45 protein-coding genes, 2 pseudogenes and 1 riboswitch (2 of these 48 only partly in view) are annotated in these 57,018 nt (G+C 71.0%); of the genes and pseudogenes, 19 read left to right on the top strand and 28 right to left on the bottom strand.

From position 1 onward, the window contains the following. Together atpD and WCE37_RS12165 are read left to right on the top strand one after the other, a co-directional pair. Nucleotides 1–96, top strand: the end of a protein-coding gene (atpD, locus tag WCE37_RS12170) for a F0F1 ATP synthase subunit beta (RefSeq protein WP_343279597.1). Its footprint begins 1,314 nt before the window's first position; only the last 96 of its 1,410 coding nucleotides appear in the window; the start codon falls outside the window, past its left edge; it ends in the stop codon at nt 94–96. A gap of 15 nt (nt 97–111) precedes the next feature. Further along, nucleotides 112–534 (top strand): F0F1 ATP synthase subunit epsilon, encoded by a 423-nt coding sequence (locus tag WCE37_RS12165; RefSeq protein WP_343279596.1) that lies wholly within the window; start codon nt 112–114, stop codon nt 532–534. Between the two features lie 93 nt (nt 535–627). On the opposite strand, the gene WCE37_RS12160 is transcribed toward WCE37_RS12165, so the two are convergent. Both WCE37_RS12160 and WCE37_RS12155 read right to left on the bottom strand, forming a co-directional pair. Further along, nucleotides 628–1,011 (bottom strand): GtrA family protein, encoded by a 384-nt coding sequence (locus tag WCE37_RS12160; protein WP_343279595.1) that lies wholly within the window; start codon nt 1,009–1,011, stop codon nt 628–630. Then, entirely contained in the window at nt 1,008–3,101 is a 2,094-nt protein-coding gene (locus WCE37_RS12155) for a hypothetical protein (protein ID WP_343279594.1), read from the bottom strand. The genes WCE37_RS12160 and WCE37_RS12155 overlap by 4 nt, the downstream gene beginning before the upstream one ends. A 62-nt stretch (nt 3,102–3,163) precedes the next feature. Here WCE37_RS12155 and glmU point away from each other — a divergent pair, with 62 nt between their 5' ends. After that, complete coding sequence (gene glmU / locus WCE37_RS12150) at nt 3,164–4,561, top strand: bifunctional UDP-N-acetylglucosamine diphosphorylase/glucosamine-1-phosphate N-acetyltransferase GlmU (protein ID WP_343279593.1); 1,398 nt, start codon at nt 3,164–3,166, stop codon at nt 4,559–4,561. A gap of 60 nt (nt 4,562–4,621) precedes the next feature. Here glmU and WCE37_RS12145 read toward each other — a convergent pair whose 3' ends face one another. From WCE37_RS12145 to WCE37_RS12115, 7 genes are read right to left on the bottom strand one after another with little or no spacing between them, the layout of a single operon-like run. Continuing rightward, complete coding sequence (locus tag WCE37_RS12145) at nt 4,622–5,932, bottom strand: PAS domain-containing sensor histidine kinase (protein WP_343279592.1); 1,311 nt, start codon at nt 5,930–5,932, stop codon at nt 4,622–4,624. Next, nucleotides 5,932–7,284, bottom strand: coding sequence for a sigma-54 dependent transcriptional regulator (locus WCE37_RS12140; protein WP_343279591.1), 1,353 nt, complete (start codon nt 7,282–7,284; stop codon nt 5,932–5,934). Before WCE37_RS12140 ends, WCE37_RS12145 begins: the two co-directional genes overlap by 1 nt. A 10-nt stretch (nt 7,285–7,294) precedes the next feature. Further along, nucleotides 7,295–8,527: an FtsX-like permease family protein gene (locus WCE37_RS12135; RefSeq protein WP_343279590.1), complete on the bottom strand. Its 1,233-nt coding sequence runs from the start codon at nt 8,525–8,527 to the stop codon at nt 7,295–7,297. Between the two features lie 16 nt (nt 8,528–8,543). After that, a complete protein-coding gene (locus WCE37_RS12130; protein WP_343279589.1) occupies nt 8,544–9,845 on the bottom strand; it encodes an ABC transporter permease in 1,302 nt (433 codons plus the stop codon). Nucleotides 9,846–9,855: 10 nt separating this feature from the next. Further along, nucleotides 9,856–10,608 (bottom strand): ABC transporter ATP-binding protein, encoded by a 753-nt coding sequence (locus WCE37_RS12125; RefSeq protein ID WP_343255650.1) that lies wholly within the window; start codon nt 10,606–10,608, stop codon nt 9,856–9,858. A 38-nt stretch (nt 10,609–10,646) separates the two neighbouring features. Beyond that, nucleotides 10,647–10,862 (bottom strand): hypothetical protein, encoded by a 216-nt coding sequence (locus tag WCE37_RS12120; protein ID WP_343279588.1) that lies wholly within the window; start codon nt 10,860–10,862, stop codon nt 10,647–10,649. 2 nt (nt 10,863–10,864) lie between these two features. Continuing rightward, nucleotides 10,865–12,160 carry an efflux RND transporter periplasmic adaptor subunit gene (locus tag WCE37_RS12115; RefSeq protein WP_343279587.1) on the bottom strand — a complete coding sequence of 432 codons (1,296 nt, stop codon included), beginning with the start codon at nt 12,158–12,160 and terminating at the stop codon, nt 10,865–10,867. Nucleotides 12,161–12,469: 309 nt separating this feature from the next. Between WCE37_RS12115 and WCE37_RS12110 the strand changes: the two genes are divergently transcribed. Both WCE37_RS12110 and WCE37_RS12105 read left to right on the top strand, forming a co-directional pair. Next, complete coding sequence (locus WCE37_RS12110) at nt 12,470–15,328, top strand: TonB-dependent receptor (protein ID WP_343279586.1); 2,859 nt, start codon at nt 12,470–12,472, stop codon at nt 15,326–15,328. A 119-nt stretch (nt 15,329–15,447) separates the two neighbouring features. Continuing rightward, a complete protein-coding gene (locus WCE37_RS12105) occupies nt 15,448–17,034 on the top strand; it encodes a sulfotransferase (protein WP_343279585.1) in 1,587 nt (528 codons plus the stop codon). A gap of 9 nt (nt 17,035–17,043) precedes the next feature. Here the strand turns inward: WCE37_RS12105 and WCE37_RS12100 are convergent, their stop codons facing one another. Continuing rightward, nucleotides 17,044–18,894, bottom strand: coding sequence for a putative 2OG-Fe(II) oxygenase (locus WCE37_RS12100; protein ID WP_343279584.1), 1,851 nt, complete (start codon nt 18,892–18,894; stop codon nt 17,044–17,046). 2 nt (nt 18,895–18,896) lie between these two features. Next, complete coding sequence (locus tag WCE37_RS12095; RefSeq protein ID WP_343275372.1) at nt 18,897–19,376, bottom strand: hypothetical protein; 480 nt, start codon at nt 19,374–19,376, stop codon at nt 18,897–18,899. 68 nt (nt 19,377–19,444) lie between these two features. Between WCE37_RS12095 and WCE37_RS12090 the strand changes: the two genes are divergently transcribed. Beyond that, entirely contained in the window at nt 19,445–21,001 is a 1,557-nt protein-coding gene (locus WCE37_RS12090) for a sulfotransferase (RefSeq protein ID WP_343279583.1), read from the top strand. On the opposite strand, the gene WCE37_RS12085 is transcribed toward WCE37_RS12090, so the two are convergent. After that, complete coding sequence (locus WCE37_RS12085) at nt 20,977–22,248, bottom strand: aspartyl/asparaginyl beta-hydroxylase domain-containing protein (protein ID WP_343279582.1); 1,272 nt, start codon at nt 22,246–22,248, stop codon at nt 20,977–20,979. The two genes, WCE37_RS12090 and WCE37_RS12085, sit on opposite strands and share 25 nt — an antisense overlap. A 127-nt stretch (nt 22,249–22,375) precedes the next feature. On the opposite strand from WCE37_RS12085, the gene glmS reads away from it, so the two are divergent. From glmS to WCE37_RS12060, 5 genes are all read left to right on the top strand, one after another. Beyond that, complete coding sequence (glmS, locus tag WCE37_RS12080) at nt 22,376–24,205, top strand: glutamine--fructose-6-phosphate transaminase (isomerizing) (protein ID WP_343279581.1); 1,830 nt, start codon at nt 22,376–22,378, stop codon at nt 24,203–24,205. A gap of 84 nt (nt 24,206–24,289) precedes the next feature. Continuing rightward, entirely contained in the window at nt 24,290–25,072 is a 783-nt protein-coding gene (locus WCE37_RS12075) for a DUF3348 family protein (RefSeq protein WP_343279580.1), read from the top strand. Then, entirely contained in the window at nt 25,069–27,141 is a 2,073-nt protein-coding gene (locus tag WCE37_RS12070; RefSeq protein ID WP_343279579.1) for a DUF802 domain-containing protein, read from the top strand. The genes WCE37_RS12075 and WCE37_RS12070 overlap by 4 nt, the downstream gene beginning before the upstream one ends. Beyond that, complete coding sequence (locus WCE37_RS12065; protein ID WP_343279578.1) at nt 27,138–27,800, top strand: OmpA family protein; 663 nt, start codon at nt 27,138–27,140, stop codon at nt 27,798–27,800. The genes WCE37_RS12070 and WCE37_RS12065 overlap by 4 nt, the downstream gene beginning before the upstream one ends. Continuing rightward, a complete protein-coding gene (locus tag WCE37_RS12060; RefSeq protein ID WP_343279577.1) occupies nt 27,700–28,344 on the top strand; it encodes a DUF2894 domain-containing protein in 645 nt (214 codons plus the stop codon). Before WCE37_RS12065 ends, WCE37_RS12060 begins: the two co-directional genes overlap by 101 nt. Here the strand turns inward: WCE37_RS12060 and WCE37_RS12055 are convergent. From WCE37_RS12055 to iadA, 6 genes are all read right to left on the bottom strand, one after another. Further along, nucleotides 28,341–29,759, bottom strand: a complete 1,419-nt coding sequence (locus WCE37_RS12055) for a sorbosone dehydrogenase family protein (protein ID WP_343279576.1) — start codon at nt 29,757–29,759, stop codon at nt 28,341–28,343. The two genes, WCE37_RS12060 and WCE37_RS12055, sit on opposite strands and share 4 nt — an antisense overlap. Continuing rightward, a complete protein-coding gene (locus WCE37_RS12050) occupies nt 29,756–30,181 on the bottom strand; it encodes a DUF2231 domain-containing protein (RefSeq protein ID WP_343279575.1) in 426 nt (141 codons plus the stop codon). The genes WCE37_RS12055 and WCE37_RS12050 overlap by 4 nt, the downstream gene beginning before the upstream one ends. A gap of 156 nt (nt 30,182–30,337) precedes the next feature. Beyond that, nucleotides 30,338–32,140: a Mur ligase family protein gene (locus WCE37_RS12045; RefSeq protein ID WP_343279574.1), complete on the bottom strand. Its 1,803-nt coding sequence runs from the start codon at nt 32,138–32,140 to the stop codon at nt 30,338–30,340. Between the two features lie 11 nt (nt 32,141–32,151). Then, entirely contained in the window at nt 32,152–34,938 is a 2,787-nt protein-coding gene (cphA, locus tag WCE37_RS12040; protein ID WP_343279573.1) for a cyanophycin synthetase, read from the bottom strand. 16 nt (nt 34,939–34,954) lie between these two features. Next, nucleotides 34,955–35,794, bottom strand: coding sequence for a cyanophycinase (locus WCE37_RS12035; protein ID WP_343279572.1), 840 nt, complete (start codon nt 35,792–35,794; stop codon nt 34,955–34,957). Further along, nucleotides 35,794–36,993, bottom strand: coding sequence for a beta-aspartyl-peptidase (gene iadA, locus WCE37_RS12030; RefSeq protein WP_343279571.1), 1,200 nt, complete (start codon nt 36,991–36,993; stop codon nt 35,794–35,796). Before iadA ends, WCE37_RS12035 begins: the two co-directional genes overlap by 1 nt. 133 nt (nt 36,994–37,126) lie before the next feature. Here iadA and WCE37_RS12025 point away from each other — a divergent pair, with 133 nt between their 5' ends. Beyond that, a complete protein-coding gene (locus WCE37_RS12025; RefSeq protein WP_343279570.1) occupies nt 37,127–38,578 on the top strand; it encodes a bifunctional 2-methylcitrate dehydratase/aconitate hydratase in 1,452 nt (483 codons plus the stop codon). Nucleotides 38,579–38,581: 3 nt separating this feature from the next. Here the strand turns inward: WCE37_RS12025 and WCE37_RS12020 are convergent, their stop codons facing one another. Both WCE37_RS12020 and WCE37_RS12015 read right to left on the bottom strand, forming a co-directional pair. Next, a complete protein-coding gene (locus WCE37_RS12020) occupies nt 38,582–39,988 on the bottom strand; it encodes a sorbosone dehydrogenase family protein (protein WP_343279569.1) in 1,407 nt (468 codons plus the stop codon). Next, on the bottom strand, nt 39,985–40,410 hold the full coding sequence (locus WCE37_RS12015; protein WP_343275356.1) for a DUF2231 domain-containing protein: 426 nt from the start codon (nt 40,408–40,410) through the stop codon (nt 39,985–39,987). Before WCE37_RS12015 ends, WCE37_RS12020 begins: the two co-directional genes overlap by 4 nt. A 185-nt stretch (nt 40,411–40,595) precedes the next feature. Between WCE37_RS12015 and WCE37_RS12010 the strand changes: the two genes are divergently transcribed. Both WCE37_RS12010 and dinB read left to right on the top strand, forming a co-directional pair. After that, entirely contained in the window at nt 40,596–43,301 is a 2,706-nt protein-coding gene (locus tag WCE37_RS12010) for a bifunctional acetate--CoA ligase family protein/GNAT family N-acetyltransferase (protein ID WP_343279568.1), read from the top strand. Nucleotides 43,302–43,434: 133 nt separating this feature from the next. Then, nucleotides 43,435–44,502 carry a DNA polymerase IV gene (gene dinB, locus WCE37_RS12005; protein WP_343275354.1) on the top strand — a complete coding sequence of 356 codons (1,068 nt, stop codon included), beginning with the start codon at nt 43,435–43,437 and terminating at the stop codon, nt 44,500–44,502. Nucleotides 44,503–44,522: 20 nt separating this feature from the next. On the opposite strand, the pseudogene WCE37_RS12000 reads toward dinB, so the two are convergent. Next, nucleotides 44,523–44,744 (bottom strand): annotated as a pseudogene (locus WCE37_RS12000) (lipid-A-disaccharide synthase N-terminal domain-containing protein); the annotation flags it as partial. Nucleotides 44,745–44,746: 2 nt separating this feature from the next. Here WCE37_RS12000 and WCE37_RS11995 point away from each other — a divergent pair. Further along, a pseudogene (locus tag WCE37_RS11995) lies at nt 44,747–45,511 on the top strand (HAMP domain-containing sensor histidine kinase); the annotation flags it as partial. Nucleotides 45,512–45,586: 75 nt separating this feature from the next. Next, nucleotides 45,587–46,246, top strand: coding sequence for a phosphoglycolate phosphatase (gene gph / locus WCE37_RS11990; protein ID WP_343279567.1), 660 nt, complete (start codon nt 45,587–45,589; stop codon nt 46,244–46,246). A gap of 28 nt (nt 46,247–46,274) precedes the next feature. On the opposite strand, the gene btuB is transcribed toward gph, so the two are convergent. The 3 genes from btuB to WCE37_RS11975 all read right to left on the bottom strand — a co-directional run bounded on the left by btuB (nt 46,275) and on the right by WCE37_RS11975 (nt 49,419). Beyond that, nucleotides 46,275–48,149: a TonB-dependent vitamin B12 receptor gene (gene btuB, locus WCE37_RS11985; protein WP_343279663.1), complete on the bottom strand. Its 1,875-nt coding sequence runs from the start codon at nt 48,147–48,149 to the stop codon at nt 46,275–46,277. 121 nt (nt 48,150–48,270) lie between these two features. Next, nucleotides 48,271–48,510: riboswitch (cobalamin riboswitch) on the bottom strand. A 55-nt stretch (nt 48,511–48,565) separates the two neighbouring features. After that, the gene (locus tag WCE37_RS11980; RefSeq protein WP_343279662.1) at nt 48,566–48,916 is read right to left on the bottom strand and encodes a TfoX/Sxy family protein; all 351 of its coding nucleotides are present in this window, start codon (nt 48,914–48,916) and stop codon (nt 48,566–48,568) included. 17 nt (nt 48,917–48,933) lie between these two features. Beyond that, nucleotides 48,934–49,419 (bottom strand): GAF domain-containing protein, encoded by a 486-nt coding sequence (locus tag WCE37_RS11975; RefSeq protein WP_343279566.1) that lies wholly within the window; start codon nt 49,417–49,419, stop codon nt 48,934–48,936. Between WCE37_RS11975 and bioD the strand changes: the two genes are divergently transcribed. The 3 genes from bioD (at nt 49,418) to WCE37_RS11960 (ending at nt 54,671) form a co-directional block, all read left to right on the top strand. Continuing rightward, nucleotides 49,418–50,146, top strand: a complete 729-nt coding sequence (gene bioD / locus WCE37_RS11970) for a dethiobiotin synthase (protein ID WP_343279565.1) — start codon at nt 49,418–49,420, stop codon at nt 50,144–50,146. The two genes, WCE37_RS11975 and bioD, sit on opposite strands and share 2 nt — an antisense overlap. Before the next feature lie 158 nt (nt 50,147–50,304). Next, the gene (locus WCE37_RS11965) at nt 50,305–51,483 is read left to right on the top strand and encodes an efflux RND transporter periplasmic adaptor subunit (RefSeq protein ID WP_343279564.1); all 1,179 of its coding nucleotides are present in this window, start codon (nt 50,305–50,307) and stop codon (nt 51,481–51,483) included. 5 nt (nt 51,484–51,488) lie between these two features. Further along, on the top strand, nt 51,489–54,671 hold the full coding sequence (locus WCE37_RS11960; RefSeq protein WP_343279563.1) for a multidrug efflux RND transporter permease subunit: 3,183 nt from the start codon (nt 51,489–51,491) through the stop codon (nt 54,669–54,671). Between the two features lie 137 nt (nt 54,672–54,808). Here the strand turns inward: WCE37_RS11960 and WCE37_RS11955 are convergent, their stop codons facing one another. The 4 genes from WCE37_RS11955 to acnD all read right to left on the bottom strand — a co-directional run. Continuing rightward, a complete protein-coding gene (locus WCE37_RS11955) occupies nt 54,809–55,210 on the bottom strand; it encodes a phasin family protein (protein WP_343279562.1) in 402 nt (133 codons plus the stop codon). A gap of 156 nt (nt 55,211–55,366) precedes the next feature. Next, entirely contained in the window at nt 55,367–55,720 is a 354-nt protein-coding gene (gene queD / locus WCE37_RS11950) for a 6-carboxytetrahydropterin synthase QueD (RefSeq protein WP_343279661.1), read from the bottom strand. A gap of 2 nt (nt 55,721–55,722) precedes the next feature. Beyond that, nucleotides 55,723–56,919: a 2-methylaconitate cis-trans isomerase PrpF gene (prpF, locus tag WCE37_RS11945; protein ID WP_343279561.1), complete on the bottom strand. Its 1,197-nt coding sequence runs from the start codon at nt 56,917–56,919 to the stop codon at nt 55,723–55,725. 7 nt (nt 56,920–56,926) lie between these two features. Then, a protein-coding gene (gene acnD / locus WCE37_RS11940) for a Fe/S-dependent 2-methylisocitrate dehydratase AcnD (RefSeq protein ID WP_343279560.1) crosses the window boundary here: on the bottom strand, nt 56,927–57,018 show its final stretch. 2,524 nt of this gene lie beyond the right edge of the window; the window shows 92 of its 2,616 coding nt (coding positions 2,525–2,616); the start codon falls outside the window, past its right edge; its stop codon occupies nt 56,927–56,929.

The raw sequence follows: 57,018 nt of genomic DNA, 5'->3' as shown, positions 1-57,018 counted from the left end.
GGCGAGTACGACCACCTGCCGGAGCAGGCGTTCTACATGGTCGGCAGCATCGACGAAGCGGTCGAGAAGGCCGCGAAGATGGCCGAAAAGGCCTGAGGCAGGTAAGCACCCATGACCACCATCCGTTGCGACATCGTCAGTGCCGAGGCCGAGATCTTCCGCGGCGAGGCCACCATGGTGGTGGTCACCGGTGAGCTGGGCGAGCTCGGCATCGCGCCGCGCCACGCGCCGCTCATCACCCGCCTGAAGCCGGGCAAGGTCGTGGTCACCCAAGCCAACGGCGAGAAGCTGGACTTCGCCATCAGCGGCGGCATCCTCGAGGTGCAGCCGCAGGTGGTGACGATCCTGGCCGACACCGCGATCCGCGCCGACGAGATCGACGAGGCCGCGGTGCGCAAGGTCAAGGACGAAGCCGAGCGCGTGCTCGCCGGCCGCGGCGAGGCGATGGACATCGCCGAGGCGCAGCAGAAGATGGCCGAGGTCGCGGCGCAGCTGCAGGCGCTGGAGCGCCTGCGCAAGAACCTGAAGCACTGACGGCAGGCAAGACGCCGCGCCCGGGGCCATGGCCCCGGTGAAAGAGCCCCGCAGCCATGCGGGGCTTTTCTTTTTGGCCGCGCGTCCCGGGCGCTAGCGGCGGTAGACCCAGTGCCTGGAGCCGAGGAAGCCGATCACGCCCAGGCAGGCCTCCACCAGCGGCTTCGCAAGCCACGCCCATTTGCGCCCCAGCAGGTCGTCGATCGCTTCGATCGCGACCGTGCTCAGCAGGGTCATCGCCAGCCACATCACGATGAAGCGCACCAGCTGCCGGCGCCCGAGCACGTGCTCCTCGCCGGTGAAGGTGACCTTGCCGTTGAGCCAGAAGCCAAGCATCGCGCCGGTGATGCGGCCGGCCACGTTGGCCAGCCCGATGCGCAGGCCGAAGTGGCTGAGCAGCACCATGACGCCCCAATCGAGCAGCCACTGGATGCCGCCGATCACCAGGTAACGGGGGCCTTGCCTGCGCAGGGTCATCGCGCCGGCTCCTCCGGCGCCACCACGGCGTCGGCCGGTGGCAGGCGCCACCATTCGACTTCGCCCACGGCGGATTCGCGGCGTGCGCCGGACAGGGCCAGGCCGGCGTGCTGTGCAGGCGTCAGGCGGTCCACGCGCAGCACGAGGTCGGTGATGCCTTCGCGGCGCCACAGCGCCACCCAGGCCGCGCCGCCGGCGTCGGCGTTTGCGCGCTGCGCCTCCGCCTCCAGCGACGGGTCGTACCAGGACACGCTGCGCGCGTCGGACCCGAATTCCGCCAGCATCGGCACGTCCAGCGCGAGTGCAAGCACCGGGCCCGCGGAACCGTGCGCTGACGCCCGCTGCCCACGGATGGTCGCGGCCACCAGGCGTGACGGCGCGTATTCGCTGAAGGCCGGTGCATCGCGGCCGGCGGCCATCACGGTGTCCTTCACCATGCCGGTGCGGAGCATCCAGTGACCGTTGGCCTGGAACAGCAGGTTGGCGATGCAGGTGGCCGCCAACAGCACATGGGCGCTGCGCGGCGCCGCCGCACGCGCCGCCACCACCAGGGCCGGCAGGGCGAGCAGCAGCGCCGGGTACACGTAGCGCAGGTACTGGGTGGCCAGCAGGGGCGCCGCCATCATCGCCAGGGCAAGCGCAGCGAGCGCACGCGTGCGGCGTTGCCAGAGCGCCGCCAGCCAGGCACCCGCAAGCGCGACCAGCACGAATCCGCCGCCACCCGGGAAGGCCTCGAGGTAGCGGCCGGTATCGAACGTCATCCGCCACGGCAGCAGCGGGCCGGCACCGGCATGCCAGCGCGGGTCCCTGAAGGCGCCGCCGAAGTAGGGCGAGGCGAAGACATCGTTCATCAATGGCAGGACCGGATTGCCGGCGATGAACCAGGCAAAGGCGTAGCTGCTGCCGCCCAGCGCGACCAGCAGGGCGAGTCCACCGAGCGCGGTGCGCAGGTCCAGCACGCTGCGCTGCCGCCATGCCAGCCAGGGCAACAGCAAGGCGGCGAACCCGGCCGCGGCAAGCTTGGTGGCCAGCAACAGGCCCAGCAGCGCACACGCCGCAATCACCATCCTCCGCGAGGGCGTGCTGAAGGCCAGACACGCCGTCCACGCCAGCGCCGCGGCACTGGGGAGTTCGGTCTGCATGCCAAGCGCAAGCGCTGCGGTCAGCGGAATGCTCGCGTACAGCGCGACCGTCCAGGCGCGCGCGCGCAGGTCGCCGCCCAGCAGGCCCGCCAGGCGCCACAGCGCGGCCGCGATGAGCACCAGCCACAGCGCATTCACGGCTCCACGGGCTTCGGCGCCGGCCAGCAGCTGCGGTACCGCCTGCAGCACGTCGGCCGCCCATGGCGCCAGCGCCCATGCATGGACATCGGGATCCATCGCCAGCCGGCCGTCGAGCTGCAGCGACCACGGCAGCAGCAGGTGGTAGCCGACGTCGTCGTGCTGGGTGGTCGGCGGCCAGCATGCCGTGGAGGCGAGGCCCAGCACGAGCACCACCAGGACCATTGCCCGCGGGTCGGCGGCCACCGTGCGTCGCCAGTCTTCCGCGGTGGCGCGCAGCGTGGTGCGGAGCGCGCGCTGCTGCCACGCGACCAGCGCCAGCGGCACCGCCAGGTAGGTCCAGCGCGTGTGCAGCGGCAGCGGCAACATCCAGCCGAGCACGCCCGCGCCGAACGCCAGGCCGGTGATGCACTGCGCGGCTGCCGGAGCGTGCGGCAGCAGCAGGCCGCCCAGGGCTATGGCGGCGGTGGCCATGAGCAGCGTCGCGAGCAGCGGCAGGGGGTCGCCGAACCAGGCCAGTGCAAGCAGCCAGGCAAGCGCGAGTCCGTGCGCCATGGCCATTCCGGTGGCGCGTCGCAGGCCCCAGGCGAGTCCCAGCGCCAGCAAGGCGATCACCATCAGCGCGGTGGTGCGTGCCGGCACCCAGTCCGCGAACATGCCGTGGAACAGCACGCCGCCGGCGCAGGCAATGCCTCCGGCCCACAGCACCGTTGCGCTGACGTGCCGGACTGCCGTCTGCGGCGGAGCAGCCGCTTCGGCCGTGGCCGTGGCTGTTCCGGTGCTCGACTCGGGGGGCGCTGCTCGCGACATCGCGCGCATGCTAGCAGCAGGCACCTTAGAATGGCCTCCGGAACAACCAGGCCAGGACGAGCATGCCCGCACCGGACCGCACCGCAAACGAACTCCACGTCGTGATCCTTGCCGCCGGCGAAGGCAAGCGCATGAAGTCCGCAATGCCCAAGGTGCTGCAGAAGATCGCCGGCAGGCCGATGCTCGCGCACGTCATCGACGCCGCACGCGCGCTCGAGCCCGCTGCGATCCACGTCGTCCACGGCCACGGCGGCGACCAGGTGCGCGAGGCCTTCGCCGGCCAGTCGGACCTGGAATGGGTCGAGCAGGCGCGCCAGCTCGGTACCGGGCATGCCGTGCGCGAGGCCATGCCCGGCGTGCCCGACGGCGCCCAGGTGCTGGTGCTGTACGGCGACGTGCCGCTGATCACCGCGGACACGCTGCATCGCCTGCTCGCGGCCGGCGATCGGCTTGCGGTGCTGGTGGCCGAACTCGACAACCCGCGCGGCTACGGCCGCATCGTGCGCGATTCCGAGGGCAACGTCGGTGCCATCGTCGAGGAGAAGGACGCCGACGCCGAGCAGCGCCGCATCACCACGGTCAACACCGGCGTGCTCGCCGCCGAGGCCACCGCGCTCAAGAACTGGCTGGGCCGGCTGTCGAGCGACAACGCCCAGGGCGAGTACTACCTGACCGACGTGTTCGCCATGGCCGCCGGCGAGTACAGCGCCGCGGAGATGGTGTTCGTCGACGAGGCGATCGAGACCGAAGGCGCGAACGACCCCTGGCAGCTGGCGCAGCTCGAGCGCGCGATGCAGGCGCGCCTGGTGCGCGCGCTGTGCGTCGAGGGCGTGCGCTTCGCCGATCCGGCACGGGTCGACATCCGCGGCGAGGTCATCGTAGGCCGTGACGTCGAGATCGATGCCAGCGTCGTGTTCGAAGGCCGCGTGGTGCTCGGCGACGGCGTGCGCATCGGCCCCTTCTGCCGCATCCGCGATGCCGAGCTCGGTCCCGGCACCGAAGTCCGCGCCCACTGCGACATCCACGGCGCCCGCACCGAAGGCGCGGTGCAGATCGGTCCGTTCGCGCGCCTGCGCCCGGGCACGGTGCTGGCCGACGGCGTGCACATCGGCAACTTCGTCGAAACCAAGAACGCGGTGCTTGGCGTCGGCAGCAAGGCCAATCACCTGAGCTACCTCGGCGACGCCGCGATCGGTGCCGGGGTGAACGTCGGCGCCGGCACCATCACCTGCAACTACGACGGCGCCAACAAATCGACCACCACCATCGAGGACGGCGCGTTCATCGGCTCGAACTCCTCGCTGGTGGCGCCGGTGACCATCGGCCGCGATGCGACGATCGGCGCCGGCTCGGTGATCACCGGCAATGCGCCCGAAGGCAAGCTGACCATCGCCCGCGGCCGCCAGCAGACCATCGACACCTGGCAGCGCCCGAAGAAGCAGCCAGAACAGCCGGCCTGAATGTAGGGTCGGAGAATGCTGTGGGAGCAGCTGTAGCCGCTCCCACAAGAAAGGACTCGATCAGCCCGGAAGCACCAGGCTCACGCACAGGCCACCGCCTTCGCGGTTGAGCAGGGCGATGCGCCCGCCGTGGGCTTCGGCGATCTCGCGCGCCAGCGCCAGGCCCAGGCCGGTGCCGTGGCGCTTGGTGGAATAGAAGGGCAGCAGCGCGTTGGACAGCACCGCCTCGTTCATGCCGCTGCCGCGGTCGAGCACGTCGATGCGCCAGCCATCGGGAAGGCGCCGCAGCGCCAGGCGCACGCCGCCCGGCGCCGAGCCGGACTCGTGCGCGTTCTTCAGCAGGTTGAGCAGGGCCTGTTCCAACTGGGGGACATCGGCGCGTGCGCTGCCTTCCACGTGGCCTTCAATGCCGAACTCGACCTGGTTGCGCAGGCGGCCGAGGAACTGCTGCCAGTCGATCGCCTCCAGCCGCGGCGCGGGCAGCTTGGCGAAGCGCGCGTAGTCGCGGAGGAATCCCTCCAGATGCCGCGCGCGCTCTTCGATCGTCGCCAGCGCGCCCGGCAGGCGCTCGAGCTGCCCGCGCCGCAGCAGCTCCGCGCCGGAGTGCGCGAGCGAGGCGATCGGCGCCAGCGAGTTGTTGAGCTCGTGGCTGATCACCCGGATCACCTTCTTCCAGGTCTGCACTTCCTGGCGCCGCAGCTCGGCGGTGAGCTGGCGCAGCAGCACCAGCTCGTGGCGGCGGCCGTTGAGGCGGAACAGCCGGCGTGACAGGTGGTAGATGTCTTCCTCGTCGTCGCGGCCGACGGTGAACATGCCGTCGCCGCCGCGGGCGACGGCGTCGCGCAGCGCTTCGGGTGCGTGGGCAAGCAGTTCGTCGAAGGCCACGCCCTCGAGCTTGCGGCCATCGCCGAGCAGCTTGCGCGCGGCCAGGTTGCCGAGCACCACGTGGCCGCCGGGATCCACCAGCAGCATCGCCACCGGCGTGTTCTGGACCATGGTGTCGAGCAGCAGCTCGCGCTGCACCAGGCGCAGGCGCTGGTCGCGCAGCGTGTCGCCAAGCTCGCGGTGGCTGGCCACCAGGGCGCCCAGTTCGCCGCCGCCGTCCCAGCTCACGCCGAAGCTGTAGTCGCCATCGCGGTAGCTGGCCACGCTGCCGGCCAGCGCGCGGAACAGCGAATGCGCCGGCCGCAGAAGGCGGTGCATGTGGTAGAGCAGCAGCGGCAGCGGCAGCGCAACCGCCACCAGCGCCGCCAGCCAGCGCGCCTGGATCCAGTGCTCCAGCAGAAGCGTCAGTCCTGCGGCCAGCGCCATGTAGGCCAGCGCGATGCCGGTGAACGCGATGCCCAGCGGCAGGCGCCGGCGCCACGCCATCAGTCGCGCCGGATGCCGAGGCGATCGAGGCGGCGATACAGGGCCTGTCGCGACAGGCCCAGCTCGATCGCGGCCTGCGAGAGTACGCCGCCGCTGCGCGCCAGCGCGGCTTCGATCGCCGCCCGGTTGGGCTCTTCGCCACCGCCCGCTGCCGACGCCGGTCCGACAGCGGCGGTGGCGGCGGGCAGCCCCAGTGCCGTCGCCGCCACGACACCGCCGGGTGACAGCAGCGCCGCGCGCTGCACCACGTTGCGCAGCTCGCGGACATTGCCCGGCCACGCATGGCGGAGCAGGACGCGCTCGGCCTCTGCGGCCAGGCGCTTGCCGGCGGGCAGGAAGTGCAGCGCCAGCGGCAGGATGTCGTCGGGGCGCTCGGCCAGCGGCGGCAGTACCAGTTCAATGGCGTTGAGGCGGTAATACAGGTCTTCGCGGAAGCGACCGTCGCGGATCATTGCCGGCAGGTCGGCGTTGGTGGCGCTGACCACGCGCACCTTGACCTGGCGCTCGCGATTGCCGCCCAGGCGCGCGAAGCGGCCGGTCTCGAGCACGCGCAGCAGCTTCACCTGGCCGGCGGCCGGCAGGTTGCCGATCTCGTCGAGGAACAGGGTGCCGCCGTCGGCGGCCTCGAACTTGCCCTCGCGCGCCTTGCCCGCACCGGTGTATGCGCCGGCCTCGGCGCCGAACAGCTCGGCTTCGATCAGCTCGCCCGGCAGCGCCCCGCAGTTGAGCGCGATGAAGGGCCCGTCCTTGGCCAGCGAGTTGGCGTGCACGATCTCGGCGATCTTTTCCTTGCCGGCGCCGTTGGGCCCGGTGACCAGCACCGGCAGCTCCGAGCGCGCCACCTGGCAGGCCAGCGACAGCAGCCGCTCGCTCGCGGGATCGGCATAGACCATGCCGCGCAGGTCGTTGTCCCGCGACAGCGCGCTGCGGCGACGGCGCTCGCCGCTGCGGTGGCGGTCCAGTTCGCGCCGTGCCTCCGACAGCTCCAGCAGGTTGTTGACCGTGGCCAGCAGCTTGCGGTCGTCCCATGGCTTGGCCAGGTAGTCCGCGGCGCCGGCCTTGACCAGGTCGACCGCGGACTCGAGGTGCGTCCATGCGGTCAGCAGGATCACCGGCAGGTCCGGCTCGCGCTCGCGGATGGCGTGGAACAGCGCCAGGCCTTCCTCGCCCGAGGTGGTGTCGGCCTGGAAGTTCATGTCCTGGATCACCAGGTCGATGCCGCCCTGGCGCAGCCGCGCCAAGCCCTCGTCCGGCGACTCCGCGCTGGCGGTGTCGATGTCGTGCAGCGAGAACAGCAGCTCCAGCGCGTTGGCGACGGCGGCGTTGTCGTCGATGATCAGGATGGTGGGCATTGGTCCGCGATCATACGCTTCGGGTCGCCACTGCCGGCGGCACCGCCGCGGCACGTCGCGCCGGGCCAAGCACGGCGATCTGCCCCAGCAGCCACAGCGCGACCGCACCCACCGGCAGGTACACCAGCGGCAGCCGCGGCAGCTCGTAGCGGCCCATCAGCAGCTGGTTGATACCGAAGGCCAGCACCATACCGACCACGATGCCGATGGTGGCCAGGATGAAATTCTCGGTCTGGAAATAGCGCAGGATCTGGCCGCGCGTCGCGCCCAGCGCGCGGCGGATGCCGATCTGCTTGCTGCGCTGCTGCACCCAGAAGCTGGCGAGTCCGACGATGCCCAGCGCCGTGATCAGCAGCAATGCGATGCAGACGATGCCGAGCAGCCAGACCATCGAGCGCTGCTGCTGGTAGTACTCGTCGCGCAGCTCGCGGAAGGTCCTGGTGTTCTCCTCCAGGATGATGCGCCTGGGCCCGTTGGCGCGCAGCGCGTCGGTGGCGCTGGCCAGGATCTCCTGCCGCCGCTCGGGGCTTGTCCGGATGATGTACTGGCCGCCGAGGTCGTAGCTGACGCGCACCGGCAGGATCATCGAGTACTGGCTGGCTTCCGGGCCACCGAGGCTGCTGGGGCGGATCAGGTGTGCGACCACGCCGACGATGCGGGCCGGATCGTCACCGCCGAAGTAGAGCGCCTTGCCCAGCGGGTCCTCGCCCGGAAACAGCCGCTCGGCCAGCGTGCGGGTGACCACGACGCCGGGCAGGCTGGCGTCCTGCGCCGGATCGCTGAGCGCGGCGTGGGCGACGAGTTCGTCGGCCGTGAAGTAGCGGCCGGCCACCAGCTCCACGCCGAACGCGTCGAGGAAGTGTTCGTCGCCCATGTACTTTGTGGCGGTGAGCGTCGACTGCTGCTGGTCGGGCGTCAGGTTGACCCCGGAGTTCCAGGACGAGTTCACGAACGGCACCTGGTTGCTGGTGGTAGCGGCCTTGACCCCGGGCATCGCGCGCAGCATCTGCAGGTCCGAGCGGGTCTGCGCGGCGGCGTCGGCATCGTTGCCGATCGGGATGATCTGGATGCGCACCAGCTCGTCGAGGGCGATGCCGCTGGGCCGGTTCATCTCGGTGATGCGCTCGCCCACCAGGAACAGCGCGTTGCAGATGATGGCGCAGGTCAGCGCGATCTCGAGGACGATGAGCGCTGCCGCGGTCTTGTGCCGCAGCAGGGTCGAAAGGATCGGTCGGATGTCCATCAGGCGTTCCCCGGAGTCACTGCGACTTGAGCTGGATGGCGGGCGTGACGTCCATGGCGCGCCACGCGGGAAGGAGGCCGGCGATGATGCTGGCAGCCACGGCAAGCAGGAAGGTGGTCAGCAGCATCGGCAGGTCCAGCTGCGCGAGCTCCGCATAGCTGGAAGGCTGCTGGCGGACGGCCCACAGCCCCAGCAGGGCCAGGCCCAGGCCGAGGATGCCGCCGGCCAGGCCGACCGCGCCGGCTTCCACCAGGCACTGCTTGAAGATCTCGCTGCGGGATGCGCCCAGCGCCCGGCGCACGCCGATCTCGCCGCTGCGGCGCAGGAACTTGGCCAGCAGCAGGCCGACGGTGTTGAGCAGGCAGACCAGCAGGAAGCCGAAGCCGAGCCACAGCTGCATCATCACGTCGCGCGGCACCACGCGGTTGAAGTCCAGCCACTGCATGACGTCGCGCAGGCGGACGTTGGGTTCGCGCTCGAAGCGGCCGGTGGCCTTCTGCTGCGCGGAATAGTTGTCGAGGTAGGCCTTGTAGTCCGCGGCCTGCGAGGCGTCCTCAAGCTCGACCCAGTACTGGATCCAGACGCAGGGCGCGTTGAGCGCGGTCTCGTCGGCGCCGGAATCCCCCCAGCAGTCCATGCTGCCGCTGCGGCCGAAGTCGAGCGCGCGCGATGTGGAGAAGGGCAGGAAGACGTCCTCCAGCTCGCCGTAGCGGTCGCTGTTCATGTCGTAGAAGCGCGGCGTCGGGCGCCAGTGGTCGAGCACGCCGGCGACGCGGAACGCGTTGCCGCCGATCACCAGCGTGCGGCCGACGCTGTTGCCGCCGCCGAACACGCGGTCGTTCAGCGACTTCGAGATCACCACCACGCGCGTGCTTGCCGCATCGTCGGCCGGCGACCAGCCGGTGCCGTGCAGGAAGGGCGCCGCGAACATCGCGAAGAAGTCGGCGGTGGCGTAGCGTGCGTCGGAGAAAAACGGCGGGATGTCGGCTTTTTCGGGCGTGATCGAGACCGCGCCCCCGGTCATCATCGCCTGGCGCACGCCGCGGCCTTCGCGCAGCAGGGTCTCGGCGTCGAAGCGCGTGACCTGGGCCGCGGGTTCCTCGCCGGCGACGAAGCCACGCATGCTGGCCGGATCGAGCTGCACGTAGAGCAGGCGGTCGCTCTTGTCCGGGATCGGATCGCCGGACAGCACCCGGAACACGGTCAGCGTGGTCATGCAGGCTCCGATGCCGAGCGCGATCGCCAGCACCATCAGCGCGGTCAGCACCTTGTTGCGGCGGAAGCTGCGCAGCGCGAGCTTCGAATAGTAGGCGAGCATGGCGGGCTCCTCAGGCGTCGGTGGCGGCGCGGGCGTCGGCTTCGGCATCGGCTTCGATGCGCTCGGCACGCGCCGCACGCGTCAGGCCCGGCTCCACCGACAGGTCGGTGGCCATGCCGTCGACGATGTGCACGTTGCGGTGCGCGCGCGCGGCAAGCTCCGGGTCATGGGTGACCATCACGATGGTGGTGCCCTGCTGGTTGATGTCCTCCAGCAGCTCCAGCACGCTGCGCGCCATCTGCGAGTCGAGGTTACCGGTGGGTTCGTCGGCCAGCAGCAGGCGCGGCGTGCCGGCGATGGCGCGCGCGATCGCCGCGCGCTGCTGCTGGCCGCCCGACAGCTCCGCCGGGAAGTGCTTCAAGCGCGAGCCCAGGCCGACCATGCCCAGCGCGTCCTCGATGCGCAGCTTGCGCTCGTTGGCCGGCATGCCGCGGTAGCGCAGCGGCACGTCGACGTTGTCGAAGAGGTTCAGGTCCGGGATCAGGTTGAAGCCCTGGAAGATGAAGCCGATCTTCTGGTTGCGGAGCTTGCTGCGCTGGTTGTCGGACAGGCCGCGCACGTCCTCGCCGTCGAGCCTGAACTCGCCGCCGGTGAAGGTCTCCAGCAGGCCGGCGATGTTGAGGAAGGTGGTCTTGCCGGAGCCCGATGGCCCGGTGACGGCGACGAATTCGCCTTCCCCCACGCGCAGGTCGAGCGAGCGCAGCGCGTGCGTCTCGACGAGTTCGGTGCGGTAGACCTTGGTGACCTGGCGCATGTCCAGCATGGCGGTGGATTCCTGTTCGGTGGATATGGTGGACGGCATCAGTCGATGCGGAACATGTCGGGAAGAGTGGATGCCGGTACGTACCGGTGTGTCGCAGCGTGGACGCGGCGACCATCGGCGTTGGTGCAGTCAACGTCCGGCGCGTCGGGCTGCACGTCGAAACGGTAGAGCTCGCTCAGCCGGCGCGGCACGGCCTCGGCCAGTTCGAACGAACTCCAGTGCAGGTGGTGGGGAAAGCCGGTGCTCGCGTACATGGTCACTCTCCGGAAATGCGGACGCGGTCCGCCTGCTGGAACTGGTCGCTGCCGGACACCACGATGCGCTCGCCGGGCTGCAGCCCTGAAAGGATCTCCACGGCGGACAGGCTGGACACGCCGGCCTGGATCGCGCGCCGCTCGGCGCTGCCGCCCTGCACGACGTAGGCGAAGTTGCCGCCGTCCTGCTCGAGGAAGGGGCCGCGCTCGACCATCAGCACGTCTTCGCGCGTATCCATCACGATGCGGGCCGAGAGCCGCTGGTTCTGGCGCAGGCCGGGCGGCTGGCCGCCGTCGGCGAAGCGCAGGCGGGCATTGACCTCGCCGTTCACGACTTCCGGCGACACCGCGGAAATCTGCGCCGGCCACTGCTTGCCGACGCTGGTGACCTGGGCGGGCATGCCGATGCCGAGGTCGCGGGCGAAGCTTTCCGGCACCTTGATCTCGACCTCGAACTGCGACAGGTCGACCACGCCGAGGATCGGCGCGTTGGCGGCTACGTTGGTGCCCTGCGCGATCTGCACCTGGCCGACCTGGCCGTCGAAGGGCGCGCGCAGGGTGAGCGCATCGACCTGGCGGCGCAGCTCGTCGACCACCGCCTCCTGGCGCTCGGCCAGCAGGCGCTTGTTGCCGGCGTCGATGCCCGCGCCCCGGCCCTGCAGCGCGAAGTCCTGCCTCGCGGCGGCAACGCCGATCTCGGCCTTCTTCAGGCCGTCGAGGGCGCGGTCGTACTCGTTGCGCGAGACGGCGCCGCCCTCGAAGGCGCGCTGGTAGCGTTCGACGTCGCGCTGCGCCGCGACCTGGTCGATCAGCGCCTGGTCGAGCAGCTTCTGCGCGTCCGAGCGGGTCAGCTGCGCATCGAGCACCGCCCGGTTGGCTTCGCCCTGCAGGCTGGCGAGCGTGGACTCCTCCTGCACCAGCTTGCTGCGCAGTTCGGGGCTGTCGATCACCGCCAGCTCCTGACCTTTCTCCACCGCATCGCCGGCCACGACCTTGAGCGCCACGGTGCCGCCGGCGATCGCGTACAGCGTCGGGCTGTTGGCGGCGATCACGCGGCCGTCGGCGGAGAGGTCGCGGACCAGGTCGCCGCGGACCACTTCAGCGAAGCGCAGGCGCGAGGCGTCGTGCGAACGGCCGCCGCCGCTCCAGCCCACCGCCACCCAGGCCGCCGCGGCGAGAATGGCGAAGCCTGCCAGCGCAGGCCAGATCCACCGGCGCAGTCGCCGGCCGGAGTGGCCGTAGGACTCGCGGGGAGCGTCCTGGGCGGACGTGTCGCGGATGGGGCGTGGGATGGACATGGGTGCTCCAGGTGGCGTTCACCTCCTGCATATGCAAGCCCCGTGCCACCTGGTAACCAGTTGATTGAAAAGCGATTTGTCACAAGTGGCCGGTGTCCGGACAGCGCTGGCGGACGTCCGCCGCTGTCCGCGCCAGCGGCCGCGGCGCCGGAAGCCGATGCGGCCATCCCGTTAAACATATGTTCATTTCTGTTGCAAGTGTGCTTAGTATCGAACCGCTCCACCGTTCAGGTGGAGTCCAGTGGCGGCCAGAAGGGGGGCGCAAGCGCGGTCGCGGCAGGTCCTTGTTCCAACATTCCGGAGAGGCAGATGAACCCGAAAAGCACAAAGCTGCGGGACGCGATCGTGATCGCGCTCGCCGTGGGCGCAGCAGGCATTGCAGGAAGCAGTACCGCCTTCGCACAGGACCAGGGGAGTACCGACGCGCCGGACAGCGCCACCACGCTGGACACGATCCGCGTCACCGGCACCCGCATCCGCAGCCAGACGATGACCGCGTCCAGCCCGGTGACCGAGATTTCGCAGGAGGAGTTCAAGTACGCCGGCGCCACCACGGTGGAGGACCTGGTCAACCAGTACCCACAGCTGGCACTGGATTTCGACAACTTCCTCAACAACGGGTCCCAGGGCTACGCCACCGTGGACCTGCGCGGCATGGGCGCCAACCGCACGCTCGCGCTGGTCAACGGGCGTCGCATCCCCAAGGGCCTGGGCGAGACGCCCGACATCAGCATCATCCCGGCGGCACTGCTGCAGCGGGTGGACGTGCTGACCGGCGGCGCGTCGGCCGTCTATGGCTCGGACGCGATCGCCGGCGTGGTGAACTTCATCCTCGACGACAAGTTCGAAGGCGTCAGCGTCAACCTGGGCTACTCGGGTTACCAGCACGACAACGACAACGACTACATGCAGGGGCTGATGGATCAGCTCGACTTCGAATACCCGACCGGCGATTCCGGCCTGGACGGGGTCACGCGCAACATCGACGTGGCCGTGGGCGGCGCGTTCGGCGAGGGCGGCCATGCCATGGCGTGGGCGACCTGGCGCAAGGGCAACGCACTGCTGCAGGGCCAGCGTGACTATTCGTCCTGCGCGCTCAACGGCACGGGCACCGCCTGCGGCGGCTCGCCCACCGCCGACCCGGGCAACTTCTACATCGTGGCGCCCGGCTCCGGCCTGTATACCTATGTGGCGCCGTCGGCCTCGGGCTGGACGATCCCGGACGGCCCGAACATCTACAACTACGCGCCGGTCAACTATTACCAGCGTCCGGACACGCGCTTCACCGCGGGCGCCAGCGTCAGTTACGACGTCAACGAGTACTTCAAGCCGTACGTCGAAACCATGTTCGTGAACCGCCGCAGCGGCACGCAGATCGCGCCGTCGGGCGCGTTCTTCACCGACATCGTGGTGAACTGCGATACCGATGTCATCGGGAGCATGTGCGGTGACATCGGCATCACCGACGACGAGTTCGTCGTCTACGTCGCCAAGCGCAACGTGGAAGGTGGGCCGCGGCTTTCAGACGACGAGTCGACGAACTACAGCATCGTCACCGGCGCCACCGGCGCGCTGTTCGATTCGGGCTGGACCTGGGATGCCTCGCTGCAGTACGCGCGCACGACGGTGAAGTCGGAGAACCACAACGACTTCGTGACCACGCGGGTGCGCGATGCGCTGCTGGGATGCCCTGCCGGTGCCTTCGACGGCTGCGTGCCCTACGAGGTCTGGACCGACAGCATCACTCCGGAGCAGGCACAGGCGCTGCAGGGCGTGGGCATCGTCAATTACTCAACCGACATGAAGGTGCTCAACGCCTACGCGACCGGTGACCTGGGCTTCGGGTTCGTCGCCGACATGCCGATCAGCGCCGTGCTCGGCTTCGAGAAGCGCAACGAGCGCTTCAGGCGCGTGGCCGACAGCAACATGCAGACCGGCAACTTCACCGGCCTTGGTGGTCCGACCACCAACCTCTCCGGGGGCTACGAAGTCGACGAGGTGTTCATGGAGGCGAACGTGCCGCTGGTCGCCGGTGTCGCGGGCTTCGACAGCGTCGACCTGCAGCTGGGCTACCGCTACACCGACTACAGCACCTCGGGGGCCGTCGATACCTGGAAGGTGGGCCTGGGCGCCAGCTTCGCCGACAACCGCTACCGGCTCCGCGCCGGCTTCAACCGCGCCATCCGCGGCGCCAACGTCAACGAACTGTTCTCGGACCAGCAGATCGCGCTGTGGGTGGGCGACGATCCGTGCGCCGGGGCCACGCCCGAGTTCACAGCCGCCCAGTGCGAGCGCACCGGCGTCAGCGCGGCACAGTACGGGAATGTCGCCGCCAACCCGGCGGGCCAGAACAACCAGTTCATCGGTGGCAATCCCAACCTGCAGCCGGAAATCGCCAACACCTGGACGGTGGGCTTCGCAGCCAGCCCGGTCGAAAACCTCGAGCTCGCCGTCGACTACTACGACATCGAGCTCGAGAACGTGATCGGCACGATCGGTGCGCGCACCATCATCAACCTCTGTGCCAATGGACAGGACGCCATGTGCACCCTGATCCGCCGCAACGCCGTCACCGGCGACCTGTTCCGCGGCAGCGATCCGGACACGTCGGGCCTGGTGGTCAACACCAACGGCAACTTCGGCACGCGCCGCTACCGTGGCATCGACCTCACAGCCGGCTACGGCTTCCAGGCCGGACCCGGGCGGCTCACGACGTCGTTCGTCGGCAGCTACATCCTCGAGCGTTCCTTCCAGCCGGTGCCCGGCGACGGCTCGGCCGATTACAGCTGCGAAGGCTTGATCAACAGCCAGTGCTCGACGCCCGAATGGCGGCACATCGCCAACGTCCGCTATGCCATCGACCGCTACACCGTCGGCCTGCGCTGGCGCTATATCGGCGAAATGGACTACCGCAACACCGATGGCTCGACGCCAGGCACCGACTACTTCCTCAGTGGCCCGGGCAAGCTGAAGGCCTTCAACTACCTTGACCTGTCCGGCTCGGTGCAGCTGGGTGAAAACATCACCTGGACGATGGGCGTGAACAACATCGCGGACAAGGAGCCGCCGATGATCGGCGGCAACCTCGGACCGGTCCAGGCCAACTCGCTGTCGGGCTTCGACCAGGCCGGCCGCTACGCGTTCACCAGCGTCACGTTCGACTTCTGACCCGGGCTCGACTCGACTCTCATCTCCATCGGCAACATTTGGCGGCGGGCCTGTCCCGCCGCCTTTTTTTCCGTCCGCTGCGGCTAGACTCGGGGCGGGCAACGGGTCGGGGGCACGGGATGACAGCGAGTGGAGGCGCCCCGGCCGGGGTGATGCAGGGCTACGCGCTGCTGCGCGAGGGCCGGGTGGAGGAGGCCGTGCGGCATGCCGCGGACCTGCTGCGGGAGCAGTCCGATCATGTCGATGCGCTGGTACTGGCCGGCGAGGCGGCGGTGGCCGAAGGCGCGCCGGACGAGGCGCTCGGCTACATGCAGCGGGCGATCGACGCCGATCCCGGCAACGAGGCGCTGCGGCTCAAGCAGGCGGGCCTGCTGCTGCACCTGCGGCGCCGGCGCGAGGCGCTCGACCTGGCCCTGTCGGTGGCCGCGAAGGCGCGGGGCCGGGGTGGTGGCCAGGCGCTGTGGCAGGCCGCCAGCATCGCCGCCAACTGCAACCGGCCGCTTGATGCCGTGCCGCTGTACCAGCAGGCGCTTGGATCGATGGGGCCGCAGCCCGGCCTGCTCTACGACCTGGCCGTCGCGCAATTCTTCACCGGTGACTTCGAAGCGGCCGAGGCGAACCTCGACCGGATGCTCGCGATCGCGCCGCAGGCCGGGCATGCGCTGTACCTGCGCAGCACGCTGCGCCGGCAGTCACCCGGACGCAACCACGTCGACGAACTGAAGCAGCGGATTGCCGCCGGACTCGGCCGTCCGGACCAGGACGCCGCGGCGTGGTATGCGCTGGCCAAGGAGCTGGAAGACCTGGGCGAGCACGCCTCGGCCTTCGATGCCCTCGACACCGGTGCGCGCCTGCGCAGGCAGACGCTCGACCATGACATCGCGGGGGAATGTGAAGCCCAGGCGCGGATCCGCGCCGCCTACGGCCGCGAGGTGATGGCTGCGCCCGCGCGTGGCCATGCCGGCGCGGCGCCGATCTTCATCGTCGGCATGCCGCGCACCGGCACCACCCTGGTCGAGCGCATGCTGGTGCACGGCGGCAGCGTGCGCTCGGCGGGCGAACCGCTGGACCTGGGCAACCTCATCGGCGCCCATGCGCGCGAGGCGCTGCAGGCACGACCGCAGCTGACGCCCGCGGAGGCGTCGCTGCACATCGACTTCGAGGCGCTGGGACGCGACTACGCGCGCGGCGTGTCCGAGGCGGCGGGCGCCGAGCGCTTCATCGACAAGATGCCGGCCAATTACATGTACTGCGGGCTGATCCGCAGGGCGCTGCCTGAGGCGCGCATCATCCACCTGCAGCGCGACCCGCTCGACAGCTGCCATGCCGTCTACAAGACGCTGTTCTTCAGCGCCTACCACTTCTCCTACGACCTCGACGAGCTTGCCCGCTACTACATCGCCTACCGGCAGACCATGGCGCATTGGCACGAGGTGATGCCGGGCACGATCCTGGACGTGCGCTACGAAGACCTCGTGGCCGACCCCGACGGCCAGGCCCGGCGCATCCTCGAATGGTGCGGCCTGCCCTGGGACCCCGAGACCCGATACGGCCAGGCGCCGGCGCGGGCCGCGTTCACCACCGCCAGCGCGGCGCAGGTGCGCGCGCCGGTGCATGCGCGCTCGGTCGGCGGTGCGCAGCGGCACCGGAAGCGGCTGGAACCGCTGGTGCGGAGGCTGGCCGAGGCCGGGATCGCCGTCGACTGAGGCCGCCGCTCAGGGCGCGGGCTGCATGTCGAAGGCTACGGTAACGCGCGGCCCGGGATCGTCGAAGGGCACGGTGCCGTGCCAGAGGTAGGACGGAAACACGACCAGGGTGCCGGGGCGCGGCTGCACCAGGCGGCGCGGGCCGAGGTCGAGTCCCAGCGATGCCATCGGCTGTCCCAGCTGCAGCCAGCCGGGGCCGGCGGCGGCCCCGGGTCCGCCCGGATGACGCACCGAAGGCGGCACTGCCACGTAGAACGCCGAGCTGAGCCAGCCTTCGTCGTGGATGTGGTCGGCGTGGTGGCCGGCGCTGCGCAGGCGCACCGACCATGAGCCGATGAAGCGGATGCCGCGCTGGCGGCGCGCAAGGAAGGGGTGCCGCGGATCGTCCGGCAGCCCGGCCAGCCAGGCTTCGACCTCCGCCCGCAGCGCCTCGGCCGTCGCCCGGATCACCGGGTCGTCGCGCCCGAACAGCCGCCCCGGTGTCTGGGTGCCTCCCCGCACGCTCTGCGCGCGCGGCTCGCGCGATGCCAGGTGCAGGCCGGCGAGGGTCGCGTCCAGCGCGTGCAGGAAGCCCGGCACGTCTTCGTGGCCCGGGGGCGGCTGGATGGGGAGTTCGCCGACCAGCCGGTCGTAGCCGAACAGCCACTCCTCGCGCGGATCGCCGGCCAGCCGCCAGGCGGTGCCGAGCAGGCTCCAGGCCTCCTGGTTGCGCGGATCGCGGCGTGTGGCGCGTTCGGCGCAGGCGCGGGCGAGGTCGATCCTGCCGGCGCGGAAGGCGTGGCGGGCGTGCGCGTTGAGGAAATCCGGGCGCAGGTCGCCCAGCTGTGCGGCGACGCGGGCGTAGAGCACGCCGGCCTCGCCGCCGCGTCCGAGGCGGTCGAGCGCGTCGGCGGCCAGCCAGTCGAGCGCGGGCTGTCCCGGCGAGGCACTGCGCAGTGGCTGGAGCCATGCCAGCGCCTCGGCGCTCCGGCCCGCGTCCAGCAGTGCGCGCACGCAGGCCAGCTGCAGCGGGACGTTGGCGCGCTGCGCACGTGCGGCGGAGCACAGCGGCCCCAGCGGATCCTCGCCGGGGGCGAGCGCGTCGCCGTGCTCCCAGAGCAGGTGGGCCAGGGATTCGTGCCCGCCGATGAATCCGGGATCGCGTGTCACCAGCGCGCGCGCCGCGGACAACGCCTGTGCCGGTTGGCCCAGGTCCTGCAGCAGGCCCAGCAGGGCGTTGCGCACCTCGGGTGTGTCGTGGTCGAGCGCCTGGGCGCGCAGCAGGCACGCGCGAGCGTCCTGCAGACGTCCGAGCCGCCGCAGCACGGCGCCGCGGTTGACCCAAGCCGGCGCGGCCTCCGGCGCAAGCGCGATCGCGCGCTGCAGCGCGTCGTCGGCGGCCTCCAGCTCGTCGAGCGCCTGCAGCGCGCTGCCCAGGCCGTGCCAGGCCTGCGCCGTGGCCGGACCGAGCGCAAGGGCGCGCTCGAACGCGGCGCGCGCCTCGCGGGGCTGGCCCAGGCGCAGGTGCAGGCTGCCGGCGTGGAACGCGGTCCGCGTGGTGTCAGGGCAGGCAAGCAGGACGCGCAGCGCCTCGGCGGACTCGCCGATCCGGCCCAGCCACGCGGCGTGGTTCAGCGCGATCACTTCGTTCCCCGGCGCCAGTGCGGCCGCGCGCGTGAACGCAGCGTGGGCGCTGGCGTCGTCGCCGGCGTCGGCCAGGCACATCGCCAGCAGTTGCTGCGCGTCGGCCGCCTGCGGGGCGTCGGCCGCAAGCGTGCGCGCGATGCCCAGAGCGGCCGCGCCGTCGCCTTCGCGCAGCCTTGCCTGTGCGGCGAGGAAGCGCTGTGCCTGCGCGGCATCCAGCGGGCGCGCGACCGGCACGCCTAGCGGACGCGCCGGGCGCGCAGCGACACGCCGCCTCGCGTGCGCAGCATGTGGCCGCCGAGCGCGCCCTTGGTGATCCGGACCACGTCGCCGGGCGCCAGGGCACCGGTGGCGCCTGCGGGCACGGTCCAGCGCTGGCCGTTGTCGAGCGTGAGCCAGCGCCGGCCCCCGGCGCTGTCCACCCGGCTCACGCGGGCCTCGATCCGGTCGGGTTCGACCTCCTGCGCGGGCTGGCCCGGGTTGCGCAGCGGCGTTGCGGACCGGCTTGCCTGCGGCAGGCCGAAGTCCTCCACCGCGCGCGCGGCGGCGGCCTGGCGTACCTCCGGTGGTGGCGGGAAGGCGCGGTCGTAGCAGGCCAGCCGCTCCGCCGGGTCGGAGCTGGACGCACAGGGATGGCCGCTGACAGGCTGCGCCACGGCGGTGGCGGGCAGTGCGGCGGCAAGCAGCAGCGTCAGCAGCGGGAGGTGCGGGCGGGGCATCGCGGTCTCCGGAACGGCCCGCGGGCGGGCGTGCACTAGAGTATGCGTCCACACGCGGGAGGGTGCGGATGCAGGACGCGGACGAAGGGACCGCAGGGCTGCGGCGCGAGGCCGGAGGGCACCTGGCGCGTGGTGACTGGGCGGCGGCGATCATCGGCCTGCGCGCGCTGCTCGCGCAGGCGCCGCGCGATGCCGACGGCTGGTTCAACCTCGGCTACGCGCTGCGGCGTGCCGGCGCCTTCGAAAAGGCGCTCGATGCCTATGCCGAGGCCCTGCGCCAGGGCGTGGCCGACCCGGCGATGGTGCACGTCAACCGCGCCGCGATCCTCGCCGACCACCTGCGCCGCGATGACGACGCGGAGGCGGAGCTGCGGCGCGCGCTGCGGCTGTCGCCCGGGCACCCGGCGGCGCTGCTAAACCTCGGCAACCTGCACGAGGAGCGTGGCCGCCGCGAACAGGCCGGCGAGGCGTACCAGGCGCTGCTCGCGCGGGGCGAGGGCGATGCCGCGGCCGCCGAAGCGCTGGCCCGGCTGGCCCAGCTGAAGCCGCCCGTTGCCGCGGACGATCCGATGCTGGACCGGCTGCGGCGCAGCGCCGGCTCTCCTGCGCTGGCGCCGGCCACGCGCGCGAACCTGTGGCTGGCGCGGGGCCGTGCGCTGGACGCGCTGCGCCTGCCCGCGGACGCGATCGATGCATTCGTCCGCGGCAAGTCGCTGGCCCACGCGGGCCATCCCGCCTACGACCCGGTCGCGGCCGAAGCGCGGGTGCAGGAGGTGCTGGATGCGTTCCCGCTGCCGGCCCCGGACGTCGCGTGGCCCGGCGTTGCCGGCGATCCGGACGCGTCGGCGGCGGCGGAACCCGGACCGCTGTGGATCTGCGGCATGTTCCGCTCCGGCTCGACCCTGCTCGAGCAGGTGCTCGCCGCACACCCGGACGTCGTGGCGGGTGGCGAACTGGACCTGCTGCCACGCATGGCCGCCGGCGCGCTGGCACCGTTTCCAGCCACGATGGCAACGCTCGACGGGCCGCAGCTGCAGGCGCTCGCACAGGGCTATCAGCGCGCGGCACTCGCGCGCCTGCGCCCGGCGCCGGGCGCGCAGGTCTTCACCGACAAGCGCCCCGACAACCTGCTGCTCGTGGGGCTGGCGAAGCGACTGTTTCCACGCGCGAAAGTCGTGGTCACGCGTCGCGACCCGCGCGACATCGCGCTGTCGATCCTGATGCAGCACCTGAATCCACGTGCCTTCCCGTGGGCGGCGACGCTCCTCGGGATCGGCCACCACGTCCTGCTGCAGCGCCGGCTGGCGTTGCACTGGCAGGCGCTGTATCCCGGCGACGTGCTGGACTTCGACTACGACGCCTTCGTCGCCGCGCCCGAAGCCCCTCTGCGCAGGCTGCTCGATGCCCTGGGCCTGGGCTGGCATCCGGACTGCCTGCGGTTCCACGAACTCGCCAATACGGTCAAGACCGCCAGCGCCTGGCAGGTGCGCCGGCCGCTGTACGCAGACGCCTCGGGCAGATGGCGGCGGTACTGGAGCCAGCTCGCGCCGCTGGAGGACATGCTGCGCGCTGCCGGCGTGGACCTGGGCACCGACCCGGATCAGGCGCCGCTGGATGCGCGGTAGTCGCGCATCGCGCTGGCCAGGGCCTGCACCATCGCCCGTTCCTCGAGCGACAGCAGCGGGTTCCACACGTCGAAGATCAGTACCACCCTCAGCTGGTCGCTGTCGTTGCGTGCCTCGTGCTCGAGGGTGTCGTCGAACACGAAGACCTTGCCGGGCTCCCAGCCGCGCCGGTCGTGGCCGACGCGGAAGCTGCAGCCCGGAGGCACCACCAGCGGCAGGTGCGCGACCAGGCGCGCGTTGGTTTCGCCGGTGTGCGGCGGGATGTGCGTCCGCGGCGCCAGCGCGGAGAACATCGCGTTCGGGCACAGGCCGGCGATCTCGACCGCGTCCACCGCGGCCAGCGCGTCGGCAGTCGCGGGGCACTGGGCGATGTTCGCGGGCACCGGCTCGCCGTGCGCCCACAGGGGGAAGGCGCTCCAGTCGCGGGAATGGTTGAGGTCCCGCCACTGGTTGACGGGCTGGTCCGGCTGGTAGGCGATGTAGGGCTGGAAGCGGTCGAAGCGGGCGGCGACCAGGGCTTCGAGTTCGGCGAGGATGTCGGTCGTGCGTGCTTCCAGCGCCGGGAGCCAGGGAAACAGCGCCGGGTCGTGAAAGGGCAGGGCCGGCAGCCGCGGGACGTAAAGCTGGTTGCATTCGGAATGGTAGGGCCGGGAGCGGCCGGCGAGGATCGACACCGCCTCGTCCCAGCGCCCGGCCACGGCCGGTGCCACGGTCTCTCTCGGCGCAGCCAGAGCCTGTTCCAGGAACGCGGCCAGGGCCTCGCCGTCGCGAGCGACGATGCCGGTCGCGTGCTCCAGTCGGCGCTGGAGGGCCGGCGGCCACTGCGCCCGCGGCGGGGCGACTTTCAGCGCGTCGCGGAACACCGCCGCCGCCGCCGGCCCGCGGCCCGCCCGCTCGAGGAATTCACCCTTGGCCAGCAGCGCCGGCAGGAAGTAGGCGTCGAGCCCCAGGGCGGCGTGGATCGCATTCCACTCGGCCGCGCCGTCGCCGAGGTCGCGGTGCACCACCGCCAGCGTCAGCATCAGCATCGGATCGGCCGGTGCGGCGGCACGCGCGGCTTCGAGCAGGTCCAGCGCCCCCCGGGCGTCGCCGCGCTGGTGGGCGTGCACGCCGAGGCTGAAAAGCGCCTGCACGTTGCCGGGATCGAGCGCACGCACCTGCGACCAGAGGCGTTCGGCCTCCTGCCAGCGGCGCGCGTTCGCGGCACTGCCCGCGGCCGCGATCAGGGCCTGTAGACGTTCACTCACCAGGGGATCTCCGGACCTTGCGATTCGCCTGATTCTAGGCACGGCGCGGGCGGGTTGGACAGGCACCGGACCATGGGGGCAGCCGACCGGTGCCCTACAATGTCGGGCCAGTCCCAGGAGCGTGTCCATGTGCGGAATTGTCGGTGCGATCGCTGATCGCGATGTGGTCCCGGTCCTGATCGAAGGGCTCAAGCGCCTCGAGTATCGCGGCTACGATTCCGCTGGCATCGCGGTCGTCGATGGCACCGAGATCCGCCGCGTGCGCCGCACCGGGCGCGTGTCGGAGATGGAAGGCGCCGCCGGCAGCGAAGGCTTCTCGGCCACGCTCGGCATCGGCCACACGCGCTGGGCCACGCACGGCGGGGTGACCGAATCCAACGCGCATCCGCACGTCAGCCACGGTGTGGCGCTGGTGCACAACGGCATCATCGAGAACCACGAAGCGCAGCGCGAGCGCCTGCGCGGCATGGGCTACGAGTTCGAATCGCAGACCGATACCGAGGTCATCGCACACCTGATCCACCACTACCTGCAGGACGGCGCCGACCTGCTCGGCGCGCTGCAGCGCACGGTCAAGGAGCTGCACGGCGCCTATGCGCTGGCCGTGGTCAGCCGCAAGGAGCCGGAGCGCATGGTGGTCGCGCGCATGGGCTGCCCGCTGCTGGTCGGCCTGGGCGAAGGCGAGAACTTCGTCGCCTCCGATGTCTCCGCGATCCTGCAGGCCACGCGCCGGGTGATCTTCCTGGAGGAAGGCGACACCGCCGAGATCACGCGCGCCGGCGTACAGGTGTTCGGCGGGGACGACCAGCCGGTGCTGCGCGAAGAGCACCTGTCCGATGTCTCGCTGGCGTCGCTGGAGCTCGGCCCCTACCGCCACTTCATGCAGAAGGAGATCCACGAGCAGCCGCGCGCGCTGGGCGACACGATGGAAGCGATCATCGACGCCAACGCCTTCGAGCCGACGCTGTTCGGCAAGGACGCGGCGGACGTGCTGGCCCAGGTGGAGGGCGTGCAGATCCTCGCCTGCGGCACGAGCTTCTATTCCGGCTCCGTGGCGCGCTACTGGATCGAGGCGATCAGCGGCCTGCCCTGCAGCGTCGAGATCGCCAGCGAGTACCGCTACCGGAAGGCGGTGGCGAATCCCAAGCACCTGGTGGTCACCATTTCCCAGTCGGGCGAAACCCTCGACACCATGGAGGCGCTGAAGTACGCCAAGTCGCTCGGCCAGGACCTGACGCTTTCGATCTGCAACGTGCCCGAGAGCGCGATCCCGCGCGCCAGCCGGCTGGTGTTCTACACCCGCGCCGGCGCCGAGATCGGCGTCGCCTCGACCAAGGCCTTCACCACCCAGCTGGTGGGCCTGTTCGCGCTGGCGGCGACGCTTGCCAAGATCAACGGCCGCCTGCCGGAAGAGAAGGAAGCCGAGTACATCGAAGCCCTGCGCCACCTGCCCGGCAGCGTGCAGCACGCGCTGAACCTGGAGCCGCAGGTCGCGCTGTGGTCGGAGCACTTCACGCCCAAGGAGCACGCGCTGTTCCTGGGCCGCGGCGTGCACTACCCGATCGCGCTGGAAGGCGCGCTCAAGCTCAAGGAAATCTCGTACATCCACGCCGAAGCCTATCCGGCGGGCGAGCTCAAGCACGGCCCGCTGGCGCTGGTGGACGACGACATGCCGGTGGTGGTGATCGCGCCCAACGACAGCCTGCTGGAGAAGGTGAAGTCGAACATGCAGGAGGTGCGCGCGCGCGGCGGCCAGCTGTTCGTGTTCACCGACGCCGACAGCAACTTCAGCGAGAGCGAGGGCGTGCACGTGATCCGCACCGAGCGCCACGTCGGCGTGCTGAGCCCGATCGTGCATACGATCCCGGTGCAGATGCTGGCGTATCACGTCGCGCTTGCGCGGGGGACGGACGTGGACAAGCCGCGGAACCTGGCGAAGAGCGTGACGGTGGAGTAATCCGGCCCCGCGCGGCGCCCGGCCCGGAACAGCGGGCAGTGTCCGCCGGCAACGCGCTAAAATGGTCGTTTTTTGGCCACCAGCATGCTTGAACCCCGCACCCGGGCGCCCGTCCCGGGCGCCGCGCTTCCCAGGCTGCTGGCCCGGCTGGCCGGCGTCGAACCCGGCCAGCAGGCGCGGTCGCCGGCGGACGTGCTGGGCGATTGGCTGGACTGGCAGCGCGCCGTGGCCCTGTCGCGGGCGCTCGACGACGCGCCCCCGGGCCGGGACGAGGACGAGGTGTCCGTTGGCGCCGCCAGCCCGGTCGGCGGAACGGATGACCCGGCGGACCGCGCCGGCGCCGCGCTGGATGCGGATGCCGCGGCTGAATGCCTGCGCGTTCGCGGCGCGCTGGAAGAGGCCATCGACGCTGATGCACGCGACTGGACGCTGCCGCTGCATCCCCGCGCCGGCGATGACGGCATCGGCGCCGCCGCGGGTGCCGGCGCCGTACTGCGCCACTGCCAGGGGCTGCAGCGTGACATGCAGTCGGCGACCGGGCGCCTGCGCGGCGAGCTGCGCGAGCGGCTGGCGCGGCGCGCCGATGGCCAGGCGCGGCTGGCCGCGGTCGATGCGGTGATGGAAGGCCTGCTGGCGCCGCGGGAACACGCGCTGCTGGTGCCCGTCGTCCCCGCGCTGGTCGCGCGCTTCGAGCGCCTGCATGCGCTCCATGCCGACGCCGCGGCGCCGGCACGCGTGGATACCGCCGGGTGGCGCGCCGCGTTCCGCGCCGAGGCGCGACAGCTGCTGTCGGCCGAACTCGATCTCCGTTTCCATCCCATCGAAGCCCTGCTTTCCGCGCTTCGCAGCCCAGGCCCGGATGCATGAAAAGTACCCTCCTCGACAGCCTCGTCTTCGCCCTCGGCCTGCTGGTCGTGTGCTGGATCGGCGCGGGCTACGTCGGCAGCCATGCGCTGGCGCTCGCGGTTACCGCCCTGATCGGCGCGCTGTACCTCATCGGTGGCGTCGAGCTGTACCGCTACCGGCGCGCAAGCGATGGCCTGATCGCCGCGCTGGACGCGCCGCCCGGCCCCGACGGCCTGGCCGGCTGGCTTGCCGGCCTCGACCCGACGCTGCGTGGCGCGGTGCGGCAGCGCATCGCCAGCGGCCAGGCGCCGCTGCCGGCGCCCGCGCTTACGCCCTATCTGGTCGGCCTGCTGGTGCTGCTGGGCATGCTCGGCACCCTGCTCGGCATGCTGCTCACCCTGCGCGGCACCGGCATGGCGCTGCAGTCGGCGAGCGACCTGCAGGCAGTGCGCGACTCCCTGGCCGCGCCGGTGGAGGGCTTGGGCGTGGCCTTCGGCACCTCGATCGCCGGCGTGGCCGCCTCGGCGATGCTGGGGCTCCTGGCCGCGCTGTGCCGGCGCCAGCGCGCGGATGCGGTGCGCCTGCTCGATGCCGCGAGCGCCGACGGTCTGCGCGTGCATACCCGTGCCCACCAGCGCGACGAATCGCTGCGCCTGATGCAGGCGCAGGCGTACGCGCTGCCGGCCCTGGTCGAGCGCCTGGAGTCGATGGCGGCGGCGATGGAGCGGCAGGGCGAGGCCGCGCACGAGCGCCAGGCATTGCAGCAGGACGCGTTCCATGCCGGCAGCACGGCGGCCTGGGAGCGGCTGGCCGGCACGCTGTCGGCGGCGCTGGAGCGCGGTGCGGCCGACAGCGCGCGCGCGGCCGTCGAGGCCGTGCAGCCGGCGGTCGCCGCGGCCATGGACACGATCACGCGCGAAGCCGCGCAGCTCAACGCGACCGTCGCCGCGTCGGTCGACCGCCAGCTGGCGGCGCTCGACGCCGGCTTCGAACGCAGCTCGACCACCGCCACGATGCTGTGGCAGCAGGCGTTGGCCGAGCAGGCGGGATCGCAGCAGGTGTTGGCCGAAGCGCTGCGCAGTGGCCTGGACGCGGCCGGCGAGCGTCTCGTGGAGCGCACCGGCGGCATGGTCGAGGAGGTGGCGACGCGCCTCGAGGCCACCACGGACCAGCTCGCGACCGCGTGGGACGGGGCACTCGCGCGCCAGCAGGCCCAGCACGATGTCCTGGCCGAACGCCATGGCCAGGCGCTGGACGCGGCCGGCGCGGCGTTTGCCGGCCAGTCCGCGACCTTGCTCGAGCAGCTTGGAGACACGCATGCGCGCCTGCAGTCCGCGCTGTCCGAGCAGGACCGGGAGCGCCTGTCCTCCTGGCAGGCGCAGCTCGCGACGATGGCCGCCTCGCTGCGCGAGGACTGGGCCCGTGCCGGCGAGGACGCCGCCCAGCGGCACGAGGCCGTGGCTTCGGCGCTGGCCGCCGCCGCCGCCGACATCGGCGCGCAGTCGCATGCCCACGCGGCGGCGACCATCGCCGAGATCTCCACCCTGGTGGAGGCTGCGTCGGAAGCGCCGCGTGCCGCCGCCGAGGTGGTCGCCGAGCTCCGCCAGAAGCTTTCCGACAGCATGGTGCGCGACACCGCGCTGCTGGCCGAGCGCAGCCAGCTGATGGCGACGCTGTCGACCCTGCTGGATGCCGTGAACCACGCCTCCACCGAGCAGCGCGGCGCGATCGACGCCCTGGTATCCACCAGCACCTCGCTGCTGGAGCAGGCCGGCGGCCGCTTCGGCGAACAGGTCGAGGCCGGCACCGGCGCGATCGACGCCGCGGTGGCGCGCCTGGACGCGGGCGCCACCAGCGTGGCCGGCCTGGGCGAGGCGCTGGCCGGCGCCGTGCAGCAGTTCGGCGAACGCAACGCTGAGCTGACCGGGCGCCTGGACGGCATTGCCGCCGCGCTGGACGCGTCCGGCACCCGCAGCGACGAGCAGCTGGCCTATTACGTCGCCCAGGCGCGCGAGCTGGTCGACCTGAGCGTGCTGGCGCAGAAGCAGATCATCGCCGAGCTGCGCCAGCTGCCCGGCGCCCCGGCATGAGCCTGGAGGTCGAGGGGGACGTCGATTCCACGGTCCCGGTGTGGGCCGCGTTCGGCGACCTGATGTCGGTGCTGCTGGGCGTGTTCGTGCTGATCCTGGTCGGCGTGATCGGCGTGCAGCTGCATCTCGAGGCCAAGCTTGCCGAGGAGATCGCGCAGCGCGAGGTCGAGCAGCAGCGTCGCGTGGCGCTGGAGCAGGCGCTGGCTGCGCCGTTGGCCAGCGGCCGCATCACCCTGGTCGATGGCCGCATCGGCATCAGCGGCAGCGTGCTGTTCGCACTCGGCTCCGACCACCTGCAGCCCGACGGCGAGGCGCTGCTCGAAAGCCTGGCCGCACCGCTGGCGGATTTCCTGGCCGGGCGCGACGAGATCCTGATGGTCAGCGGCTTCACCGACGACCGTCTGGTGCGCGGCGACAGCCGGCGCTATGCCGACAACTGGGAGCTGTCCGCGCAGCGCGCGCTGACCGTGACCCGCGCGCTGGTGGCGCAGGGCGTTCCGGCGTCATCGGTGTTCGCCGCGGCCTTCGGCGCCGAACAGCCGGTGGACAGCAACGCCCATGCCGAAGGCCGTGCACGAAACCGGCGTGTGGAAATGGCGCCGGTGCCGCGGCAGGCGCAAGGGCAGGAGCAGGGCACGCAGGTTGCGCATGGGCGCTAGCGACTTCCGGGACAGTGCGGCACTGGCGCCGCAGGACGCGGAGGCCGCGCAGGTACCGGAGTCGAGGGCCGCGGCGTCGGCACCGGTGGCAGCAATGGCACGGCCGCTCCCGAGCCTGCTCGATGCGCTGGAACGCTGGCCCATCGAGCGGCAGGCCTCGGCCGGCGGGATCGATCTGGGTCTGCCGGAGGCTGCGGAATGGCCGGCGCTACCGGCGCTGCATGAGATCCGTGGGCTGTGGGCACGGCTGCGCAACCAGGAGCAGGTGCGTCGCGCGCTGGCGCCGACGCCCGACGATGCGGGGCCGCTCAATTCAGGCGCGCTGGCGGGGCGGATGCTGCGCCTGATGCAGGCGCAGTCGCCGGACTACCTGCGGCAGTTCACCGCCTACGTCGGCATGCTGGCGGACCTGCAGGACGTGCAGGCCCGCGCTGCGTCGGCCGGTGGCGACGCCGGCCGCGGCGGCGATGCGTCGCCGGCCAGCAAGCGCGCAAAGGCGCGCCGGGGCCGGGGAGCGGCACGCCCCCCGGCGGACGCCGGTTAGGAGCGGGTCGCGGGGCCGTTCGGCTCCGCTGCGCTGCCGCCTGTGTCAGCGGCGGCGCCGTCGGTGTCGCTGTCCGCATCTGCATCCACCTCGATCGCGGGCACTTCCGGCGCCACCGCCGGACCACCCACGCGCGCGACCCGCCAGATAATGTTCGCCAGGTCGTCGGCGATGACCACCGCGCCGCGCGGGTCCACGGTCACGCCCACCGGGCGGCCGCGGGTAGTGCCGTCGTCGTCGCGGAAGCCGGTGGCGAAGTCGATCGGAGCGCCGGCCGGGCTGCCGTTGCGGAACGGCACGAACACCACCTTGTAGCCGGAGGGGTCCGGACGGTTCCAGCTGCCGTGCATGCCGACGAAGGCGCCATCGGCGAACTCCGCGCCCATCACCGGGCTGGAGAAGTCCACGCCCAGCGAGGCGACGTGCGCACCCAGGCTGTAGTCGGGCGTGATCGAGGCCGCGACCTTCTCCGGATTCGCCGGCTTCGCGCGGGTGTCGACGTTCTTGCCCCAGTACGCCCAGGGCCAGCCGTAGAAGCCGCCGTCGCGCACCGAGGTGAGGTAGTCGGGCACCAGGTCCGGGCCGATCTCGTCGCGCTCGTTGACCACGGCCCAGAGCTGGCCGCTGCCGGGCTGGATGGCGAGCGCGGTGGGATTGCGCAGGCCGGTCGCGTAGGGGCGGTGCATGCCGGTGGCGACGTCGATCTCCCAGACCATCGCGCGGTCCTGCTCGGCGAGCATGCCGCGCTCGGTGATGTTGCTGTTGGAGCCGATACCGACGTAGAGGAAGCGCCCGTCGGCGCTGGCGGCCATCGCCTTGGTCCAGTGGTGGTTGATCTCCGACGGCAGCAGGGTCAGCACTTCGGGCTCCGCCGCGCTGGCCTGCGTCTGGCCGGGCTGGTAGTCGAAGCGGACGACCGCGTCCTGGTTGGCCACGTACAGATCGTCGCCCACCAGTGCCATGCCGTAGGGCGCGTTGAGGCCGTCGGCGAAGACGGTCTGCAGCTCGTACTCGCCGTCGCCATCGGCATCGCGCAGCAGGGTCAGGCGGTTGCCGCTCTTCACTCCGGTGGTGCCGGCGGCCTTGACCGGGCCGGCGATCACGTCCTTGGGCTTGAGCTTGGGCGCGTTGCCGCCGCGGCCCTCGGCCACGAGGATGTCGCCGTTCGGCAGCACCAGGGTCTGGCGCGGGATGCCCAGGCCGGTGGCGATGGCGCGGACCTCGAAGCCCTCGGGCACGACCGGCAGGCGGTCGCCCCACTCGGATGGATCGGCGATCACCATCTGCGGCAGCAGGCCGCGCTTGGGTTCGGGCAGGTTGACCTCGGTGCCGTATTGCATCGGGCCCGGGTCGGGGTTGCAGGCGGCGAGGACCACGGCGGACGTGGCAAGGGCAAGCAGGCTCAGGCGGTTCACTCCACACCTCCGATGCGCGGGGCACGGACCGCGAAGAACGTCGCCACGATGGCGAGGACGACGGTGATCACCGACAGCACCAGGCCGCCGGGCATGCTGGCCCAGGCGTCACGCGCGTGCATCAGCGCGTTGAAGAATCCGGTGACCCAGGTCGCCAGCAGCAGAACGAAGTGCAGCAGCGAACCCGGCGTGCGGCGCGAAGGCAGCAGGCCGGCGAGCGCGGACACCAGCGCGGCGCCCGCGACCACCAGGCCGCCTGTGATCAGCCAGGACGCGAAATTGTTCCACTGGATCTCGAACGTCCGCGCATAGGCGATATCGCTGAGCAGGGCGCCGACCAACAGGAAGGTCACGCCGCCGAGCAGCAGTGCGTGGACAGGATGAAAAGCCGGTATGGGCCGGCGTTGGATAGTCGAAGCCACGGGGGTCCTTCGGAAAGCGGACGCCGGTGCGGCGTCGGGAGGGATGGCGGCATCCTGCGCGCAGCGTGGAGCCTGTTCATCTTAGGCCAGGGCTCCTCCACCATCGTGCGCTGCCCCGGGACGCTGCGTTCCCGGTGCTGCGGGCCGGCGCTGCGGCTACCTGGCGGGCGCCGGTGCGGGCAGGGCGTCGCCCGCGGACCAGGCCTGCGCCTGCAGCTGGTCCAGGAGCGCGACCACGCGTGCGCGCGTGGCGGCGCCGTGGACTGGCAGGACCAGGCTGTCACCCGCACGCGCATCGGCCAGGATCAGGCGCGTGGCCTCGGCTTCGTCCAGACACTCGACGATGGCATCGGCGGCCACGCCGCCGTGCAGCAATGCGTCGCGCAGCAGCTGTGCCACCGCGCCGCTTTCGCGGCCGCGCATATAGGCACTGTCCATGTCCTTGAGCACGACATGGTCGGGCCGGAAGGACGCGGCGGTGGCGGCAAGTTCGGCGATGGCCTGGTCGCTGCGGTTGCCGGCCTGGCCCAGCAGCAGGTGCAGGCGGCCAGCCGGGTGATGCGCCTGGCGCACCAGCCCAAGCAGGTGCTGAAGTCCGTCCGGGTTGTGCGCGTAGTCGACGTAGACCTGCACGTCGCCGCCAAGCGTCCAGCGCTGCAGCCGGCCGGGATTGTCGTCGTGGGCGCGGCCGAAGCGCGCGAGCACGGTGCGGATGGTGTCCGGGCTGATCCCCAGGCATGCGGCGGCGAGCGCGGCGGCGGCGCAGTTCTGCACGTTGTGCGCGGCCAGGCCGCCGAGGGTCAGGGGCATGTCGGCGACTGCGCCAAGGTCATGTGCAGCGACTCCGTCGAACAGTCGCAGCCGGCCGTCGCGCACGCCGCAGCTGCGGCGGCCATCGCGGCGTGCCTGCTTCAGCAGCGGATGCCCGTCGTCGGTGGAGAACCAGGCCAGCGGTGCGTCGAGGCGGGCAGCATGTCGGCGCAGCAGTTGGTTGTCGGCGTTGAGCACCAGCGTGCCGGCAGTGCCGATGGCGCGGGCCACGGTCAGCTTGACCTCGGCCAGGCCGTCGAGGTCGTGGATGCCGTACTCGCCGAAGTGATCGGGGCTGACGTTGGTGACCAGGGCCACGTCGGCGCGCTCCACGCCCAGGCCGCGGCGCAACAGGCCGCCGCGCGCGGTCTCCAGGATCGCGGCCTGCGCCTGGCGGTTGCGCAGCAGCGCGCGCGCGCCGCCGGGGCCGGAGTAGTCGCCGTCTTCGATCAGCGCGCCGTCAAGGTAGATGCCGTCGGTGCAGCTGTTGGCGGTGTGCCAGCCGTGCGCGATCGCCATCGCGGTGAGCAGGCGCACGGTGGTGGTCTTGCCGTTGGAGCCGGTGACCAGGGCGACGGGGATGGTGTGCAGCGCCTGCCACGGCACCTCGTGGGGGAGCGGCAGTGCGGGGTTGTCCCAGGTGAGGCTGCCGGTGCCGAGGCCGATGGAGAGCTGTTCGTCGTCCAGCAGCAGCGGCAGCTTGTGGGCAAGGGCGCTCTCGCGAAGGGCGCGAAGACGGGGCAGGTGTTCGGCGGCGGCGGCGGCGCGCAGGATGCGGAACGCTGCGTCGTCATCGTTGATTGGCGCGTGGGCCGGCTGCAGGGCGGGTTCGCCGGTGTCCATGCCCGCCGCTGCAAGCGTGGACAGCCAGGCCCATTCGTTGACTTCGGTGGCGGTGTACAGCCGGTCGGCCGGCGCCGCGAAGGCGAGGCTGGCGCCAGTGGCGTGATCGCGCACCACGACCGGGCCATCGGGCCAGTCCAGGACAGCGCGTGCGCGCTCGATCCGCTGTCTCCAGCCGTCGATCAGGGCGCGCGGGACCGGTGCGCCGACCCCGGTTTCCAGCACCACGCCGGCGTCGGCGAAGTACAGGTTCGGACCGGTCAGGCGGCGTGAGTCGTCGAAGGGCAGCGGCGCGGGTGCGGTCATCGGGCGTGCGGTCAGTCGCTGTCTTCGTCGGGGACGAATACCAGGCCGCGCTCTTCGCGCACCAGGCCTTCCAGGTCGAGCGTCGACTCCTCGATGGCGAGGGCCAGCGGCGGTGCCTGGACGGGCTTCGCCGGGCCGGTCGCAGCGCCTTCGGGCCTGAACTTGGTGACCTGCTTCCAGGAGCGGGCCAGCGCATCGGCGAACAGCAGCAGCAGGTCGCCGGCCTGGCCCATGCGCAGGGCGGCGTCGATCGCTTCCTGTTCGTCGGGGATGACCGAGATCGCGGCGTCGTCGACGCCGGCGTCGCGCAGCGCGCCGGCGATGATGTTCGGCACCTCGTCGCCGTCGCGGCCGCGCAGGTTGTCGTCGCGGCGGCAGATGTAGTGGTCGAAGCGCCCGGCGACCGCCTGCGCGATCGCCACCAGGTCCTCGTCGCGGCGGTCGCCCGGCCCGGCGACGACCACGATCCTGCGACCGTCCACGTCCAGGCGCTGCGCCAGGTCGGCCATCACCCCGACCGCGTGCGCGTTGTGCGCGTAGTCGAACAACACCTTGAACGGATGCTCGTTGAACACGTTCATCCGGCCCGGCGCCTGGAAGAAGGTGGTGTCGAAGGTGCGCAGGCCGTGGCGGATGTCGTCGAGCTTCAACCCAAGCGCGAACGCCATCGACGCGGCGAACATCGCGTTCTGCACGTTGTGCAGGGCGCGGCCTTCCAGCGTCGCCGGGATCAGGTGGGTCCACAGCAGAGGGATCTGGCTGCCCTTGTCGTAGAGGGTGATCATGTGGCCGTTGACGCCCTCTTCCAGCGCGCAGGCGCGGCCGCCGGCGCGCACGTGCTCGCGGACCAGGCCGTGGCCGGTGTTCATGGTCACGTAGCAGATGGTGCGCGCCCTGGTGTAGCCGGACATGCGCAGCACGTTGGGATCGTCGGCATTGAGCACCGCGCATTCGTCGGCCACCTCGACCACGATGCGCTTGATCTCGGCCAGCTGTTCAAGCGTGTCGATGCCCTTCAGCCCGAGGTGATCGGGCTGGACGTTGATCACCGCGCCGACGTCGACCCGGGTCACGCCCATGCCGGCGCGCAGCAGGCCGCCGCGCGCGGTCTCCAGCACCGCGAGATCCACCGTCGGGTCGCGCAGCACCATGCGCGCGGAGACCGGGCCGGTCATGTCGCCTTCGACCGTGCGCTGGCCGTCGATGTAGACGCCGTCCGTGGTGGTCAGGCCGGGGGTGTGGCCGGCCATCTTTGCGATGTGCGCGAGCATGCGCGCGGTGGTGGTCTTGCCGTTGGTGCCGGTGACCGCGGCGATCGGCACCCGCGCCGGCGAGCCCGGCGGGAACAGCATGTCGATCACCGGTCCGGCGGCGTCGCGCGGCGTGCCTTCGCTCGGCGCCACGTGCATGCGGAAGCCGGGGGCGGCGTTGACCTCGCAGATCGCACCGCCGATGCGCTTGTAGCTTTCGGTGATGTCGGGGGTGATGAAGTCCACGCCGCCCACGTCGAGGCCGATCGCGCGCACCGCACGGATCGCCATCTCGCGGTTGTCGGGATGGATGACGTCGGTGACGTCGGTGGCGGTGCCGCCGGTGGACAGGTTGGCGGTGGAGCGCAGCGGCACGACTTCGGCGGCGGCCGGCACGGAGTCGGCGCTATGGCCGGCGCGTTCGAGCATCAGCTCGGCCTGCGCATCGAGCTCAAGGCGGGTCAGCACCTTTTCGTGGCCTACGCCGCGGCGTGGGTCCTGGTTCACCTGTTCGATCAGCTCAGTGATGGTGCTGCGGCCATCGCCGACCACATGGCCGGGGGTGCGCCGGGTGGCGGCGATGAGCTCGCCGTTGACCACCAGCAGGCGATGGTCGTCGCCCGGCTGGAAGGTCTCCACGATCACCGAGCGCGAGTGCGCCTGCGCAGCCACGAAGGCCTCGCGGATCTCGTCGTCGCCGGTGATGTTGATGGTGATGCCGCGGCCGTGGTTGCCGTTCCAGGGCTTGAGCACCACCGGCCCGCCCAGCCTGCGCGCCGCCTTGAGCGCGTCGGTCTGGCTGGAGGCCATCTGCTGGCGTGGCACCGGCAGGCCGAGCGCGGCGAGGATCTTGTTGGTCTCTTCCTTGTCGCTGGCGAGCTCCACCGCGATGTAGGACGTGCGCCCGGTGACCGTGGCCTGGATGCGCTGCTGGTAGCGACCGTGGCCGAACTGCACCAGTGACTGCGCGTTGAGCCGCAGCCAGGGGATGTTGCGCTCCTCGGCGGCGCGCACCAGGGACGCGGTGGACGGCCCGAGTGCGCCGCGCTGTGCGTAGCGGATGAACTCGTCGCGGGCGACATCCCATTCCCAGTCCTCGGGAACGCTGCCGGCGGGACGGAGGTCGGCGGGCAGCAGCGAGGCGATCAGCCGCAGCGCCAGGTTGCCGGCGGCGATGCCCTCTTCGCGCTGCACGTACTCGTAGACCACCGTGTACACGCCGGGGCGGTCGTCGACGCTGCGGGTCTTGCCGAAGGTGACGTCCTCGCCGGCGATGTTCTGCAGCTCGATCGCGACGTGCTCAAGCACGTGCCCGATCCAGGTGCCCTGGTCCTCGCGCATGCGGCGCAGGAAGCCTCCTGGCTCGCGGTAGGAGCAGCCGTGCTCGGCCAGGCCGGGGAGGGCGGTCACCAGGCCGTCGATGAAATCCGGCCCCAGGCGTGCGGTCGGCCACTGCTCCAGCTCACCCAGGTCGAGCAGCAGGCGGATCACCGGGAAGTGCGCGTGGAGCGAAGGGCCGACGTAGACGGAGCGTTCGAGGATGCGCATGGGTGATTGCCTTCGGTCAGGTCTTGCGGGTGGCCAGGCGTCCGGCCGAAGCCCGTCGCGTGTGCAGGTTGAAGGTGGCGCCGGCGATCAGGATATGGACGCCCAGGCCCAGCATGCACACCGGGTCGTCCTCGTCGGCGTGCGCCATCGATGAGAACTGCAGGTCGTGGGCATCGACCACGGTGACTGCGCCGCTGCCTTCCACTTCCAGTACGTCTTCGGGGGAGATGAAGGCCGCGGTGTCCTCGTCCAGGCCGATGCCGATCGCGAACGGGTTGTAGGCCAGCGCGGCGGTGAGCCGGCCGAGGCGGTCGCGCTGGCGGAAATGCTGGTCGATCACGAAGCGGTTGGTCAGGCCGAGCCCGGGCGCGAGCCGCACGCTGCTGGCGCGCGGCGAGGATCCCTCGCTGCCGAACGCGATCATGTGCTCGCTGAGGAAGCCGGCGCCGGCGCTGGTGCCGGCCACGGGCACGCCCTGCGCGTTGCGCAGGCGGATCGTGCGTGCCACGTCGGTGCCGCCGAGGATGGTCGACAGCCGCAGCTGGTTGCCGCCGGTGAAAAAGATGCCGCTGGCCTGCTCCAGTCGCGCCAGCCGGTTGGCCTCCTGGCAGTCGCGGCGGGTGTCGAAGTCGACGACCTCGACGCTGGCCGCGCCCATGCCGTCGAACAGTTCCTCGTAGCGCACGCCGGTTTCCTTCAGTCGGCTGGCGGTCGGGATCACCACGATGTCGGCCTCGCTGCCGCCGCTGAGTTCGACGAAGCGCTTCAGGATGCGGGGGTTGGTGTCCTTGTCCTCTGCGCCGCCGATCGGGATGATCCAGCCGCGTTGCTCCCCGTTGGCGGGTTTGCTCGGCATCAATGGGCTCCTGTCTGGTCGTTGTGTCGGGATGAACCCTCGAACGTACCATGCCGCAGCACCGCGCCGTTCCGCAGGTGTGGGCGTCCGCCGGCGAACACGTCGCTGACCGCGCCGCTCCCGTCGATGACCACGAAGTCCGCGTCCGCGCCGGCGACGATCCGGCCCTTGCCGGGCAGCCGCAGCAGGTCGGCGACGTTGCTGGTGAACGCCGGCAGTGCGTCTTCCAGCGCAACGCCGCGCGCCAGCAGTTCCTGCAGGGTGTCGGCCAGGGCGCCGGAGTGGCCGACGTCCATGCTGGCGACCCGCCCTTCGGCATCGAAGCAGGGCAGGCAGCCGCCCGCGTCGGAGCTGACGGTGACCCGTTCGCGCGGAGCGCCGCTGTCGAGGTAGCGGACCAGCGCATCGGCCGCGTTCCATGCGTCTTCGCCTTCGGCCACCGGGAAGGCGGTGATGTCGATCGTGCAGCCGCGCCGCGCCAGTTCGATGGCTTCGTCGAACAGCGCCTTGCGGCGGTTGACGTGGGTGGGGTTGAACACCCGCGGCGGCAGTTCGCTCTGGTCGAGCGCGCGGCGCACCAGGTCCAGGCCGCGCGCGCCGTCGCCCAGGTGCAGGTGGACGATGCCGGCCTTGCCGGTCATCAGCCCGGCCACGTGCGTTTCGGAGGCGATCCGCAGCAGCTCGTCCAGCGTCGGCTGGCTTGAACGGTGGTCGCTGATCGCCAGCTCGCCCACACCGATCAGGCAGTCGATGAAGGCGAGGTCGGCGCGCACGCTGCCGGTGATCGTGGCCGGCGGCAGGTGGTAGCCGCCCGCGTAGCCCCAGGCGGACAGGCCTTCCTCGCGCAGCGCATTGACCTGGGCCACCAGGTCACGGATGCCGCGGGCAACGTCGTCGGTGCCCAGCAGGCCGACCACCGTGGTCACGCCGCTGCGGGTGTAGTGCGAGAGCATCGGCGCCGGCACCCGGCTGGCGAAGCCGGCTTCGCCGCCGCCGCCGGTGACGTGCACGTGGCCGTCGATGAAGCCGGGCAGCAGCCGGCGGCCGCGGAGGTCGACGGTGGAGGCGCCGAATGCTTCGGGCAGGTCGGGCGCATCGGTGCCGATCCACAGCAGCTTGCCGCCGCCAAGCAGCAGATCGCGGCGTCCCAGCGGTTCAGGAGCATATACGTCCGCGTTGCGGACCAGCGTTGTCTTCATCGAGGCAGGTTGGAATGCGCCGGGCATGGCGTCAAGCAAGGCGGATGCGCGGCGTGGCGTCGTGAACGGCACGCAATGGCCGCGCCGCGGGCGGGGGAGTAGCGTCGGGGCATCACCGCAGGCGGAGGCCGCCATGTCCACGCTCGTTCCCAACGTCCGCCCGGAGCCCGACCAGGCGATGGTCGACATCGCCGACTACGTCACCGGCTTCGCGGTCGAATCACCGCTGGCCTGGACGACCGCGCGCCACTGCCTGCTCGATACGCTGGGCTGCGGCCTGGAGGCGCTGGAGTATCCCGCCTGCACCCGGCTGCTCGGGCCGATCGTCCCGGGCACGGTGGTGCCGAACGGCGCGCGGGTGCCCGGCACCGGCTATCAGCTCGATCCGGTGCAGGCCGCTTTCAACATCGGCGCGATGGTGCGCTGGCTGGACTTCAACGACACCTGGCTGGCCGCCGAGTGGGGGCATCCGTCGGACAACCTCGGCGGCATCCTCGCCGTGGCCGACTGGCTGGGCCGCACCGCGATCGCCGAGGACCGACCGCCGCCGCTGATGCGCGACGTGCTGCGCGCCATGGTCAAGGCGCACGAGATCCAGGGCTGCATCGCGCTGGAGAACAGCTTCAATGCCGTCGGCCTGGACCACGTGGTGCTGGTGAAGGTGGCCTCGACCGCGGTGGTGGCCGGGCTGCTTGGCCTGTCGCGCGACGCGATCGTCAATGCCGTCTCGCAGGCCTGGGTGGACGGGCAGAGCCTGCGCACCTATCGCCACGCGCCCAATACCGGCAGCCGCAAGTCCTGGGCCGCGGGCGATGCCACCAGCCGCGGCGTGCGCCTGGCGATGATCGCGGCCACGGGGGAAATGGGCTGTCCGGGCGCGCTGACCGCTCCCGGCTGGGGATTCTACGACGTGTCGTTCAAGGGCGAACCCTTCCGTTTCCAGCGCCCCTACGGCAGCTACGTGATGGAGAACGTGCTGTTCAAGATCAGCTTTCCCGCCGAGTTCCACGGCCAGACCGCGGTCGAGGCGGCCTTGCTGCTGCACGACCGGCTCGCGCGCGCCGGACGGCGCGTGGAGGAGGTCGCCGCGGTCACCATCCGCACCCAGGCGGCCTGTATCCGGATCATCGACAAGCAGGGTCCGTTGGACAATCCGGCCGACCGCGACCACTGCATCCAGTACATGGTCGCGGTGGCGCTGATCTTCGGGCGCCTGACCGCGGCCGACTACGAGGACGAGGTGGCCGCCGACCCGCGCATCGACCGGCTTCGCGCGAAGATCGCCTGCGTGGAGGATCCGCAGTACACCGCCGACTACCACGATCCCGCGAAGCGCAGCATCGCCAACGCGCTGACGCTGGCTTTCGAAGACGGCACCGCGCTCGACGAAGTCGCGGTGGAGTACCCGGTCGGGCACGGGCGCCGTCGCGACGAAGGCATCCCGCTGCTGGAGGCGAAGTTCCGCCGCAACCTGGCGCGGCGGTTCCCGGTCGCGCGCCAGGAGGCGATCCTGGCCGCCAGCCTGGACCAGGCGACGCTCGAGGCGATGCCGGTGCCCGAGTACGTGGATCTGTACGCGAACTGAGGCCTACATCGTCTCCGCGGGCGTTGCCGCGGCGACTTCGGCCGCATCATCCGGGCGGGCAAGATCCGCGGCGTCCAGCGGGTCGGCGGTGGACGCGGGCGGCGGCGTTGCGGCGCCGCCGGTCCGGGCCACGCGCCAGATGGTGTTCGACAGGTCGTCGGCCACGATCAGCGCGCCGCGCGGATCCACGGTCACGCCGACCGGGCGGCCGCGGGTGGTGCCGTCGTCGTCGCGGAAGCCGGTGACGAAGTCGACGGGATCACCCGCAGGGCGGCCGTTGCGGAAGGGCACGAACACCACCTTGTAGCCCACCGGCTCGGCACGGTTCCAGCTGCCGTGTTCGCCGACGAAGGCGCCGTCGGCGAACTCCGCGCCCATCACCGGGCTGGAGAAGTCGACGCCAAGCGCGGCGACATGCGAGCCGAGGGAGTAGTCGGGAACGATGGCAGAGGCCACTTTTTCCGGATCCTGCGGACGCACGCGGTCATCGACGTTGCTTCCCCAGTAACTGTAGGGCCAGCCGTAGAAGCCGCCGTCGCGCACCGAGGTCAGGTAGTCGGGTACCAGGTCCGGGCCGATCTCGTCGCGCTCGTTGACCACGGCCCAGAGCTGGCCGCTGCCGGGCTGGATGGCGAGCGCGGTGGGATTGCGCAGGCCGGTCGCGTAGGGGCGGTGCATGCCGGTGGCGACGTCGATCTCCCAGACCATCGCGCGGTCCTGCTCGGCGAGCATGCCGCGCTCGGTGATGTTGCTGTTGGAGCCGATGCCGACGTAGAGGAAGCGTCCGTCGGCGCTGGCGGCCATCGCCTTGGTCCAGTGGTGGTTGATCTCCGACGGCAGCAGGGTCAGCACCTCGGGCTCCGCCGCGCTGGCCTGCGTCTGCCCTGGCTGGTAGTCGAAGCGCACGACGGCGTCCTGGTTGGCTACATACAGATCGCCGCCGATCAGGGCCAGGCCGTAGGGCGCGTCGAGCTCGTCGGCGAACACCGTCTGCAGTTCGTACACGCCGTCGCCATCCGCGTCGCGCAGCAGGGTCAGGCGATTGCCGCTCTTCACCGAGGTGGTTCCCGCGGACTTGATCGGCCCGGCGATCACGTCCTTGGGCTTGAGGCTGGGTGCCTTGCCGCCGCGGCCCTCGGCCACCAGGATGTCGCCGTTGGGCAGCACCAGGGTCTGGCGCGGGATCAACAGGTCGGTGGCGATGGCGCTGACCGTATAGCCCTCGGGCACCACCGGCAGGCGGTCGCCCCAGCCGGCGGGCTCGGCGATCACCATGTCCGGCATCAGGCCGCGATGCGGCTCGGGCAGGTCCGGGTTGGCGCCGTACTGCAGCGGCGCGGACTCCTTGCCTCCGCAGGCGGCGAGGGCGAGGCTGAGCATCGCGATGGCGGGCAGGGGATGGCGGTTCATTTCACTTCTCCGATGCGCGGGCTGCTGAAGCCCAGCCAGGCCGCGATCACGGCCAGCACAACCACGACCACCGACAGCACCAGCCCGCCGGGCATGCTGGCCCAGGCGTCGCGTGCGTGCATCAGCGCGTTGAAGAAGCCGACCACCCAGGTCGCGAGCAGCAGAACGAAGTGCAGGACCGATGCCCGCGTGCGCCTGGATGCGGCCAGGCCGAAGAGCGCGCACACCAGCGAGAGCGCCAGCACCACCAGGCCGCTGGCGATCAGCCAGGACGCGAAGTTGTTCCACTGGATCTCGTAGGTGCGGGCGTAGGCGATGTCGCTCAGCAAGGCGCCGATGAACAGCGTCAGGGCCCCGCCGGACAGGGCTGCGTGCGCCGGGTGATACGCGGGCGCGAATCTGCGAGGAACGGTAGCGACCATGGGCGGACCTCCTGCGTGGACGCGATGGCGCCCGGGTGGGTTGCGGCCTCCGTCGGGGCCGATCCTGAACCACGTTACTCCGCTGCATTTGAGGAAGGCGTGCAGGGCCGGGCCGGCAGCACCGGCGGGTCACGCGCCGGTGATATCGTCACGGACCCTTCCGCGCATGCCGGGTCTGCCATCCGATGGGTACCTACGCACTCGGTTCCGTATTCGCGCCGGCCTCGGTGGTCCTGGTCGGCGGCAGCCCGCGGGAGCGCTCGCTGGGCCGGCTGGTGCTGGGGCAGATCGTCGAAGGTGGCTTCCCCGGGCGCGTGGGCGTGGTCAATGCGCGCTATCCGTCGATCGGCGGCGTCGACTCTTCGCCGCGGCTGGACGCGCTGGGCTTCACGCCGGAGCTGGTCATCATCGCCACGCCACCGTCGAAGGTCGCGAAAGTGGCCGCCGCCGCCGCGGATGCCGGCGCACGCGCGGTCATCGTGCTGACGCGCGGCATGGGCGAGGGCCCCGATTCGCACAATGCCGCGCTGGCGGCGGTCGCGCGCGAGCGCGGCCTGCGCGTGGTCGGGCCCAACTGCCTGGGTGTGATCGCGCCGCATTCGAAGCTCTACGCCAGCTTCGCGGCGCACCGGCCGCCGCCCGGCGACATCGCCCTGGTGTCGCAGTCGGGTGCGGTGGGCGCGGCGATGATCGAATGGGCGCATGCGCGCGGGGCGGGTTTCTCCGCGGTGGTTTCGCTGGGCGATGCGGTCGACGTCGACTTCGCCGACCTGCTCGACTGGTTCGCCGTCGACCGCCACACGCGCGCGATCCTGCTCTACCTCGAACACGTGCGCGACGCGCGCAAATTCCTGTCCGCCGCACGCGCGGCGTCGCGCGGAAAGCCGGTGGTGGTAGTACGCCCGGGCCGGCACCTGCGCCGCGCACCACCGCACTCCAGCCATGCCGCGGCGCTGGCCACCCCTGACGATGTCTATGACGCAGCCTTCCGCCGCGCCGGCCTGCTGCGTGTGCGCGCACTCGACGAGATGTTCGCCGCGGCCGAGACGCTCTCGCACCTGGGGAGCGTGCCCGGCAAGCGCCTGGCGGTGCTGACCAACGGCGCCGGCACCGGCCTGCTCGCGCTGGACCTGCTGCAGGACCTGGGCGGCGAGCCGGCGCGGCTTGCGCCGTCGACCGTGGAGCGCCTGGACGCCACGCTCGAACGCGGCTGGTCGCGCACCAATCCGGTGGACCTGCTTGGCGATGCGGACGGTGCGCGCTACACCGCCGGACTGGAGGCGCTGCTCGATGACCCGGGCAACGACGCCATCCTCGCAGTCAACGTGCCCACCGTGCTCTCCGCGCCAAGGGAGACCGCGGAGGCCACGGTCGCGGTGCTCAAGGCGCGGCCACGCGGCGCGGCGCGCAAACCGGTGCTGGCGCTGTGGCTGGGCGATGACGACGGCGCCACCGGGCTGCTGGGCGATGCCGGCGTACCGACCTATGCCAGCGAGACCGAGGGCGTGCGCGGCTTCATGTATCTGGTCCGCCACCGCGAAGCCCAGGCAGCGCTGATGGAGACGCCGCCGAGCCTGCCCGACGACTTCGCCTTCGATCGCGCCACCGCCCAGGCGCTGGTGGACGCGGCGCTTGCCGAAGGCCGCGAATGGCTGGACCCCGCCGACACCGCGCGCCTGCTGCGCGCCTACGGCATCGACCTCGCCACGCCCGTCCAGGCCGCCGATCCGGACGCCGCCGCGGCCCTGGCCGCGCCGATGCTCGCCGATGGCGGCACGGTCGCGGTCAAGGTGCTGTCGCCGGACATCGCGCACAAGTCGGACGTCGACGGCGTGCGCCTGCATGTCGGCAGCGCCGAAGCAGTCCGCGAGGCCACCGCCGAGATCATCGAGCGCGCGCGCAGGCTGCGGCCAGAGGCCCGCATCGACGGAGTCAGCGTGCATCCGATGGTGCTGCGCGCGAAGGCGCGGGAGGTGATCGCCGGCATCGCCGACGACCCGGTGTTCGGGCCGGTGGTGGTGTTCGGCCGCGGCGGCACCGCGGTCGAGCTGATCGACGACAAGGCGCTGGCGCTGCCGCCGCTGGACCTGCGCCTGGCGCACGAGCTGATCGGCCGCACCCGCGTCTCGCGCATCCTGCGCGCCTACCGGGATGTGCCCGCCGCAGACGAACGCGCGCTGGCCCTGGTGCTGGTGAAGCTCGCTCAGCTGGCCGCCGACATCCCCGAGCTGCGCGAGATCGACATCAACCCGCTGCTGGTTGATGCCGGCGGCGCGGTGGCGGTGGATGCGCGGATCGCGGTGGCGCCGTCTACGCGCCTGCACCGGGGCCGCGGCCACCCGCGCTTCGCGGTGTTCCCGTACCCGACCGAGCTCGAGCGCACGCTCACGCTGTCCAGCGGCCGCCAGGCTTTCCTGCGCCCGGTGCGCCCGGAAGACGACGCCATGTTCCGAAGCTTCTTCGAGCACGTCAGTGCCGAAGACCTGCGCCTGCGTTTCTTCCGCGCCGTGCGCGACTTCAGCCACGACTTCATCGCCCGCCTGGTGCAGCTGGACTACGCGCGCTCGATGGCGCTGGTGGCGATCGATGTCGAAACCGACGAGATGCTCGGCGCCGTGCGCCTGCTTGCCGACTCCGACTTCCGGCGCGGCGAGTACGGGATCATGGTGCGCTCCGACCTGAAGGGCGCCGGCCTCGGCTGGCGCCTGATGCAGCAGATGATCGAGGTCGCGCGCTGGATGGGGCTCGAGACCATCGAGGGCCAGGTGCTGCGCGAGAACAGCACCATGCTCGCCATGTGCCGGAAGCTCGGCTTCAAGGTCGTGCCGGATCCGGATGACGCCACCCTGATGCTCGTGACCCTGCCGGTCGAAGCCTCTCCACCGATTTAAGCTGGCTTTTCGTGGAGCGGCCATAGCCGCTCGCACAGAGTCCCCGGCCGCTCCCGCGAGTCCTTTGGCAGCTCCCACAGGCGCTCTGGCCGCTCCTGCAGCCCATCCGGCAGCGCTGCGGGATAATGCGCACATGCGCAAGATCCTGCACATCGACATGGACGCCTTCTACGCGTCGGTGGAGCAGCGCGACGATCCGTCCCTGCGCGGCCGCCCGGTGGTCGTGGCCTGGCGCGGCGCGCGCTCGGTGGTGTGCGCGGCCTCGTACGAGGCGCGGGTGTTCGGGGTGCGTTCGGCGATGCCGGCGGTGCGCGCCGAGCGCCTGTGCCCCGACGCCGTATTCGTGCCGCCGGACTTCGTGCGCTACAAGGAGGCGTCGAAGCAGGTCCGGGCCATCTTCCTGCGCCACACCGACCTCGTGCAGCCGCTGTCGCTCGACGAGGCCTACCTCGACGTCACCGCGCCGAAGATCGCCTCACCCAGCGCCACCGAAAGCGCGCGCATGATTCGCGCCGAGATCCGCGAGGCCACCGCGCTCACCGCCTCCGCGGGCATCGCGCCGAACAAGTTCCTGGCCAAGATCGCCTCGGACTGGAACAAGCCCGACGGCCAGTTCGTGGTCAAGCCGTCCCAGGTCGAAGCCTTCCTGACGCCGCTGCCGGTATCGAAGATCCCGGGCGTGGGCAAGGTGATGGAACAGAAGCTCGCCGACATCGGCGTGGCCACCGTCGGCGACCTGCGCGCGTTCGCGCTGGAAGAGCTGCAGGCACGCTTCGGCAGCTTCGGCGCCGGCCTGTACCGGCGTGCGCGCGGCATCGACGAGCGCCCGGTGGAGCCCGACCAGCCGGTGCAGTCGATCTCGGCCGAGGACACCTTCGAGCACGACCTCACGCTGTACGAGTTCGAGGACGCGCTGCGCCGCCTGGCCGCCAAGGCCTGGGATGCCACGCGAAAGACGCCGCGCGTCGGGCGCACGGTGGTGCTGAAGCTCAAGACCTCGGATTTTCGCATCCTCACCCGCAGCCATACGCCCGACATGCCGCCGGCGACGCTTGCGGAGTTCACCGCCATCGCGCTGGCGCTGCGCGAGCGCGTGTCGCTGCCGGCGTCGACGCGCTACCGGTTGGCCGGGGTGGGGCTGGCCGGCTTTCGCGATCCGGAGGAAGCGCCGCTCCAGGCGCCGTTGTTCGCCTCCTGCTGAAGCGCCACGCGTCGCGCGGGGCGCAGTTCCAGCCACAGGCTGTAGGCGGCGGTCAGCGCCGGCAGCAGGTTCTGCAGCACGCCCACGGCGTCCTGCTTGTCGGAAAACACGAAGTACGCCAGCGTCAGCCCGCTGCCGCACAGGCTCAGGATCCAGAAGCTGCGCGGCACCACCGCGCGCCCGGCGCGCCGCGATGCGCCGAACTGCAGCAGCCATCGCGCGCCGAACAGCAGCGCGCCGAACACAGCGCATCGGGCACCTGCGCCCCGACCGCACCGGCCAGCGCATCGAGCTGCCGGCGGATGCCAGCTCGGAGCTGGTGGTGATCGCGGAGGCGCTCAACGACTACATCGCCCGCAACGAGCTGTACGTGCAGCGCGAACGGGTGTTCATCGACAGCATGAGCCACGAGCTGCGGACGCCGATCGCGGTGATCTCGGGCGCGGCGGAGCTTGCCGCCGCGCAGACCGGCGTGCCGGACGCCGCGCGGCAGCAGATCGCGCGCATCAGCCGCACCGGCCGCGAGGTCGAGCGCCTGATCGCGCTGCTGCTGGTCCTGGCCAAGGAGCCGGGACGCCTGGCGCAGGCCAGCGATCGCATCGACCTCGCGCAGCTGCTGCCCGAGATCATCGATGACCACCTGCCGATGGCGCGCGAGAAGGGTCTGGTGCTGGCGCTGCAGCCGCCGCCGCGCTGCAAGATCCTGGCGCCGATGCCGGTGGTGCAGGCGGCCATCGGCAACCTGCTGCGCAATGCGATCGAGAACAGCGACAGCGGCGGGATCGACATCCGCATCGATGCCGCCGCGGTGGTCATCGATGATCCCGGACACGGCATGACGCCCGAGGAGATCAGCGCGATCTATGCGCGCATGGCGCGCGGCGGTATCGGCCTGGAGCTGATCTCGCGGCTGTGCGAGCACCTGGGCTGGACGCTTGAGATCACGTCGCGGCCGTGGCAGGGCACGACGACGCGCCTGGACCTGTCGAAGGCCCGTGTCCTTGCCTGAGCGGCCCGCCTTGCGCTGGCCCGCCCGCGGTGCGCCGGCGACAATTGCCGTCCGATGAAGCCGAGGAGACGCCCTGTGTCATTCCCCTGGTCGCTGGTGCTGTTCGACCTCGACGGCACCCTGGTCGACAGCGCCGCCGACATCGCCGAGGCGGTCAATCGCACCCTGGAAGAACTCGGCCACGCGCGCGAGGACGAAGACACCGTACGCGCGTGGATCGGCCTGGGCACGCACGTGCTGCTCGACAGCGCCCTGCGCCACGCCGGCAGCGATGCCGATGTCGACGCGGTGATGCCGCGGCTGATGGTCCATTACGAAGCGTGCCTGCTGCTGCACGCGCGCCTGTATCCGGGCACCACGGAGACGCTGGCCGCGCTGGCGGATGCTGGCGTGGCGATGTCCATGGCCACCAACAAACCCGAGCGCATGGCGCGCGTGCTGAGCGATGCGATGGGCATCGACCGCTGGTTCACCCACGTCGTCGGCGGCGACACGCTGGCCGAGCGCAAGCCGGATGCAATGCCGTTGCTGCACCTGGCGGCGCTGCACGGCGTGTCCGCGGCGGACACGCTGATGGTGGGTGATTCCGAAGCCGATGCCGGCGCCGCGAAGGCGGCCGGCATGGACCTGGTGCTGCTGCGGCACGGGTATCCGCGTGATTTCGACCTGGAGCGCGCGGGGGCGGTGGCTGTCCTCGATGGACTTGAGGGTTTGACCACCCTTGCCCGTCCTTGACGTCCGCCGCTCCCACAAAGGCGGCGGCCTACTTCGCGGGGCGATAGCGCAGCGTCAGCCCGTACTCCCGTCCCGGCTGGTTGAACCACGCGATCGTCTCGTAGTCGCGGTCAAACAGGTTGCTGGCCCGCGCCTGCAGCGTCCACTCGGGATTGATCGCGTACTCCACGCGCAGGTCCACCGTGGCGAAACCGCCCAGGCGCACGGTGTTCGCCGCATCGTCATAACGCGCGCCGCTTCCCAGCACCGATGCGCCGATGCGGAAATCGCCGAGCGCGCGATCGACGTCGATACGCCCGTTGTTGCGCGCGCGCCGCGGCAGCAGCCTGTCGTGGTTCGGTCCAGGCGACAGGTTGCGGGGATCGATGTGGCCGAGCTCCGCGCCGAGGTCCCAGCCGGCCAGCGTCGCGTGCGCGGTCAGTTCGGCGCCGCGGATGCGCGACTCGTCCACGTTGAGCAGGGCGAAGTCGGTGTCGTATCCGATCAGCTCGTCGATCCGGGTTTCGAACACGTTGAACGTCCAGCCCCGGTTCTGCCCCTGGCGCGCCAGGCCCATGTTGACCGTGCGCGACTCCTCCGGCCGCAGGTCGGCATTGCCATACACGGGGTAATACAGATCGTTGAAGGTCGGAGTCTTGTAGCCGGTGCCGGCGCTGGCGGTCAGGCGCCAGCCGTCGGCGAAACTGAAGCCGTAGCCGACGCTCGCGGTGGCATGGCCGCCGAACTGTTCGTTGTCGTCGTGGCGCAGGCTGGCTTCGAAGGCATGCGCATCGAATCGGCCCTGCCAGGCGACGAAGCCGGCGGTATTGTCGCGGCGGTCCTCGATGTAGGCCGTGCTGGCCTCCACCGCGTCGCGCATCCAGTCGATGCCGACGCTCAGCACCTGGTCGTCGCCGATCGCCACGTCGCCCTGCGCCGAGGCGGTGAAGCGACGGGTGTTGATGCGGCTGGCAAAGTCGCGACTGTCGTCGACGGGATCGTGGAAGCGGGTCAGGGCGCGGTCGTCCGAGCGGCCCACGCGCAGGTCCAGGTCGACGTTGGCGCGCGGCCGCCACTTCAGTCGCGTGCCCAGAACCTGCTGCCGGTTGTCGGCCTCGTTGCCGCCGAAGATGCTGCCGTCGTATTCGTTGAAGGCATCGGCAAGCAGCGCATGGCCTTCCAGATCCAGGGTATCGGACACCTCAACGCCGCCGCGCAGGCTCACCGACGCGTTCCGGTAGCCGTCGCGGTCGGGCTCGTCGACGAAGCAGCCCGCGCCCCAGCCGGCAGCGGTGCCGCGGCAGGCGTCGATGCCGTCGGTGCGCTGCCACGCGCCCTGCGCCTGGAACCAGGCGCGCCCGGTGCGCCGGCCGATGCCCGCGCTGGCCGCGCGAAAGCCGTTGTTGCCCGCGCCCATGCTGAAATTGCCCTGCATCGGGCCTTCAGCAGGCCGCCGGGTGAAGATCTGCACCACGCCGCCGATCGCCTCGGCGCCGTACAGGCTCGAGCGCGGCCCGCGCACCACTTCGATGCGTTCGATCTGCTCCAGCGGCAGGTCCTGGAACGAGCTCATGCCGGCGGTGGCCGAGCCGATGCGCACGCCGTCCACCAGCACCAGCACGTGGTCGGATTCGGTGCCGCGCAGGAACATCGAGCTGAGCTTGCCGGCGCCGCCCTGGTTGGCGAAGTCCATGCCGGCGCGACCGCGCAGCAGGTCCAGCAGCGAGGTGGCCTGGCTGCGTTCGATCACCTCGCGGTCGATCACCTGCACCGGGACGTTGCTGTCGATGGCATTGAGCTCGGTGCGCGTGGCGGTGACCACGATCGTGTCGAGCTCGGTGGCCTGGGCCCGGCCGGCGGCACGGGCAGCGGGTGACAGGGCCAGCGCGATCGCCAGCGGGAGAAAGGTGTAGTGCGGCTTCATTCGGAAACTCCATGCGTCGCGCACGCCCGCGCGACCGGTGTGGAAGAAGTCGCGCGTGGAGGATCCGACGGAGGGCGACATGCGGGGCACGGCGCAACTGCCGCCGCAATGCCCTCCGCATCGCAACCAGTGGCTTCCGGGCCGGTCTCCGGGCTCGCGGGCGGGCGGCGTGCAGTGCCGACCAGCCCCGGCGCCTTCCCGTGCGGATGCACAGTGGCGGTTTGCCGGGGTGTTTCCTCGCTTACCGTTGCGGGGGCAGCGCCGGAATGCTTCGCCCGCGTGGCGCGGACGGAAGGTCACCGGCTTCCCGTTTCAACCCTTGGGGGAATCCCCTCGGGTCACCAGAAAGTGCGCGCAGTGTACGGCAGCGGGATGGTGCGCGACAGTCGCGGTGACGCGTGACCGCCGCGAATGGATCAGTCGTCAACGGCCTCGTCGAACAGCCGCGGCGCCGGCGTCGCATCGTCGTCCTGCATGACCGTGGTGGTCACCGGCCCGGCAGGCGGGCGGTTGCGCGGCGGCGGCAGTTCGGCGATCGCGGCCTCGGCGGCGGCGACCAGTTCGACCCGGCGTTCGTCGGGCACGTCCTGCCAGTGGCAGTCGCGCAGCGCGCCTTCCAGCGAATACAGCAGGTTGAGGCTGGGCTTGAAGCCGGCGCGCTTGATGCGCATGAATGCCTCCAGCGGACCCGCTTCTATGAGGTCTTCCGGCGTCCTCAGACCCACCTGGCGCAGCCATGCGGCCGACTTCGGCCCGATGTTGCGCATCTTGAGCGGTTGGGCGCTCACGAGCCCAGTGATTCCACGTACACGCGTGCGATCTCCTCGAGTCCCCTCTGGTCTTCAACGTCGAACCGGGCCGGAACCGGACTGTCGAGGTCGAACACCCCCACCAGCGCGCCGTCGCGGTGCAGGGGAACCACCACTTCCGAACGCGACGCGGCGTCGCAGGCGATGTGGTCGGCGACGGCGTTGACGTCGTCCACGCGCTGGGTCTCGCCGCTGCGTGCGGCTGCGCCGCAGACGCCACGATCAAGCGGGATGCGCACGCAGGCGGGCTGGCCCTGGAACGGGCCGACCACCAGCTCGGTGCCGTCGTAAAAGTAGAAGCCAACCCAGTTGAGCTCCGGCAGTGCGTGGTAGACCAGCGCCGAGAGGTTGGCGGCGTTGGCGATGCGGTCGCGCTCGCCATGGAGGAGGGCGCGCGCCTGGGCGGCGAGCTGGGCGTACTGCTGCGGCTTGTCGCCGCTTAGACTCTGCGATGTGAACATGAGTCCAAGTGTAGCGCGCGGCGTGCTGGTGACCGGCACCGATACCGGCGTCGGCAAGAGCGTAGCCAGCGTGGCCCTGCTGCATGCACTGCGCGCACGCGGGCTGCGCGCGGTGGGCATGAAGCCGGTGGCCGCAGGCTGCGAGGCGACGGCCCAAGGCCTGTGCAATGACGATGCACTGGCCCTGCAGGCCGCCAGCGACCCCGTGCCCGCTTACGCCGACGTCAATCCCTGGCGTCTGCCCGAAGCCACCGCGCCCCAGCTTGCGGCCCGTGCGGCCGGCATCGCGGTCTCCATGCCGCCCGTGCTGGCGGCTTACGCACGGCTCGCGGCGGGTGCCGACGCGGTGGTGGTGGAAGGCGCCGGCGGCTGGCTGTCGCCGTTGGCCGACGGCATCGAACATGCCGACCTGGCGCGCGTGCTGGGCCTGCCCGTGCTGCTGGTGGTGGGCCTGCGCCTGGGCTGCCTCAGCCACGCCCGGCTCAGCGCCCGCGCCATCGCCGCCGACGGCTGCCGCCTGCTGGGCTGGGTGGGCTGCGCGGTCGACCCTGCTTTCGGCCGGCGCGAGGACTACCTGGCGCTGCTGGAGGCCGCGCTGCCGGCTCCCTGCATGGGCGTGGTCGCGCACGCCGGCCCCGTCGTGGATGCCGGCGCCCTTGCGGCCAGCCTGGCGGCGGCGGCGCGCGCCGTCGCCGGTGGCGGGCCGGCCGCAGTGACCGGCGCCTGACCCGCGTCAGCGGGCCGACCACGCGGCGTTCACATCGATCCGCCACGCCGGCGGCACCATGTGCGCATCGCCGATCCCTGACTTCAGGCACGGCGCCTGCGTCCCCGGCGGCGTCATACTCCCCGACCTGTTTTCGTCACCCTTTCCGAGAGGCACCCATGCGGCGCATCCTGATTGCATTCATCCTGAGCGCGACGCTGGCCGCATGCGGCGGCGAACAGGAGGCCCAGCAGCCGCCGCCGCCCGAACTGGGCGTCGTCTCCGTGCAGCCCTCGGACGAGCCCCTGCGCCGCGACCTGGTCGGCCGCCTGGCCGCCTACCGCAGCGCCGACGTGCGCGCCCGTGTCCCCGGCGTGATCCAGCGCCGCGTCTACCAGGAAGGCAGCGACGTCGAGAAAGGCCAGGTGCTGTTCGAGATCGACCCCGCGCCGCTGCGCGCTGCCGCCGGTGAAGCGCAGGCCGCGCTCGCCCAGGCGCGCGCCAACCAGGCTAACGCCCGCGCCTTCGCCACGCGCGCGCGCAGCCTCGCGCCGGAGCGCTTCATCTCGCAGTCCGACCTCGACAACGCGCTGGCCGCGGAGCGCAGCGCCAACGCCGCCGTGCAGGCCGCGCAGTCGGCGGTCGAGAGCGCGAACATCAACCTCGGCTACGCCACCGTGCGCGCGCCGATCTCCGGCCGAGCAGGCAAGCAGCAGGTCACCGAAGGCGCGCTGGTCGGGCAGGGCACGGCGACGCTGCTGACCACGGTCGACCAGATCGACCCGCTGTACGTGAATTTCAGCATGGGCGCCGGCGAACTCGATGAAGTGCGCGGCATGCAGCTCGATCGCGAAGATCCGGTGGCCGTGCAGGTGCTGTTGCCGGGCGGCAGCGTCTACGAGCACGCCGGCGAGCTCGATTTCTCGGGCGACGTCGTCGATCCCGAGACAGGCGCGGTGTCGCTGCGGGCCACCCTGCCCAATCCCGACCGCCGCCTGCTGCCGGGCACCTACGTGACCCTGGTGGCGACGCTGGGCGTGCAGCACGGCGTGTTCACCGTGCCCCAGGCCGCGGTGCAGCGGGATGCCACCGGCCCCTATGTGATGGTCGTGGGCGCCGACGGCATCGTGGTCCGCAAGGACATCACCACCGCGCGCGCCGAGGCCGGCAGCTGGATCGTCAGCAAAGGCCTGGCCGCGGGCGACCGCGTGGTGGTCTCGGGATTGCAGCGCGCGCAGGCGGGCCAGCCTGCCACCGCCACGCCGTGGCAGCCGTCCGCGGCGCCTGGCGCTCGCGGCGCCGCGCCGGCCACGCCCGCTGGCGATGACACCGCCGCCGACGCCGCCGCGCAGGGCTGACCCCGATGCCTCGTTTCTTCATCGACCATCCGGTCTTCGCCTGGGTCATCTCCATCCTGATCGCGCTTTCGGGCGTGATCGCGCTGCTCAACATGGGCGTGGAGTCCTATCCCAACGTCGCGCCGCCGCAGGTCACCGTGGGCGCGAGCTACCCCGGCGCCGACGCCGCCACCACCGAGCGCGCGGTCACCCAAGTGATCGAACAGCAGCTCACCGGCATCGACAACCTGCTGTACTTCAGTTCGAGCTCAAGCTCGTCCGGCCGCGCCAGCATCACCCTGACCTTCCAGACCGGCACCGACGCGGACATCGCCCAGGTGCAGGTGCAGAACAAGGTCGCCCTGGCGACGCCGCGCCTGCCGACCGAGGTCACCCAGCAGGGCGTGGTGGTGGCCAAGGCGAACGCCGGGTTCCTGATGGTGGTGGGGCTGCGCTCGTCGACGCCGTCGTTCGACCGCAACGCGCTCAACAACCTGATCGGCGCCAGCGTGCTGGAGCAGATCGCGCGCGTGCCCGGCGTCGGCAGCACCCAGCAGTTCGGCTCCGAGTACGCCATGAACATCTGGCTCAACCCGGACAGGATGCAGGGCTACGGCCTGTCGGCGACCCAGGTGCTGCAGGCGGTGCGCGGGCAGAACGTGCAGTTCGCCGCCGGATCGATCGGCGCCGACCCGGCACCCAAGGGCCAGGGCTTCACCGCCACGGTTTCGGCCGAGGGCCGCTTCTCCACCCCCGAGCAGTTCGGCGACATCATCCTGCGCGCCGATGCCGAAGGCAGCACGGTGCGCCTGAAAGACGTGGCGCGGATCGAGATCGGCGCCCAGGGCTACGGCTTCGACAGCAAGTTCAACGGCCAGCCCACGGGCGCATTCGCGATCCAGCTGCTGCCCGGCGCCAACGCGCTCACCGTCGCGGAGGGCGTCACCTCGCGCATGAACGAGCTGCAGGGCAGCTTCCCGCAGGGCGTGGAGTGGTTCAGCCCCTTCGACAGCACCACCTTCGTCACCATCTCCATCAAGGAGGTGGTGAAGAGCCTCATCGAGGCGATGGTGCTGGTGTTCCTGGTGATGCTGATCTTCCTGCAGAACCTGCGCGCCACGATCATCCCGACGCTGGTGATCCCGGTGGCGCTGCTCGGCACCTTCCTCGGCCTGAGCATGATCGGCTTCACCATCAACCAGCTGACGCTGTTCGCGATGGTGCTGGCGATCGGCATCGTGGTGGATGACGCGATCGTGGTGATCGAGAACGTCGAACGCATCATGGCCGAGGAGCACCTGCCGCCGCGCGAGGCCACGATCAAGGCCATGGACCAGATCACCGGCGCGGTGGTCGCGATCACCGTGGTGCTGGCCGCGGTGTTCATCCCGAGCGCACTGCAGGGCGGTGCTTCGGGCGAGATCTACAAGCAGTTCGCGATCACCATCGCCGTGGCGATGGGCTTCTCCGCGTTCCTGGCGCTGGGCTTCACCCCGGCGCTGTGCGCGACGTTCCTGAAGCAGCACGAGAAGCCCGACCCCGACGCGGCGGACGGCGGCAGGCGCCAGAACGTGGTCTACCGCACCTTCAACAAGTACTACGACCGCATCGCGGGCACCTACGTGCGCCACATCAGCGGTGCGGTGCGCCACGCGCCGCGCTGGATGCTGGTGTTCGCCGCGCTGACCGTGCTCGCCGGCGTGCTGCTCGCGCGCCTGCCGGGCAGCTTCCTGCCGGAAGAAGACCAGGGCTATGCCATGGCCATCGTGCAGCTGCCGCCGGGCTCGACCCTGCAGCGCACGCAGGCGGTGTTCGAAGACGTCCGCGCCACGCTGGAGCAGGTGCCCGGCTACGAAGGCATGATGCAGATCGCCGGCTTCAGCTTCGTCGGCCAGGGCGAGAACGTCGGCATGGCGTTCATCAAGCTCACCGACTGGGGCGAGCGCGACGGCACGGTGCAGGACTTCATCCAGGAGGCCAATGGCGCGCTGTACGCCATCCGCGACGCGCAGATTTTCGTGGTCAACCTGCCCACGGTGCAGGGCCTGGGCCAGTTCGGCGGCTTCGACATGTACCTGCAGGACCGCGCCGGCCTCGGCCGCGAAGCGCTCACCGCGGCGCGCAACCAGCTGCTGGGCGCGGCGGCGCAGGATCCATCGCTGACCGCGGTGCGGCCCAACACGCTCGAGGACGCGTCGCAGCTCAAGCTCACCGTCGACCGCGTGCAGGCGCAGGCCATGGGGCTGTCGGTCAACGACATCTACAGCGCGATCCAGCTGATGCTGGCGCCGGTGTACGTCAACGACTACTTCGCCGACGGCCGCGTGAAGCGCGTCAACATGCGCGCCGATGCGCCCTACCGCACCGATCCCGGCTCGCTGTCGCGCTTCTATACGCCGGCCGCGCCGAACGCCGACGGCACGCCCAACATGATCCCGCTGACCAGCGTGGTCGACGCCGAATGGACCATGAGCACGCCTTCGCTGACCCGCTACAACGGCTATTCGGCGGTGAACATCGTCGGTTCCCAGGCGCCGGGCCACAGCTCCGGCGAGGCCATGGGCGCCATGGAGCGGATCGTCGACGAAGAGCTGCCCGCGGGCTTCGGCTACGACTGGGCGGGCATGTCCTACCAGGAGATCATCGCCGGCAATACCGCGACCCTGCTGCTGGTGCTGTCGGTGGTTGTGGTGTTCCTGTGCCTGGCCGCGCTCTACGAGAGCTGGTCGATCCCCGTGGCGGTGCTGCTGGCGGTGCCGCTGGGCATCCTCGGCGCGGTGGTGTTCACGATGCTGCGGCCGGGGCTGTCGAACGACATCTTCTTCAAGATCGGCATGGTCACGGTGATCGGCCTGGCGGCCAAGAACGCGATCCTGATCATCGAGTTCGCGGTGCTTGAGCGCGCCGCCGGAAAGAGTCTGCGTGAGGCGGTGATCGAGGCCGCGCGCATGCGCTTCCGCCCGATCCTGATGACGTCCTTCGCCTTCATCATGGGCGTGACGCCGCTTGCGCTGTCCAGCGGTGCCGGTGCCAACGCGCGCCATGCGCTGGGCACGGGCGTGATCGGCGGCATGTTGTTCGCGACCTTCCTCGGCCTCTTGCTGATCCCGGTGTTCTTCGTCAGCGTGCGCCGCCTGCTGGGCGAGCGGCTGGATGATGTGCCGCCGGATGGCGACGGTCCGCGCCCGCCGCAGGTGTCGGTGGGCTGATCGTCGCGGCTCTGGCGTATCTGCCAGGCCAGACACGAAAAAGCCCGGCAGCGTGAACTGCCGGGCCCGGTATTCGAACGCCGCGCGGGGAGAGGGTCGCGCGATGCCCGGGTCCCGTTGCCGGGACCATTCACCGATTACTTGCGGGTCTTGCCGGCGGCGGCCTTGGTGGCGCCCTCGACGGCTTCCTGCGCCTGGGCAGTGGCCGACTCGACCTGGCCCTTGGCGATCTGGACAATGGCTTCGTTGGTGGCCACGGTCTGGCCGAAGGCTTCCTGGCTGGCGCTGACCGAGCGCTCGGCGCTCTCGCGGGCAACCTGCACGCCCTTCGGCCACACGGCCTTCAGGCCGTCGAAGTCACGGACCTCGGCCAGCTCGCCCCAGAAGGCGAAGGCGGCGTTGGTGTTCTGCTCGATGGTCGACAGCTGCAGGCCGATGGCCTTCTCGGCGCCGGCCAGGGCCAGGCGGTTGACCTGGGCGGCGGTGTCGGCGAACTGGCGGGCGGCGGCGGTGAACTGCTCGTTGGTGTTCTGGTACATGGCGGGTTTCCTGCTGAGTATCCGGCAGGGAGTGCCGGTTTGTGCGTTGCAGCATAAACCAGGCTATGTTGCGGTGCAACAACCGCTCGTCGGCACGTTCAGGTTCGAAGGCCAAGGGGCGTTTGTGGGAGCGGGGCTTTTGGTGGGGGCTGTGTATCAGCCGCGATAGCGGCATCCGGAGGTACAGGTTTCGTGCACCACGACCTCGGACAGCTGCGGCAGCGCGGGCCGCAGCCGCTCCCAGATCCACACCGCCAGGCGCTCGCTGGTCGGGTTCTCCAATCCCTCGATATCGTTGAGGTAGTGGTGGTCCAACTGGTCGTACAAGGGCTTGAACGCGGCCTTGATGTCGGCGAAGTCCATGACCCAGCCGGTATCCGTGCCTGGTTCGCCCGAGACGTGCAGCTCGATCCGGAACGAATGGCCGTGCAGGCGCGAGCACTTGTGGCCCTCGGGCACGTTCGGCAGCCGGTGCGCGGACTCGATGGTGAAGACCTTGAAGATATCCATGTTCATTCCTTTTCCGGCACGCGGACCGCGCCTTCCATCAGCACCCGCGCGCTGCGGCTCATGATCGCGCGCGCCACCGTCCAGCGGCCATCGGCTTCCTGCGCCTCGGCGCCCACGCGCAGCGTGCCCGATGGATGCCCGAAGCGGACCGCCTCGCGCCCGCCGCCGCCCGCGGCCAGGTCAACCAGCGTGCCCGGGATCGCCGCTGCGGTTCCGATCGCCACCGCGCACGTGCCCATCATCGCGTGGTGCAGCTTGCCCATCGACAGCGCGCGCACGTTGAGGTCGATGTCCGACGCGGCGATCACCTTGCCGCTGGACGACGCGTAGTCCGCAGGGGGCGAAACGAAGGCGACCTTGGGCGTGTGCTGGCGCGTGGCGGCGCCGGCAAGATCATCGATCAGGCCCATGCGCAGGGCACCGTGCGCGCGGATGGCCTCGAACATGGCCAGCGCCTTTGCATCGCCGTTGATCGCGTCCTGCAGCTCGGTGCCGGCGTAGCCGATGTCGGCGGCGTTGACGAAGACCGTCGGGATGCCGACGTTGATCATCGTGGCCCTGAGCGTGCCGACGCCGGGAACCTCCAGGTCGTCGACCAGGTTGCCGGTGGGGAACATCGCGCCGCCGTCGTCGCCGCTGTCGTCGGACGGGTCGATGAACTCGAGCACGATCTCGGCCGCCGGGAAGGTCACGCCGTCGAGCTCGAAGTCGCCGGTTTCCTGCACCTCGCCGTTCGTGACCGGCACGTGCACCACGATGGTCTTGCCGATGTTGGCCTGCCACACGCGGACGGCGAAGCTTCCGTTCTCCGGCAGCCGCGCCCGATCGATGAAGCCGTTGGCGATCGCGAACGGACCAACCGCGGTGCTGAGGTTGCCGCAATTGCCCGACCAGTCGACGAAGGCGGTGTCGATCGACACTTGGCCGTAGAGATAGTCGACGTCGTGCCCGGGCCGCGTGGACGGGCCGATGATCACGCACTTGCTGGTCGACGAGGTCGCGCCGCCCATGCCGTCGGTGTGCTTGCCATAGGGGTCGGGCGAGCCGATCACGCGCATCAGCAGCGCGTCGCGCGCCGGGCCGGGCATGCGCGCGGCTTCGGGCAGGTCTTCGAGGCGGAAGAACACGCCCTTGGAGGTGCCGCCGCGCATGTAGGTGGCGGGGATTTTCAGCTGCGGGGCGTGGGGAAGGTTGCTCATCGAGTGCTCAGGCGGGGGTGTTGGCGGCAAGGAAGTCCTGCGCGAAGCGCTGCAGCACGCCGCCGGCCTCGTAGATCAACACTTCCTCGTCGGAGTCCA

The sequence above is a fragment of the Luteimonas sp. MJ250 genome, from assembly GCF_039548455.1.
GTDB lineage: Bacteria > Pseudomonadota > Gammaproteobacteria > Xanthomonadales > Xanthomonadaceae > Luteimonas.
This window is presented reverse-complemented; position numbering and strand designations above follow the sequence as displayed.

Coding starts and splice junctions, on each gene's coding strand:
- WCE37_RS12165 (WP_343279596.1), top strand. CDS start 112: ATGACCACCATCCGTTGCGACATCGTCAGTGCCGAGGCCGAGATCTTC.
- WCE37_RS12160 (WP_343279595.1), bottom strand. CDS start 1,011: ATGACCCTGCGCAGGCAAGGCCCCCGTTACCTGGTGATCGGCGGCATC.
- WCE37_RS12155 (WP_343279594.1), bottom strand. CDS start 3,101: ATGTCGCGAGCAGCGCCCCCCGAGTCGAGCACCGGAACAGCCACGGCC.
- glmU (WP_343279593.1), top strand. CDS start 3,164: ATGCCCGCACCGGACCGCACCGCAAACGAACTCCACGTCGTGATCCTT.
- WCE37_RS12145 (WP_343279592.1), bottom strand. CDS start 5,932: ATGGCGTGGCGCCGGCGCCTGCCGCTGGGCATCGCGTTCACCGGCATC.
- WCE37_RS12140 (WP_343279591.1), bottom strand. CDS start 7,284: ATGCCCACCATCCTGATCATCGACGACAACGCCGCCGTCGCCAACGCG.
- WCE37_RS12135 (WP_343279590.1), bottom strand. CDS start 8,527: ATGGACATCCGACCGATCCTTTCGACCCTGCTGCGGCACAAGACCGCG.
- WCE37_RS12130 (WP_343279589.1), bottom strand. CDS start 9,845: ATGCTCGCCTACTATTCGAAGCTCGCGCTGCGCAGCTTCCGCCGCAAC.
- WCE37_RS12125 (WP_343255650.1), bottom strand. CDS start 10,608: ATGCTGGACATGCGCCAGGTCACCAAGGTCTACCGCACCGAACTCGTC.
- WCE37_RS12120 (WP_343279588.1), bottom strand. CDS start 10,862: ATGTACGCGAGCACCGGCTTTCCCCACCACCTGCACTGGAGTTCGTTC.
- WCE37_RS12115 (WP_343279587.1), bottom strand. CDS start 12,160: ATGTCCATCCCACGCCCCATCCGCGACACGTCCGCCCAGGACGCTCCC.
- WCE37_RS12110 (WP_343279586.1), top strand. CDS start 12,470: ATGAACCCGAAAAGCACAAAGCTGCGGGACGCGATCGTGATCGCGCTC.
- WCE37_RS12105 (WP_343279585.1), top strand. CDS start 15,448: ATGACAGCGAGTGGAGGCGCCCCGGCCGGGGTGATGCAGGGCTACGCG.
- WCE37_RS12095 (WP_343275372.1), bottom strand. CDS start 19,376: ATGCCCCGCCCGCACCTCCCGCTGCTGACGCTGCTGCTTGCCGCCGCA.
- WCE37_RS12090 (WP_343279583.1), top strand. CDS start 19,445: ATGCAGGACGCGGACGAAGGGACCGCAGGGCTGCGGCGCGAGGCCGGA.
- glmS (WP_343279581.1), top strand. CDS start 22,376: ATGTGCGGAATTGTCGGTGCGATCGCTGATCGCGATGTGGTCCCGGTC.
- WCE37_RS12075 (WP_343279580.1), top strand. CDS start 24,290: ATGCTTGAACCCCGCACCCGGGCGCCCGTCCCGGGCGCCGCGCTTCCC.
- WCE37_RS12070 (WP_343279579.1), top strand. CDS start 25,069: ATGAAAAGTACCCTCCTCGACAGCCTCGTCTTCGCCCTCGGCCTGCTG.
- WCE37_RS12065 (WP_343279578.1), top strand. CDS start 27,138: ATGAGCCTGGAGGTCGAGGGGGACGTCGATTCCACGGTCCCGGTGTGG.
- WCE37_RS12060 (WP_343279577.1), top strand. CDS start 27,700: ATGCCGAAGGCCGTGCACGAAACCGGCGTGTGGAAATGGCGCCGGTGC.
- WCE37_RS12045 (WP_343279574.1), bottom strand. CDS start 32,140: ATGACCGCACCCGCGCCGCTGCCCTTCGACGACTCACGCCGCCTGACC.
- cphA (WP_343279573.1), bottom strand. CDS start 34,938: ATGCGCATCCTCGAACGCTCCGTCTACGTCGGCCCTTCGCTCCACGCG.
- WCE37_RS12035 (WP_343279572.1), bottom strand. CDS start 35,794: ATGCCGAGCAAACCCGCCAACGGGGAGCAACGCGGCTGGATCATCCCG.
- iadA (WP_343279571.1), bottom strand. CDS start 36,993: ATGAAGACAACGCTGGTCCGCAACGCGGACGTATATGCTCCTGAACCG.
- WCE37_RS12025 (WP_343279570.1), top strand. CDS start 37,127: ATGTCCACGCTCGTTCCCAACGTCCGCCCGGAGCCCGACCAGGCGATG.
- WCE37_RS12020 (WP_343279569.1), bottom strand. CDS start 39,988: ATGAACCGCCATCCCCTGCCCGCCATCGCGATGCTCAGCCTCGCCCTC.
- WCE37_RS12015 (WP_343275356.1), bottom strand. CDS start 40,410: ATGGTCGCTACCGTTCCTCGCAGATTCGCGCCCGCGTATCACCCGGCG.
- WCE37_RS12010 (WP_343279568.1), top strand. CDS start 40,596: ATGGGTACCTACGCACTCGGTTCCGTATTCGCGCCGGCCTCGGTGGTC.
- dinB (WP_343275354.1), top strand. CDS start 43,435: ATGCGCAAGATCCTGCACATCGACATGGACGCCTTCTACGCGTCGGTG.
- btuB (WP_343279663.1), bottom strand. CDS start 48,149: ATGAAGCCGCACTACACCTTTCTCCCGCTGGCGATCGCGCTGGCCCTG.
- WCE37_RS11980 (WP_343279662.1), bottom strand. CDS start 48,916: ATGCGCAACATCGGGCCGAAGTCGGCCGCATGGCTGCGCCAGGTGGGT.
- bioD (WP_343279565.1), top strand. CDS start 49,418: ATGAGTCCAAGTGTAGCGCGCGGCGTGCTGGTGACCGGCACCGATACC.
- WCE37_RS11975 (WP_343279566.1), bottom strand. CDS start 49,419: ATGTTCACATCGCAGAGTCTAAGCGGCGACAAGCCGCAGCAGTACGCC.
- WCE37_RS11965 (WP_343279564.1), top strand. CDS start 50,305: ATGCGGCGCATCCTGATTGCATTCATCCTGAGCGCGACGCTGGCCGCA.
- WCE37_RS11960 (WP_343279563.1), top strand. CDS start 51,489: ATGCCTCGTTTCTTCATCGACCATCCGGTCTTCGCCTGGGTCATCTCC.
- WCE37_RS11955 (WP_343279562.1), bottom strand. CDS start 55,210: ATGTACCAGAACACCAACGAGCAGTTCACCGCCGCCGCCCGCCAGTTC.
- queD (WP_343279661.1), bottom strand. CDS start 55,720: ATGGATATCTTCAAGGTCTTCACCATCGAGTCCGCGCACCGGCTGCCG.
- prpF (WP_343279561.1), bottom strand. CDS start 56,919: ATGAGCAACCTTCCCCACGCCCCGCAGCTGAAAATCCCCGCCACCTAC.